Source organism: Brenneria roseae subsp. roseae (genome assembly GCF_003115845.1).
Classification (GTDB): domain Bacteria; phylum Pseudomonadota; class Gammaproteobacteria; order Enterobacterales; family Enterobacteriaceae; genus Brenneria; species Brenneria roseae.
The window spans coordinates 57672-115342 of record NZ_KZ819031.1; the positions used below are offsets into that span (position 1 = coordinate 57672).

Annotated in this window: 51 protein-coding genes (2 of these 51 cut by a window edge); 32 read left to right on the plus strand and 19 right to left on the minus strand. The window is 54.0% G+C overall.

Annotated elements, in window-relative coordinates; translation table 11 throughout:
* From DDT52_RS14125 to DDT52_RS14135, 3 genes are all read left to right on the plus strand, one after another.
* On the plus strand, positions 1 to 785 hold the 3' portion of the coding sequence (locus tag DDT52_RS14125; protein ID WP_136156920.1) for a carboxylesterase/lipase family protein. The gene continues 760 nt to the left of window position 1, outside the view; the window shows 785 of its 1545 coding nt (coding positions 761-1545); its start codon lies beyond the left edge, outside the window; its stop codon occupies positions 783 to 785.
* Between the two features lie 179 nt (positions 786 to 964).
* On the plus strand, positions 965 to 1198 hold the full coding sequence (locus DDT52_RS14130; protein ID WP_136156921.1) for a type II toxin-antitoxin system Phd/YefM family antitoxin: 234 nt from the start codon (positions 965 to 967) through the stop codon (positions 1196 to 1198).
* Between the two features lie 25 nt (positions 1199 to 1223).
* Positions 1224 to 1556, plus strand: coding sequence for a type II toxin-antitoxin system RelE/ParE family toxin (locus tag DDT52_RS14135; protein ID WP_136156922.1), 333 nt, complete (start codon positions 1224 to 1226; stop codon positions 1554 to 1556).
* A 170-nt stretch (positions 1557 to 1726) separates the two neighbouring features.
* Here DDT52_RS14135 and ygjG read toward each other — a convergent pair whose 3' ends face one another.
* The 3 genes from ygjG to DDT52_RS20960 form a co-directional block, all read right to left on the minus strand.
* The gene (gene ygjG, locus DDT52_RS14140) at positions 1727 to 3133 is read right to left on the minus strand and encodes a putrescine aminotransferase (protein ID WP_210732715.1); all 1407 of its coding nucleotides are present in this window, start codon (positions 3131 to 3133) and stop codon (positions 1727 to 1729) included.
* A 373-nt stretch (positions 3134 to 3506) separates the two neighbouring features.
* Positions 3507 to 4931, minus strand: a complete 1425-nt coding sequence (patD, locus tag DDT52_RS14145; protein ID WP_136156924.1) for an aminobutyraldehyde dehydrogenase — start codon at positions 4929 to 4931, stop codon at positions 3507 to 3509.
* A 117-nt stretch (positions 4932 to 5048) separates the two neighbouring features.
* Complete coding sequence (locus DDT52_RS20960) at positions 5049 to 5207, minus strand: hypothetical protein (protein ID WP_168709785.1); 159 nt, start codon at positions 5205 to 5207, stop codon at positions 5049 to 5051.
* Positions 5208 to 5494: 287 nt separating this feature from the next.
* Here DDT52_RS20960 and DDT52_RS14150 point away from each other — a divergent pair, with 287 nt between their 5' ends.
* The 8 genes from DDT52_RS14150 to DDT52_RS14185 all read left to right on the plus strand — a co-directional run bounded on the left by DDT52_RS14150 (position 5495) and on the right by DDT52_RS14185 (position 17658).
* Positions 5495 to 6004 carry an RNA polymerase sigma factor gene (locus DDT52_RS14150; protein WP_136156925.1) on the plus strand — a complete coding sequence of 170 codons (510 nt, stop codon included), beginning with the start codon at positions 5495 to 5497 and terminating at the stop codon, positions 6002 to 6004.
* An 81-nt stretch (positions 6005 to 6085) separates the two neighbouring features.
* A complete protein-coding gene (locus DDT52_RS14155) occupies positions 6086 to 7021 on the plus strand; it encodes a FecR family protein (RefSeq protein WP_136156926.1) in 936 nt (311 codons plus the stop codon).
* A 298-nt stretch (positions 7022 to 7319) separates the two neighbouring features.
* Positions 7320 to 10004, plus strand: coding sequence for a TonB-dependent receptor (locus DDT52_RS14160; protein ID WP_136156927.1), 2685 nt, complete (start codon positions 7320 to 7322; stop codon positions 10002 to 10004).
* Positions 10005 to 10122: 118 nt separating this feature from the next.
* On the plus strand, positions 10123 to 10743 hold the full coding sequence (locus tag DDT52_RS14165) for a heme acquisition protein HasA (protein WP_136156928.1): 621 nt from the start codon (positions 10123 to 10125) through the stop codon (positions 10741 to 10743).
* 167 nt (positions 10744 to 10910) lie between these two features.
* A complete protein-coding gene (locus tag DDT52_RS14170; protein ID WP_136156929.1) occupies positions 10911 to 12752 on the plus strand; it encodes a type I secretion system permease/ATPase in 1842 nt (613 codons plus the stop codon).
* Positions 12753 to 12859: 107 nt separating this feature from the next.
* Positions 12860 to 14218 carry an HlyD family type I secretion periplasmic adaptor subunit gene (locus DDT52_RS14175; protein ID WP_136156930.1) on the plus strand — a complete coding sequence of 453 codons (1359 nt, stop codon included), beginning with the start codon at positions 12860 to 12862 and terminating at the stop codon, positions 14216 to 14218.
* A 2-nt stretch (positions 14219 to 14220) separates the two neighbouring features.
* Positions 14221 to 15573, plus strand: a complete 1353-nt coding sequence (locus DDT52_RS14180; protein ID WP_136156931.1) for a TolC family outer membrane protein — start codon at positions 14221 to 14223, stop codon at positions 15571 to 15573.
* Positions 15574 to 16317: 744 nt separating this feature from the next.
* Positions 16318 to 17658 carry an anaerobic C4-dicarboxylate transporter gene (locus DDT52_RS14185; RefSeq protein WP_109053459.1) on the plus strand — a complete coding sequence of 447 codons (1341 nt, stop codon included), beginning with the start codon at positions 16318 to 16320 and terminating at the stop codon, positions 17656 to 17658.
* Between the two features lie 121 nt (positions 17659 to 17779).
* Here DDT52_RS14185 and cuyB read toward each other — a convergent pair whose 3' ends face one another.
* The 6 genes from cuyB to DDT52_RS14215 all read right to left on the minus strand — a co-directional run bounded on the left by cuyB (position 17780) and on the right by DDT52_RS14215 (position 23283).
* Positions 17780 to 18565, minus strand: coding sequence for a cysteate racemase (gene cuyB / locus DDT52_RS14190; RefSeq protein ID WP_136156932.1), 786 nt, complete (start codon positions 18563 to 18565; stop codon positions 17780 to 17782).
* On the minus strand, positions 18565 to 19575 hold the full coding sequence (cuyA, locus tag DDT52_RS14195; RefSeq protein ID WP_136156933.1) for a D-cysteate sulfo-lyase: 1011 nt from the start codon (positions 19573 to 19575) through the stop codon (positions 18565 to 18567). The genes cuyB and cuyA overlap by 1 nt, the downstream gene beginning before the upstream one ends.
* Before the next feature lie 22 nt (positions 19576 to 19597).
* Positions 19598 to 20416, minus strand: a complete 819-nt coding sequence (locus DDT52_RS14200; protein WP_136156934.1) for an ABC transporter ATP-binding protein — start codon at positions 20414 to 20416, stop codon at positions 19598 to 19600.
* Positions 20416 to 21186: an ABC transporter permease gene (locus DDT52_RS14205; RefSeq protein ID WP_136156935.1), complete on the minus strand. Its 771-nt coding sequence runs from the start codon at positions 21184 to 21186 to the stop codon at positions 20416 to 20418. The genes DDT52_RS14200 and DDT52_RS14205 overlap by 1 nt, the downstream gene beginning before the upstream one ends.
* A gap of 6 nt (positions 21187 to 21192) precedes the next feature.
* Positions 21193 to 22161, minus strand: a complete 969-nt coding sequence (locus DDT52_RS14210; RefSeq protein ID WP_425591557.1) for a taurine ABC transporter substrate-binding protein — start codon at positions 22159 to 22161, stop codon at positions 21193 to 21195.
* Between the two features lie 99 nt (positions 22162 to 22260).
* Positions 22261 to 23283, minus strand: coding sequence for a malate/lactate/ureidoglycolate dehydrogenase (locus tag DDT52_RS14215; RefSeq protein ID WP_136156937.1), 1023 nt, complete (start codon positions 23281 to 23283; stop codon positions 22261 to 22263).
* A gap of 301 nt (positions 23284 to 23584) precedes the next feature.
* Between DDT52_RS14215 and DDT52_RS14220 the strand changes: the two genes are divergently transcribed.
* The 8 genes from DDT52_RS14220 (at position 23585) to DDT52_RS14255 (ending at position 31946) form a co-directional block, all read left to right on the plus strand.
* A complete protein-coding gene (locus DDT52_RS14220) occupies positions 23585 to 24607 on the plus strand; it encodes an ABC transporter substrate-binding protein (protein WP_136156938.1) in 1023 nt (340 codons plus the stop codon).
* 59 nt (positions 24608 to 24666) lie between these two features.
* Positions 24667 to 25533, plus strand: coding sequence for an ABC transporter ATP-binding protein (locus DDT52_RS14225; RefSeq protein WP_136156939.1), 867 nt, complete (start codon positions 24667 to 24669; stop codon positions 25531 to 25533).
* The gene (locus DDT52_RS14230; protein ID WP_136156940.1) at positions 25493 to 26359 is read left to right on the plus strand and encodes an ABC transporter permease; all 867 of its coding nucleotides are present in this window, start codon (positions 25493 to 25495) and stop codon (positions 26357 to 26359) included. Before DDT52_RS14225 ends, DDT52_RS14230 begins: the two co-directional genes overlap by 41 nt.
* A 286-nt stretch (positions 26360 to 26645) precedes the next feature.
* Positions 26646 to 27473, plus strand: coding sequence for an ABC transporter substrate-binding protein (locus tag DDT52_RS14235; protein ID WP_136156941.1), 828 nt, complete (start codon positions 26646 to 26648; stop codon positions 27471 to 27473).
* Positions 27474 to 27533: 60 nt separating this feature from the next.
* A complete protein-coding gene (locus DDT52_RS14240; RefSeq protein ID WP_136156942.1) occupies positions 27534 to 29096 on the plus strand; it encodes an amino acid ABC transporter permease/ATP-binding protein in 1563 nt (520 codons plus the stop codon).
* Positions 29080 to 29757 (plus strand): GntR family transcriptional regulator, encoded by a 678-nt coding sequence (locus DDT52_RS14245; protein ID WP_136156943.1) that lies wholly within the window; start codon positions 29080 to 29082, stop codon positions 29755 to 29757. The genes DDT52_RS14240 and DDT52_RS14245 overlap by 17 nt, the downstream gene beginning before the upstream one ends.
* A complete protein-coding gene (locus DDT52_RS14250; protein WP_136156944.1) occupies positions 29754 to 30629 on the plus strand; it encodes an urea carboxylase-associated family protein in 876 nt (291 codons plus the stop codon). Before DDT52_RS14245 ends, DDT52_RS14250 begins: the two co-directional genes overlap by 4 nt.
* A 207-nt stretch (positions 30630 to 30836) precedes the next feature.
* On the plus strand, positions 30837 to 31946 hold the full coding sequence (locus DDT52_RS14255) for an iron-containing alcohol dehydrogenase family protein (RefSeq protein WP_136156945.1): 1110 nt from the start codon (positions 30837 to 30839) through the stop codon (positions 31944 to 31946).
* Between the two features lie 86 nt (positions 31947 to 32032).
* Here the strand turns inward: DDT52_RS14255 and gltP are convergent, their stop codons facing one another.
* Together gltP and cbl are read right to left on the minus strand one after the other, a co-directional pair.
* On the minus strand, positions 32033 to 33349 hold the full coding sequence (gene gltP, locus DDT52_RS14260) for a glutamate/aspartate:proton symporter GltP (protein ID WP_136156946.1): 1317 nt from the start codon (positions 33347 to 33349) through the stop codon (positions 32033 to 32035).
* A gap of 409 nt (positions 33350 to 33758) precedes the next feature.
* Complete coding sequence (cbl, locus tag DDT52_RS14265; RefSeq protein ID WP_136156947.1) at positions 33759 to 34712, minus strand: HTH-type transcriptional regulator Cbl; 954 nt, start codon at positions 34710 to 34712, stop codon at positions 33759 to 33761.
* Positions 34713 to 35109: 397 nt separating this feature from the next.
* On the opposite strand from cbl, the gene DDT52_RS14275 reads away from it, so the two are divergent.
* From DDT52_RS14275 to DDT52_RS14285, 3 genes are all read left to right on the plus strand, one after another.
* Positions 35110 to 36090: a GlxA family transcriptional regulator gene (locus tag DDT52_RS14275; protein ID WP_136156949.1), complete on the plus strand. Its 981-nt coding sequence runs from the start codon at positions 35110 to 35112 to the stop codon at positions 36088 to 36090.
* 78 nt (positions 36091 to 36168) lie between these two features.
* Entirely contained in the window at positions 36169 to 37179 is a 1011-nt protein-coding gene (gene gap / locus DDT52_RS14280; RefSeq protein ID WP_136156950.1) for a type I glyceraldehyde-3-phosphate dehydrogenase, read from the plus strand.
* A gap of 173 nt (positions 37180 to 37352) precedes the next feature.
* On the plus strand, positions 37353 to 38312 hold the full coding sequence (locus DDT52_RS14285; protein WP_136156951.1) for a DMT family transporter: 960 nt from the start codon (positions 37353 to 37355) through the stop codon (positions 38310 to 38312).
* Positions 38313 to 38336: 24 nt separating this feature from the next.
* Here DDT52_RS14285 and DDT52_RS14290 read toward each other — a convergent pair whose 3' ends face one another.
* From DDT52_RS14290 to hybG, 8 genes are all read right to left on the minus strand, one after another.
* Positions 38337 to 38837, minus strand: a complete 501-nt coding sequence (locus tag DDT52_RS14290) for a TlpA family protein disulfide reductase (RefSeq protein ID WP_136156952.1) — start codon at positions 38835 to 38837, stop codon at positions 38337 to 38339.
* Positions 38824 to 39543: an ABC transporter ATP-binding protein gene (locus DDT52_RS14295; protein ID WP_136156953.1), complete on the minus strand. Its 720-nt coding sequence runs from the start codon at positions 39541 to 39543 to the stop codon at positions 38824 to 38826. The genes DDT52_RS14290 and DDT52_RS14295 overlap by 14 nt, the downstream gene beginning before the upstream one ends.
* 4 nt (positions 39544 to 39547) lie before the next feature.
* The gene (locus DDT52_RS14300) at positions 39548 to 40660 is read right to left on the minus strand and encodes an ABC transporter permease (protein WP_210732716.1); all 1113 of its coding nucleotides are present in this window, start codon (positions 40658 to 40660) and stop codon (positions 39548 to 39550) included.
* 16 nt (positions 40661 to 40676) lie between these two features.
* A complete protein-coding gene (locus DDT52_RS14305) occupies positions 40677 to 41966 on the minus strand; it encodes an ABC transporter permease (RefSeq protein WP_136156954.1) in 1290 nt (429 codons plus the stop codon).
* Between the two features lie 2 nt (positions 41967 to 41968).
* Positions 41969 to 43366, minus strand: a complete 1398-nt coding sequence (locus tag DDT52_RS14310; RefSeq protein WP_136156955.1) for a Fe-S-containing protein — start codon at positions 43364 to 43366, stop codon at positions 41969 to 41971.
* A gap of 177 nt (positions 43367 to 43543) precedes the next feature.
* Entirely contained in the window at positions 43544 to 44071 is a 528-nt protein-coding gene (locus DDT52_RS14315; RefSeq protein ID WP_136156956.1) for an iron transporter, read from the minus strand.
* A 63-nt stretch (positions 44072 to 44134) separates the two neighbouring features.
* A complete protein-coding gene (locus DDT52_RS14320; protein ID WP_136157006.1) occupies positions 44135 to 46045 on the minus strand; it encodes an FTR1 family iron permease in 1911 nt (636 codons plus the stop codon).
* 86 nt (positions 46046 to 46131) lie between these two features.
* Complete coding sequence (gene hybG / locus DDT52_RS14325; RefSeq protein WP_136156957.1) at positions 46132 to 46401, minus strand: hydrogenase maturation factor HybG; 270 nt, start codon at positions 46399 to 46401, stop codon at positions 46132 to 46134.
* Between the two features lie 464 nt (positions 46402 to 46865).
* Between hybG and DDT52_RS14330 the strand changes: the two genes are divergently transcribed.
* The 10 genes from DDT52_RS14330 to DDT52_RS14375 all read left to right on the plus strand — a co-directional run.
* Positions 46866 to 47492 (plus strand): 4Fe-4S dicluster domain-containing protein, encoded by a 627-nt coding sequence (locus DDT52_RS14330; RefSeq protein ID WP_109053486.1) that lies wholly within the window; start codon positions 46866 to 46868, stop codon positions 47490 to 47492.
* Positions 47489 to 49507 carry a hydrogenase 4 subunit B gene (gene hyfB, locus DDT52_RS14335; RefSeq protein ID WP_136156958.1) on the plus strand — a complete coding sequence of 673 codons (2019 nt, stop codon included), beginning with the start codon at positions 47489 to 47491 and terminating at the stop codon, positions 49505 to 49507. Before DDT52_RS14330 ends, hyfB begins: the two co-directional genes overlap by 4 nt.
* A 67-nt stretch (positions 49508 to 49574) precedes the next feature.
* A complete protein-coding gene (locus DDT52_RS14340) occupies positions 49575 to 50516 on the plus strand; it encodes a respiratory chain complex I subunit 1 family protein (protein WP_136157007.1) in 942 nt (313 codons plus the stop codon).
* Positions 50517 to 50532: 16 nt separating this feature from the next.
* The gene (locus DDT52_RS14345) at positions 50533 to 51987 is read left to right on the plus strand and encodes a hydrogenase 4 subunit D (RefSeq protein ID WP_136156959.1); all 1455 of its coding nucleotides are present in this window, start codon (positions 50533 to 50535) and stop codon (positions 51985 to 51987) included.
* Positions 51988 to 51996: 9 nt separating this feature from the next.
* Positions 51997 to 52647: a hydrogenase 4 membrane subunit gene (hyfE, locus tag DDT52_RS14350; protein WP_136157008.1), complete on the plus strand. Its 651-nt coding sequence runs from the start codon at positions 51997 to 51999 to the stop codon at positions 52645 to 52647.
* Between the two features lie 5 nt (positions 52648 to 52652).
* Positions 52653 to 54221 carry a hydrogenase 4 subunit F gene (locus tag DDT52_RS14355; protein WP_136156960.1) on the plus strand — a complete coding sequence of 523 codons (1569 nt, stop codon included), beginning with the start codon at positions 52653 to 52655 and terminating at the stop codon, positions 54219 to 54221.
* Positions 54214 to 55953, plus strand: a complete 1740-nt coding sequence (locus tag DDT52_RS14360; RefSeq protein WP_281728910.1) for a hydrogenase large subunit — start codon at positions 54214 to 54216, stop codon at positions 55951 to 55953. Before DDT52_RS14355 ends, DDT52_RS14360 begins: the two co-directional genes overlap by 8 nt.
* Before the next feature lie 11 nt (positions 55954 to 55964).
* Positions 55965 to 56549: a hydrogenase 4 subunit H gene (hyfH, locus tag DDT52_RS14365; protein WP_136156961.1), complete on the plus strand. Its 585-nt coding sequence runs from the start codon at positions 55965 to 55967 to the stop codon at positions 56547 to 56549.
* Positions 56546 to 57337, plus strand: coding sequence for an NADH-quinone oxidoreductase subunit B family protein (locus DDT52_RS14370; protein WP_136156962.1), 792 nt, complete (start codon positions 56546 to 56548; stop codon positions 57335 to 57337). The genes hyfH and DDT52_RS14370 overlap by 4 nt, the downstream gene beginning before the upstream one ends.
* On the plus strand, positions 57334 to 57671 hold the 5' portion of the coding sequence (locus tag DDT52_RS14375) for a formate hydrogenlyase maturation HycH family protein (RefSeq protein ID WP_136156963.1). Its footprint extends 85 nt past the window's final position; only the first 338 of its 423 coding nucleotides appear in the window; it begins with the start codon at positions 57334 to 57336; its stop codon lies beyond the right edge, outside the window. The genes DDT52_RS14370 and DDT52_RS14375 overlap by 4 nt, the downstream gene beginning before the upstream one ends.

The following is a 57671-nucleotide window of genomic DNA, read 5'->3' on the forward strand; positions in this document are numbered from 1 at the left end:
CCGGTATTGCCTTTGCTAAAGCAAATGGCATCAGCGGTAACGATGAAAAAGCATTGGCAGCACTGCGCCGGATCCCGGCCGAGCGCGTGGTCAACGGCCTGAATATGGCGACAATGATGTCTGCGGATTACTCCGGTCCGATGATAGACGGCAAACTGATTACCGGAGAACCACAGGACCTTTATCGTCAGCGAGCCTTCCAGCACGTGCCGCTGATGATTGGCGCCACTGATGCCGATATCGGTTTTCCCCCGGAAGTCGCCACGTTGGATGAGGCCGTCGCCGTCTTTGCCGATAACGATCGCCAAAAAGCCATTCAGGCTTATCACGGCATGTCGCCTCAGGCGGTAGCCACCGCGATTTCAAGCGATAGCTTTATGGTGGAACCTGCCCGGTTCGTCGCCCGCATCTGGGAAAAAGCATCGCTACCCGTCTGGCAATTCCGTTTTGGTTATGTTGCCGAAAGTATGCGCACGCAATGGCCTGCCGCCGTGCATGCCAGCGAAATTCCCTATGTGTTTAATACGCTTGCGGCGCGCTATGGCGAAAACATCACGCCACAGGATCAGGCTGTCGCGCAGCAAACACATCAGTATTGGGTGAACTTTGCCCGTACCGGCAATCCCAATGCCGTAGGACTACCCGCCTGGAATGCGTATAACAGCCAGCAAGACAACATTCTGATGATTCCAGCGACGGGCGCAGAACACACCAAAGAGCTCGCCGATCCATGGAAGGCGCGTCTTGATCTGATCGAGACATTGGCGGAAGGCAGCGCACATTAGCGCTATCAAGTCAGCGTTGTTTCCGCAATCGCCCGCCGTAAAAAAAGCCAATCAGTTTTATCTGACTGGCTTTCGCTATTACCAGCAGATAGCATATTGAAAACAGATTAAATAGAGACTAAATTCAGACCATATAATCTCTATTTCGAACCAAATGCACTAATACGGGGATAGCAAGCATGAAGGTAGAAACCATTAGTTTTGTCAAAAAACATGCCGCTGCACTTGATCTGTCTGAACCGATCATGGTTACGCAGAATGGTGTTCCTGCTTATGTGATTGAATCATACGAAGCGCGGAAACAGCGGGATGATGCCATTGCGTTACTCAAACTTCTCACCCTTTCCGAAAAGGATAAAAAACAGGGGAAGGTTTACTCGCGTGACCAATTACTCGCAGATATAGATAAATAACACGACGGAAATTGGAGAGATTCAAATGGCCAGGGACGTTAACATTGAGTACACGGAAACAGCGAAAAGTACCCTGAGCGACATCGCTTATTACCTTCAGAAAGTCGATGTCAAACCACTACCTGTCATTGAAAAAATTATCAACGAATTCGAAGCAAAGGTGTCCACTTTCCCGAACGGGTGTCAGATTGTTCCTGAGCTCTTGAAAATTGGCTGCGATAAATACCGTGAATGCAATACCAGCAACGGCTATCGCGTCATTTATTCAACCGAACAATCCTTGATAACCACTCATGTGATTCTGTCTCAAAAACAGGATATCCAGCAGACCCTGTTTAAGCGTCTGATCGAAATCTAGCGGTTGAACGCCGAAACTCTCGCACCGCAATCGCCGGGAGCGATTTTCAACGTCGCCTGCGACGGCCCGAAGAATGGCGGGTAGGGACGTCATAAAAAAAGCCAATCAGTTTTATCTGACTGGCTTTCGGTGTGACAGCAATTTTATGCTGCATGTCTGTCGCGTGCTTTTCACTCTACCGCATATTCCTTCATTTTATTTTCGTCAGGCATCATGCCTCTGAGCTTTTTTAGTACCTCACCGGCTTCCTTCAGCACGCGGGCGCACTGAGCCCGGGTGATGGTTAGCGGTGGCTCAATCCTGACTGATTTCGCATTATTCAGCGTTCCCGCGACCAGTACGTTACGTTGGAAAAGTTCTTTCGCAAACGCATAACCGATCTCGTTTTTACTGAACTCGACGGCCTGCAATAAGCCCATGCCGCGAGTCTCGACAATCAACTCGGGATAGTCAGCCGCAAGTTGCCTTAACCCTTTTAATAAAAACGCGCCCTGTGCCGCCGCCTGATCCGGCAGTTTTTCGCTCAGCAAAACGTTGATAGTCGCCAGTCCAGCGGCACAAGCCAACGGGTTGCCACCAAACGTCGTGGTGTGCAGGAACGGGTTTTCAAACAGCACGGAAAAGACCTCTTCCGTTGCCACCGTGGCGCCAATCGGCATCACGCCGCCACCCAATGCCTTGGCCAGACACAGGATATCAGGCTGAACCCCGTAGTGTTCACAGGCAAACATTTTACCCGTGCGCCCCATTCCGGTTTGTACTTCATCCAGAATCAGCAATGCCCCAACCTCATCGCATAACGCTCTGACCGCAGGCAAGTAATTATCCGGTGGCACTATCACACCGCCTTCCCCCTGAATAGGTTCAAGGATAATGGCGGCCACATCGTCTCCGGTCTTCTGGCATTGATGAACCTGCTTCCGCATGGCGCTGATATCGCCAAAGGGAACATGGTGAAAACCAGGCAGTAACGGCATGAAAGGACGACGAAACGCGGACTTGGCCGTGGCAGATAACGCCCCTAATGACTTACCGTGAAATGCGCCCGTTGCGGCAATAAAAGTGTATTTACCATGCGGGGACTGATAAGCCTTGGCCAGCTTCAGCGCCGCCTCAACCGATTCCGTTCCGCTATTGCTAAAGAAGCTGTATTTCAGATTACCCGGCGTTAACGCCGCCAGCGTTTTTGCCAGCAGGGCGCGTAACGGGTCAAGCAATTCCTGACTGTGCAGGGGCTGCTTGGCGAGTTGCTGTTCCACTGCCGCAATAACTTTGGGGTTGCGATGCCCAACGTTGAAAATACCGTAACCGCCGAGGCAGTCGAGATATTCATTTCCCTGGGTATCAACTAATGTATTCGGGCCACTTGCGCGCCATTCGACCGCGCCGTAATCGCCTCCTGTGGTGACAGATTTTCTGTACTCCAGAAAACCCGGATTGACGTATTCACGAAAACAACTCAAAACTTCCCGGTTCAATGAGGCCATCTCATCGTGGGTTAATGTGTCACTGTTAATCCAATCTAGCGCCTGCTGAGTACACTCTAGCGGGTTGAGGTGTGCGTGTAATCTGGACAAAATAGACTCCTTGCTAACGGATATCACGCGATATCAACTTAATTAATGCACATAACACGCCAGCCGCCTGCTAAAAAAGCGAATTAAATATTAAAATCTGACATAACCAATAAAACTGAAATAAAAATTAAAATACATCTTTACATTTGGAATTAAAATCCAATGATTCCGGTTAAATCGGGGTGAAAAGAGAGGCATAAGGAAAAGACGCACCTTAATTGCGCGCGTTGCATTATTTTGGTGCAAATCAACTATTGGGAATAAATACAACGCGATAACGTCACAACAGACGCGGTATTGGCTTCTTTCGGCGTAAGAAATGGTCCAGCGGTGAAGTATGACCGGCATGAAATGCCGGTCAAGCCAGGTGGGGTTAATGCTTAATCATGATATGCCGCACGACGGTGTAGTCCTCCAGTCCATACATCGACATATCTTTCCCATAGCCGGACAGTTTCTGTCCGCCATGCGGCATTTCGCTGACCAGCATAAAGTGCGTGTTAACCCAGGTGCAGCCGTATTGCAGACACGCCGCAAGACGATGAGCCCGGCCGATATCCCGCGTCCAGACGGATGACGCTAATCCGTAATTCGAGGCATTGGCCCAGCCCACCACCTGCGCTTCATCATCAAATGACGTAATGGAAATCACCGGTCCGAACACTTCTTTCTGCACGATCTCATCTTCCTGCCGCGCGCCAGCCAGAACCGTCGGCTGGAAGTAATACCCCGCCCCTTTTACACGCTCTCCGCCGGTGACTACCGTAATATGAGGCAATGCCTTGGCTCGTTCGACAAATCCCGCCACCCTTTCCAACTGTTGTGCGGTAATCAACGGGCCAAGCTCGGTTGCTTCATCCTGCGGATCGCCCATATTCAACGTGGCAATCGCTTTACCCAGAGCATCGACCACATCGTCATAAATGGCGCGATGTACATACAAACGACAGGCCGCGGTACAGTCCTGTCCGGCATTGTAGAAACCAAAACTCCGGATACCCTCGACCACCTGATCGATATCCGCATCATCAAATACAATCACCGGGGCTTTGCCCCCTAACTCCATATGCGTACGTTTTACACTGGCGGCCGTATGGGAAAGAATGTGTGCCCCCGTTGCAATCGAACCGGTCAGCGATACCATGCGCACCCGCTCATGACCGGTCAGCGCATCACCGATATCCGCGCCGCGTCCGAACAGAATATTGACCACTCCGGCAGGCAGAATATCCGCCAGCAGGTGTGCTAAATGAAAAGTAGTCAGCGGGGTTTGTTCCGCTGGTTTCAGCACCACGCAGTTCCCCGCCGCCAATGCCGGAGCCAGTTTCCATGACGCCATCATCAGCGGGTAGTTCCACGGTGCGATAGAGGCCACCACGCCAACCGGATCGCGCCGAATCATTGACGTATGTCCTTCCAGATATTCTCCTGCCGCCGATCCCGTCAGACAGCGCGCCGCACCGGCAAAAAAGCGAAACACATCCGCCACCGCCGGGATCTCATCATTCAGCACCGCATGATAAGGCTTACCGCAGTTGAGCGATTCAAGACGGGCAAATTCCTCGGCATGAGCTTCGATGGCATCGGCAATTTGCAGCAACAAGATAGCGCGCGTTTTAGGCGTGGTCTGTCCCCACTGAACAAACGCCGTATCCGCCGCGTTTACCGCTGCATCAACCTGGTGCAGATCGGCCTGGGCAATCGAGGCAATTTCCTCGCCATTGGCCGGATTAAAAATCGCCAGCGCGTCACCCTGACCCGCAACCAGCTTCCCCTCTATAAGCAATTTGTCATGCATAACGCTTTCCTTATGAACAGAAAATCACTGGATTTCTCACGTATACCACGCTCTCCACACGCTCTCTGCCTGCAAGATATCTGCCACTTTGCAGAATTGACCGGCGCCTCTCTCGTCCTATGGCGTCTTTTCTGGCTTATTTTGCGTTTGTGTCGCGGCTTCCCGCGCTTCTTCCGCCAGGGTCTCAATCTCCTCGTCGGTCAGTTGTTCGGACGCTTCATGCACTTTGGCAAGTCCTTCGCTGACGGTCACGTCTTTCGGATCCTGTGTGGTCATTACCTTTCCTCAGCAGCAAAATAGTAAACATGCAAAGATAAGTGTAGTCGAAGGGGAAATTCCGCCAATCTGAAGAAGATTTAACTCTTCTTTCTGCTGGTTCATATGTGATAATAATTATCAATTACATCATATTTTTATTACTCAGGGCCTTATCCGGTCGATTTCAACGTGCAGCACTGCGGCAAGCGAACCGATCCCATACGTTCAGATAACGCCGTGATGATGGAGAAAGGAGAGCCGTTGCACCTGAGAGGATGGGATAAGTCACCTGACGGGACGTTGGGATGTCAGAGTCTGAACTCAGAATACTTTTCAACCATTATGCTCAACGGTTAGAACGGTATCTTAATCATAAACTGCGCGACCCCCAGACTGCGGCGGATTTGGTGCAGGAGAGTTTTCTGCGTCTGGCACAACGGCTGGAGCAGCATAATGATGTGGAGGATAAGAAAGCCTACCTCTATAAAACGGCCAATAACCTATTGCTCGACCACATTCGCCATCAGCAACGCTGGCAAATGGCGTCATCCGCTGAAGATGCCGATGCGCCGCTGGACGATCTGCCGGACATCACGCCGCATCTCGATCAGGCGGTAATCTCTCAGCAGGAACTGGAACGGCTGGCTGTCGTTTTATCTACGTTGCCTGAACGTTCCCAGCAGATATTCCGTCTACATCGGCTGGAACAGATGACGCAGGTGCAGATTGCCCGACAGTTGGACATTTCGCTCAGCACTGTCGAAAAACATCTAGCCAACGCCTTGAATGCCATGATAAATATCCGTTTAACCTGAAAATAATCACAAATTATTTACGGGTTTATGACTACCAGACGTCTACATACTTAGAGACCATATTAAAATCAGGCCTACCAGATGAAAGATTATCCCCCTGAAATTAGGCAACAGGCAGCATTATGGGCCATACGTCTGGCAGAAGCCCCACTGGAAGACGAGCAGGAACAGGCATTTCAGCACTGGCTACAGCAGGATCCCCGCCATACGTTGGCCCTGCAACAAGCCGGGACGCTTTGGCAAGAATTGGGTTCGCTCAGTACAGAGCAAAAACAGGCGCTTCAGCCGCGGGTGACGCCGATAAAACGCTTCGCCCACTGGCGGATCGCGGCGCTATTGCTGTTGGGATTGAGCGTCGGTACGGCATGGTTTTCCGATGGATTTTTAATGCTGCGGGCAGATTATCGCGCTGAAAATCAGGTTCGCAGCGTCACGCTGCCTGATGGCAGCCAGGTCGAGATGGATGCGGGCAGCGCTATTGCCATCGCCTACAACCAGCACGAACGGCGGATAAAGCTGCTGCAAGGCAATGCTTGGTTCACGGCGGCGCCGGTTAATACATTGGAGCCGCGTCCCTTTCTGGTTGATGCGGCGTCAGGCACCACGCAGGCACTCGGCACCCAGTTCATTATTCAGAACACCCCGCAGGTGACCACCGTTGGCGTGATTGAACACAGCGTTCAGGTGACGGCGAACGGACAAACGTTGCGCCTTGATGAACAGCAGGCGGCGCGCTACACCCCACACGGCGTAACGCGTGACCCCGACTGGAATAGCCGCGACAGCAGCGACTGGAAGCGCGGCCAGCTGGTATTCAATCAGCAGCCGCTGTCCGATGTGGTCGATCGCATCAATCGCTATCATACCGGAACGGTGATCGTTTCCGGCACGGCGTTGCGCCAAAGCCAGGTCAGCGGCATCTTTTCGCTGAACGAATTGGATAGCGCGCTAAAAACCATTACCGCCGAACTGGGCGCTAAAACCGTCACGCTTCCCGGCGTTACCATCTTGTACTAACCCTTCCCACACCTCTCCGCCACTCCTGTGGTTTTTGTCAGGCGTGGTCAGCTCTGAAAAATAGCCAGAAGATACGGGAAACCTGCCATAAAAGTCGCTGGAAAATTTTCACTGCTGTCACGCGACACCCCGCCGTGGCAAAAAAAATTTAAAGATTTTTTTACGGGTTCTGCAATCTCAGCCGTCTTCATATTTAGGTAATGATTTTTATTATCATTTTCATTAAGAAACAAAGGGACATATATCCATCTGTTTCTTAACGCTTATCGATAATCTCATTGACGGCAGAACAGGCAAAATGGACAAAATATTACAATACCAACCCATCCGTTTATTCCCGGCTAGTAAACTTTCCCTTGCCATTGGCATCGCGCTTTCGTTGCTCAGCCCACAGCTAAAAGCACAGGCCGAACCCCCTATCGCACCGGAGCATCAGGCACCATCCGGCCGGACCGCGGCGTTTTCCATCAGCGCACAGCCACTGCACACGGCCTTACTGCGTTTTGCTGAACAGGCTGGCCTGCAAGTGTTTTTTGCCGATGTAAAGCTGGAGAACATGCAGGGCAACCCGCTCCAGGGACGTTTTACGCCAGAACAAGGACTACGCCAGTTAATTGGCAACAATCCCGTTGATTTCCAGATCAGCGCAGTCGGCGTCATTACGTTACATCCCCGCGCGACCCATGTAGACCGTGTCAAAGTCGATGACACGATGGTGGTGCGGGCGCTGAGCGTCGCCAACCCCGGAGACTGGATCTACGAACAACCCCGGGCCATCAGCGTGATTTCACGCGAACAGATGGATAACCGCCCGGCCCGCCACGCCGCCGATATGCTGGAACAGTCCGCCGGGGTCTACTCCAGCGTCAGCCAGCAGGACCCCGCATTATCGGTGAATATTCGCGGTATTCAGGACTTCGGCCGCGTGAATATGAATATCGACGGGATGCGGCAGAACTTCCAGAAAACGGGTTATGGCCAGCGTAACGGACAAATGTATATCGATTCCGAACTACTCTCCGGCGTCACGGTTGAAAAAGGCGCAACGAACAGCATGGGGAGCGCCGGGACGCTGGGGGGTGTGGCAACATTTAATACCGCTAACGCCAGCGATTTTCTGGCGCCGGGTAAAGAGTTAGGCGGCAAACTGCACGCCAGTACCGGCGATAACGGCACTCACTTTATTGGCAGCGGTATTCTCGCGCTGGGCAATGAATCGGGGGATATTCTGGTCGGGGCCAGCGAACGCCATCTGGGTGATTACTGGCCGGGTAACGATGGCAACCTCGGAAATATTCGGATCCCCGGCAGTTCAAACAATTACGACACATGGTCAGAGAATCTGAAACACCAGAAAGTCACCAACGCGGCATATACCATGCGATCGCGACTGGCCAAAATTGGTTGGAATTTGCCGGCAAACCAGAGGATCCAGTTCAGTTATATGCAAACGCAGACCTCGACCGAAAACACCGGTACGTTGTCCGATCTCTCTGACTCTGAGCTGGGATGGAAAGCCAGCGGTCAGAGCGAAATCATGGCTCGTAATGCGGCGCTGGACTATAGCCTGAATCCAGACAACCAAAACTGGCTGGATTTTAAAACCAAGATCTATTACGCCGATACCGACAACGATACCTATAACTACGCGACGTCTGCCAATAGTGCTTATAGCGAACGCACCCGGCTACGAACCTACGGCTTACAGGCACAAAACACATCAAAGCTCTGGTTTAGTGGCGCACATGACCTGAGCGCCGATTACGGGCTGGAACTCTATTACGACAAAATAACAACAGACAGTAATAGCAGTAGCGCAAGCAGCGCCACTCCCGCAGGTAATCGCACCATGGCAAGCCTGTTTGCTAATCTGAATTATGCTTATGACGACTGGCTTACCCTGCATGGCGGGATGCGCTACGATCGTTATCGGCTACGCGGCACTGCCAGTCTCAGTTATCGAGAGATTGCCTATACCGTCGATGCCCCCTGCACCGAACGGTCAATTGCGCTTTGCTCGCCGCTAACTAACGAGGTTACGCAGAACTGGGACGTCGATGACGAACACGGCAAGATATCGCCCACGCTGTTTGCCGGGGTAAAACCAGGCGTTGACTGGCTGCAACTGTACACCAGCTACGGACTGTCATGGCGTCCGCCTTCAGTCAGTGAAACCTTTGCTAACGGCACCTACAGCGCGGGTAATTATTATCTTTATCCAAACCCCAACTTAAAGCCAGAGCGTTCCCGCGCGTGGGAAATCGGTTTCAATATCCAACATCCGGATCTGTTGCTTGAGGGCGACCGGATCGTCGCCAAGATGTCCTATTTCGATACCAAGATCAGCAACTACATCAGTCTGAATGGGGCCAGAAATAAACCGGGTTATAACGGCTATTCCCTCAGCAACGCCGTGTTCCAGAACAATCTGGCCAAAAGCCGCTTCCGCGGTCTGGAATATCAGCTGAATTACGATGCCGGCTTCCTCTATGTTGATGCCACCTACACGCACATGATCGGTAACAATGATTTCTGCGCGCCCGTCGCCTGGTTAGGCGGCGTGACCACAGTCGGCGGCTCCAGAGGTAATTATTACTCAACGCCCGTGGATACCTCCGCCAGCGATTTCTACTGTCAGAAAACGCTCTTGTTCAGCAACGCGGCTTACCTGCCGGGGGATCGCGGTTCAGTGACGCTGGGCGCCCGCGCTTTCGATCGCAAACTGGATATGGGGATCACCATGCGTTTCGCTCCCGGCTATCAGGATGCGACAGCGCCCAGCAACTCGGCCTATTTAGCTGACTGGCCTAAATATCGGGTATATGACCTGTATGCCAGCTACCAACTGACTGACAGTCTGACCTTACGAGGTTCAGTAGAGAATATTGCCAATCGCGCCTATATCGTGAGCTACGGTGAATCGCTGGGATATACCCCAAGCAGGGGAAGAACCGTGCAGGCAGGGGTGGAATACCGATTCTGATTTCACTGTCATCTTTCTCAGATGACAGGAAAGCAAGGGCGGTGGTTATCAACCGACGCCCTTCGCGGCATACACGGATTGCCGTGTATATCAATCGTTAGTTAATGAGGAGTCTGTTATGAGTTTTGCAATTACCTACGATAGCTACTATGCCGATTACAGCATTACCGATTACCTGACTGAATGGTCAGCTGCATTTGGCGATGTTAATCATACGGCAGGCAATACCGAGGTCGGAGGAAACAATACCGGCGGCTTCTACGGTGGCGACACATTTATAGACGGAACTCAATATGGTATTACGAGTACGCAAAATGAGTTTTCTGCGCTCATTGCTGAAGGCGATCTGACCTATACCCTCTTCTCCGCCCCCGCCCATACTTTGTATGGCGATCTTGACAGCCTGACATTCGGTAATGTCCTGCAAGGTGGTACCACGGCTGGAACCGCCTATTATCTTGCTGAACCGGAAGTCACCTTTAGTGGACTGGATCTCTCAACTGACGTTGCCAATTTGACTGTTGATAACCGCGGCGTCGTACATGACGTGGTCTACGGTCTGATGAGCGGCAATGTTCAGCCGCTGCTGGACGTGCTGAGCAACGCCGGTATCGATATTAACGCCAGCCTGGATAGCCTGAGCTTCGCGACGGCAACATCTGATTCGGTGATTACCACGGATGCAACCGTCGACGTTGTCGGCGTAGCCGATACCGCCGACATCCTGTTGGCCGCATAAAAAAACGGCTAAGAGTCTCACCTTTTAGCCGTTTGAGAGAATACCGCTGCGGTACAGAGAGAACGAATGCCGCAGCGGTTATCCGAGTGTAATGACTACCGGGAAGCCTCGTCAATAGCGGTACGGCTAACGGCAAGGCTTCCATTATATTGAGGAAGGACTATCCCATGCCCGTATCCCGTTCGGCCTCATCAGGCAGGGAAATTATCGACGCGCTGGCAACGTACCGTCAGGGATTCTGGGGGATTGGTCTGTTCAGCGCCGTCATTAATCTGCTGATGCTGGTTCCCGCCATTTATATGTTGCAGGTTTACGATCGCGTTCTGCCTTCCGGCAATACGATGACATTGGCAATGCTCACGGTCATTACGCTGGGACTGTTCTTATTGATGGGATTACTGGAATGGATACGCAGCGCCGTCGTGATCAGCCTCGGTACGCAAATGGACATGCAGCTCAATCAGCGTATCTACAATGCCGCGTTTGAAAACAACCTGAAAAGTGGTTCGGCCCGAGCCGGACAGGCATTGAACGATCTCACCACATTACGCCAATTCGCCACCGGCAATGCCCTGTTCGCCTTTTTTGATGCGCCGTGGTTCCCGATTTATCTGCTGGTGATTTTCCTGTTGCATCCGTGGCTGGGGATAATGGCGCTCAGCGGCGCCATCATACTGATTCTACTGGCGTGGCTGAACCAGCGGTTGACGCGCGAACCCCTGGCGCAGGCGGCAAAAATTACCGTTCAGGCCACGCAGCAGGCCAATGCGAATCTGCGCAATGCCGACGCTATCGAAGCCATGGGGATGCTGGGCACCATGCGTCAACGCTGGCTGACGCAGCATCGCCAGTTTCTGCATTACCAAAATGTGGCCAGCGAAAAAAGCGCCAATATCACCTCACTGGCCAAAAGCACCCGTCTGGCGCTTCAATCGCTGATGCTGGGACTGGGCGCACTGCTGGCCGTTAACGGCGAGATCACCCCCGGCATGATGATCGCGGGTTCAATTTTGGTCGGTCGGGTACTGAACCCCATCGATCAGATCATTGCCGTCTGGAAACAGTGGATGCAGGCGCGGCTTGCCTGGCAGCGTCTGAATGAACTGTTGGATCAAAACCCGGTGCGGGTCGCCGGTATGGCTTTACCGGCGCCCCAGGGGAAGTTACAGGTGGAGCAACTGAGCGCCGGCCTGCCGCATTCCCGTACGCCGATACTGGCTAACCTGACGTTTGAGCTCTCTCCGGGCGATGTACTGGGGATTCTGGGTCATTCCGGATCGGGAAAATCCACCCTGGCCCGGCTATTAGTCGCCGCGCTCCCGCCGCTGAGCGGCAAAGTCCGGCTGGATGGCGCAGATATTCATCAGTGGGATAAAGAACATCTGGGTCGTTTCGTCGGCTATCTGCCACAGGATGTCCAGTTGTTCAGCGGCACCATCGCCGAGAATATTGCCCGCTTCAATCAACCCGACGCTGAAAAAATCGTGGCGGCCGCCATGACCGCAGGCGTACACGAGATGATTTTGCGTTTACCGCAAGGCTACGATACGCAACTGGGTGAAGGCGGCGCCGGCCTTTCCGGTGGACAAAAACAGCGCGTCGCGCTGGCGCGGGCCATTTACGATCGCCCCAGGCTGATCGTGCTGGATGAACCCAACGCCAGCCTGGATGAAGACGGAGAAAAGGCGCTATTGGCCTCTATCGCGGCGCAACAGCAAGCGCTGAGTACACAGATCCTGATCACCCATAAACCCAGTTTGCTCTCCTGCGCCAACAAACTGTTAGTGCTGCGGGCGGGCCAAATCCAGTATTTCGGCGAGACGCATCAGGTATTGAAAGAACTACAGCGCGCCCAGACAACCAAACCGTCAGCCGCCGCGGCCCGGCCGGCGTCCCCGGTTAAAACCGCCGCAGCGGCTAACGCATTCAGCCCATCCCTACCCGGTTCATCCGGGTTAAGTATGGTTTACAACGCGTCAGGCCCGCGTAAAGCCGTGCCGGATAAATAACGAGAATTGCCTCATCCAATGCAGAAAAGATTACTCAGGAATTTGTACGCCAGGGATTGGCTTATTATCCGGTGGTCCAACGACCTTGCTTGTCAACGAGGATGGATATGTCTGCCTTACCCGAACTGAAACGTCAGCCGAATACGTCATTCACCGAGGCCACGGAAAGCACGACCGTCATGCCCCTGCATACCGATGCCGGACGCTATTTAAAACGCGGAATACTGCTGGTTCTGCTCGGATTTTGCGGCATGTTGCTTTGGGCCGGGTTGGCTCCGCTGGATAAAGGCGTGGCCGTATCAGGACGCGTTATCGTTGCCGATAACCGGAAAAGCGTACAGCCCGTCAGCGGGGGACGCATCGCGACTCTCGCGGTGCGTGACGGCGAACGGGTGCAGGCCGGCCAGCCGCTCGCGATGCTGGACCAAACCCCGGCACAGGCCCAGCGCGATAACCTGTCGACCCAGCTTCTGGAAGCGCAGGCGAGCGAAGCCCGTTTAAAAGCAGAACGCGATAATCAGGAAACCATCATTTTTCCTGACACACCCGCGCCATACGCGCACATTTCGCAGCAAATTCGGGCATCGCAGCAGCAACTGTTTATTAGTCGCCGGGCCGCGCTGCAACAGGAGCTTGCGGCGATGCAAGCGGCGATGATGGGCGCAAAAGCACAGTCCACCGGCGCACAGGCGTTGCTCAACAGCAACCAAACGCAATATCACATCATCAACGAACAGCTACAGGGATTGCGGCCGCTGGCGCAGGAAGGCTATATCGCCCGTAATCGCCTGCTTGACGTAGAGCGTCAGGCGGCACAGTTGGCGGGCGCCATTGCGCAGGAGCGTAATAACATCGTGCAAATTCAGCAGCAGATCATCGAACTGGAGCAAAAAATACGCCAGCGGCAGAACGAGTATCAAAAGGAAGTCCGTACCCAGCTTGCTGATATCCAGCTTTCGATTCAGGACATCACACATCGGCTGAAATCCGCCGAATATGAATTGCAAAATACGCAAATCCGGGCTCCCGTCAGCGGCACCATTGTCGGGCTGGCGCTGCATACCGAAGGTGGCGTGGTCAGCGCCGGGCAAATGCTGATGGAGATCGTCCCTGACGGACAACCGCTGCTGATTGACGCTCAGTTGCCTATCGAATTGGTAGACAGGATCGCGGAGGGATTGCCGGTAGAATTGCTCTTTTCCGCGTTTAATCAGGCCACGACGCCGCGGATCTCGGGCGTGGTGACGCTAATTGGCGCCGATCAACTGATCGATCAACAAACCGGCATCCCCTATTACGCCCTGCGTATCCGCGTTGATGAACAAGGGAAACAGCAGTTGGCGGGTCTGGATGTTCGTCCCGGCATGCCGGTTGAGGCATTTGTGAAAACGGGGGAACGCTCAATGCTCAACTACCTGTTCAAACCGTTATTCGATCGTCTGCATATCGCCCTGAGCGAGGAATAATCATGCTTTGCTTTTCACGCATCGGTGTGATCCGCCGTTATCGTCTGCTGTTGTGCTTTTTCACACTAAGCTACAGCGCGCCGGGTCAGGCGCTGGGATTAATGGAAGCCTGGCAGCGCGCCTTAACTCACGATCCCGCTTTTCAGGCCGCCATTCATGCGCGCAACGCCGGCATAGAAGAAAAGAATATCGGACGAGCCGGACTGTTGCCTAAAGTCAATTACGACTACAGTCAGTCACGCAATGACTCCACTGTCACCAGCAATAACCTAAAGTCCGAGCGTGACTATAATAGCCATGCTTCCAGCTTTTCCTTGCAGCAACCCCTGCTGGATTACGAGGCCTGGTCACGTTATCAACAGGGAGAAGCCAGCGCCGTACTGGCTGATGAACAACTGCGGGATCAGAGCCAGCAGCTGCTGGTCCGTTTATTTCAGGCCTATAGCAATGTGTTGTTCAGCCGGGAACAGATTACTCTGGTGCAGGCGCAGCAGCGCGCTTACCGGGAACAATATCAGCTTAATCAGCGTTTATATCAGCAAGGCGAAGGCACCCGGACCGACATTCTGGAAACCGAGGCCAGACTGAACCTGACCGATGCCCAACTGATAGAGGCGCAGGATAATCTTGATATCAGCCTGCGCGAACTGGAAACCTTACTGGGCATGCCGATCGCCGCAGAGCAACTCGCTACGCTCACCCCGCGTTTCACGCCACGCCAGCTCCAGCCGGCCAATTATCAACACTGGCAAACACTGGCTCTGCGTCATAATGCGCAATTGCTGGCGCTCACTCAGTCGCTGGCCGTGGCTAAATATGGCATCGAACGCAACCGGGCGGGTCATCTGCCACAGATCACGTTAGTCGCCAGTACACGCAATACCCAATCCGATACGGAAAGCAGCTATAACCAGAAATATGATACGCGCTCGATCGGCATCCGGGTGAGCGTGCCGATTTTCGCCGGAGGGGGCGTTTCCGCCGCCACCCGTCAGGCTCAGGAACGCTATCAGCAGACAGCAAGGGAAAAAGACGAGCAGACCGCCGCCGTTCAGCTCGAACTGCGCCGCCAATTTAATCTGGTGACCAGCAGTCAGGCGAAAATGCGGGCTTATGAATTAGCCGAGCAATCAGCGCTGGCGCTGGTGAATGCCACCCGAAAAAGCGTTCAGGGCGGAGAACGGGTCAACCTTGATGTTCTCAACGCCGAGCAACAGCTTTATGGCGCACGGCGTGACCTCACCGAAGCGCGCTATACCTGGTTAACCGCATGGCTACAGCTCCGCTATTATGCCGGCACGCTGGATGAGCAAACGCTGCATCAGCTCTCCGCCTATTTCACGCATGCCTCTTAGTCGCCTTATCTCATGAGTCACCGGCAAACCCGCGTCTGTACTTGCCTCTGTGGTCGGGAGGGATATCGTTTTTTTGTATTTTCAAATGGAGATGCGATAAAATATATTCTAAAAAATTTTATACAAATATTATTTTAATAACTTTAAACGCTATAAGCCGTCCTAAATAAAACGGTATGCTAAAAATAAAAAACAGCGGGAAATGGCAATTTATGATAAGAAAACGCAGTAAAGATCAATCATTATCCTTACGTTTGGTCAGTATGAGCTCACAATTATTGACATTCATAGCCAAAAGGGATTTAGATTTATCTTATTTTCTAAAAAATCATTAATATCAACAAGATAAAATTAAAATACATCTTATTGAGTAATAAATTCGTGCATAAAATTGAGTTAACGCACTCATAAAGCAACCTAATAGACCAAAACGGAGAACCAACTTACAACAAAAATAGAACAACAATTCAATGAATGAATAATCTATGACACATCCGTTAACCTGACTATTACCGCCTCAAACTCAATTCATATTAAAAAACTAATTTTACAGTTAAAAAACTAAATAAAGCAAATAAATAATAATTATTGAGAGCTATGTCCTTTATTTAAAATAAAAGAGAGAAACATAAAAATTAATAGATTTAGATCAAGAAAATTAATAACAAATAATCCATATAGTACCCGCGACGAAGGTAAGCCAACTTAATTAATTAACTCGTCATTCTGAGCAATGGGGTATCTATGGATTTTATCATTCAATTAGTCATCGTCCTTATTTGCCTTTTCTACGGTGCTAGAAAAGGCGGGATCGCACTGGGGTTACTAGGCGGTATAGGGCTGGTCATTCTGGTGTTTGTCTTTAAACTTCAACCCGGTAAACCACCGGTTGACGTCATGCTGGTTATCATCGCGGTGGTAGCCGCGTCGGCAACGCTTCAGGCCTCAGGGGGTCTGGATGTCATGTTGCAGATCGCAGAACGACTGTTGCGCCGCAATCCGAAGTATGTATCAATCATCGCGCCGTTTGTCACCTGTACGCTGACCATCCTGTGCGGTACCGGCCATGTGGTTTATACCATCCTGCCGATTATTTATGATGTCGCCATCAAAAATAATATCCGTCCGGAAAGACCCATGGCGGCCAGTTCCATCGGTGCGCAAATGGGGATCATCGCCAGCCCGGTATCGGTAGCCGTTGTCTCACTGGTCGCCATGCTGGGTAATTTCACTTTCCAGGGGAAACACTTAGGATTCCTTGACTTACTGTCGATCACCATTCCATCTACCCTGCTGGGGATTCTGGCAATCGGTATTTTCAGCTGGTTCCGTGGCAAGGATTTGGATAAAGATGAGGACTTCCAGAAGTTCATTTCCGATCCAGAAAACAAACAGTATGTTTATGGTGACACCGCCACACTGCTGGACAAAAAGCTGCCTCGCAGCAACTGGGTGGCAATGTGGATCTTCCTGGCAACCATCGCCGCGGTAGCCATTCTGGGGGCAGATGCAGATTTACGGCCGCATTTTGACGGTAAACCGCTCTCTATGGTGCTGGTCATCCAGATGTTCATGCTGCTCGCTGGTGCCATCATCATCATTGCAACCAAAACCAATCCAGCGTCTATCTCCAAGAATGAAGTATTCCGGTCAGGTATGATCGCCATCGTGGCCGTGTATGGTATTGCCTGGATGGCAGAGACCATGTTCGGTGCGCATCTGGAAGAGATCAAGGCAACGCTGGGAACCCTGGTTAAACAGTACCCATGGGCCTACGCGATTGTTCTGCTGTTGGTGTCCAAGTTCGTTAACTCGCAGGCAGCGGCACTGGCGGCAATTGTCCCGGTTGCACTGGCTATCGGTGTCGATCCGGCATATATCGTAGCGTCTGCGCCAGCCTGTTATGGTTATTACATTCTGCCAACCTACCCAAGCGATCTGGCTGCCATCCAGTTTGACCGTTCAGGCACCACCAAGATTGGCCGTTTTGTTATCAACCACAGCTTTATTCTGCCGGGTTTAATCGGGGTGTTCACATCCTGTGTCTTTGGCTGGGTATTTGCTGCTATGTACGGCTTTATCTAAGCAATTCGTCCTGTATGAAAAAACCGTTCGGTTTCCCGAACGGTTTTTTTTATTGTGGGCTATCCCTGCCCGCCCATGAACCCCGGGCCTTTCGCGGGAATATGGCGCTATCAAAAAATATTTAATGCTTTTCTGGGGATTCGTCAGCGCTACGTGACGTTGAAAAACTCACTTCACGGTGTGAAAGCCATACGTTGACACAGGCTTGCGCCAATGCCCGCGTCGGATCAATGCCGATGTCCAGCCAGCGCGACTTCACGGCAGCCAATGCCGGAGGTACCTCGGTACACGCCAATACCAGCCATTCAGCGCCACGATCGACAAGTCGCCCGGCCAGTTGCTCAAGCAACGCCCCGCCTTCCTGTAACGCGCCGCGTTTTACCGCATAGCACCCCGGTACGAAAAGCGCCGTCATTTCCTGTTCAGTCGGCTCCAGCGTAATAATCCCTTTTGCAGCAAACCGCTGCTGATACCATCCCGCCCTGAGGGTGCCATGCGTCGCAATCAGCCCGATTTTCTGTGGCGCCTGAACCTGATCTGTTGCCAGATACGCAACCAATTCCAGCGTGGCATCGGCGATATGAAGCAATGGAGCATGGCTTTCCGCCGCCAGCGCATCAAACCAGTGGTGGGCCGTGTTGCAGGGGATCGCAATATGACTGACAGATAACCGGTTAAGCTGGCGAATCGCCGTCAACAAGGCAGGCAATGGCGACTCCCCCATCCCTGCCAGCGCCTGCTGGCGATCCGGGATTTGCGGCACATTCCAGGCCACCACCGGGACATGATCCTGATCGCGACCGGCGGGCGTTTCCGCAATAATCTTCTGCAACAAATCGACCGTCGCCAGCGGCCCCATGCCCCCCAGGACGCCAATCAGCGGCGCGCGATCTGGCTGAATAGTCATCAGGATGGCGTCTGTTCAAAAAGCTGGCGATAGCCAAATAGCCCGGCAGAACCACCGGTATGAATAAAGACAATATTCTCATCAGAACGAAAATGCCCCTGACGGATCAAATCGATCAGTCCTGCCATACCTTTGCCGGAATAGACCGGATCGAGCAGAATACCTTCCAACTGCGCCAGCAGCCTCAACGCCTCCAGTGTACCTTCTGTCGGAATCCCATATCCTTTACCTACATAGTCACTATTGACGTTTACCGCATCGCGCGGGATTTCGCCCGGTATCCCCAGTAGTTGCCAGGTTCGTTGCGCCAGCGCATACACATTCTCCTCCTGCTTCTCTTTCGGCGCCCTGACGCTAATCCCCAACAAAGGGATCTGACTATGGGTCGCGGTCAACCCGGCGACTAATCCAGCCTGCGTACCGGTGCTGCCCGTAGCATGCACGATGTGATCGATCCGCAAACGCTGCTGGCTGGATTGAAACAGCAATTCTTCCGCACAGGCTACATAGCCCAGAGCGCCAACGGGACTGGAGCCTCCGCCTGGGATCACATAGGGTTTAAACCCCTCTTTACGCAGAGTGTCGGCCAGTTCTTCCATTGCCTGCTGCATATCGGTGCCGGCCGGCAGGTGGTCAACAATCTCGCCGCCCAACAGATTATCCAACAAGATATTGCCGGAGCGCTGGTAGTCATCACCATAATCGGTAACGCGCTTTTCCAGTAACACCTTGGTTTTAAGACCCAGCTTTGCCGCCGCGGCAATCGTTTGCCGCACATGGTTAGACTGCGTCGCGCCTTGAGTGATGATGATATCGGCGCCCTGCCGTTGAGCGTCAGCCAACAGAAATTCCAGCTTACGCGTTTTGTTACCACCGGTTGCCAGTCCGGTGGCATCATCACGTTTGATATACAGCGTCGGTCCGCCTAAATAGGCAGAGAGATTCGGCAATGCCTCCAGCGGCGTAGGGAAATGTCCCAGAGACAAACGGGGGAAACGGGCAAGATGCATAGCTTTCTCCTTGAATTCTGATTTATAAATTGAGATGACGACGCGCTTCCTCACGTACGCGATGAAGAATACGTTTCTTCAACACGGCGTAGTCAGGGTGCTGTGCCAAGGTTTCAATATTTCTTTCGCGGCCAAACGGCAGTTCGATAGCGTCCGCGATACGACCGGGACGAGCCGACATCACCAAAACCCGATCGGCCAGGAACAGGGCTTCGTCAACATCATGCGTGACAAACAGCAGCGTTGTTCCGGTTTTCTGCCATGCTGCGAGCAACAGTTCCTGCATCATCAAACGCGTCTGCGCATCCAGCGCGCCGAAGGGTTCATCCATCAACAGCACGTTCGGGTTAGGCAGCCAGGCGCGCGCTAACGCGACACGCTGTTTCATGCCGCCGGAAAGTTGCCATGGATAATGCTGCCGGAATCCTTCCAGCCCCACCAGAGCGAGGTAGTTTGCCGCTTCATGCTGGATCCGGGCTTTATCGGCGCCTTGCATCCGGGGACCAAACGTCACATTTTCCATCACGGTCAACCAGGGAAACAGATTGGCCTGCTGAAACACCATCCCGCGCGCCGGTCCCGGCCCGCGGACAGGAACGCCGTCACAGAGCACGCGTCCGTGGCTGGGTTGTTCAAAACCGGCAATCAAATTTAAAATGGTCGATTTGCCGCAGCCGGAGGGGCCAAGCAACACCACAAATTCGCCCTTGCTAATCCGCAGTGACACATCATCCAGCACGGTTAACGTTTCGTTCGGCGACGAACGGCCTTGTGAAGGGAAAGAGAGACTCACATGTTCGACAACAATATGCGCCGCGTCTGGCTGATGAATATCCGCCATTATTCTTTCCCTGCCCACGGCACCAGTACATACTGCGCGCCGACCAATAACAGATCGAGCGCATAACCGATACCGCCCAGCAATAAAATGCCCAGCATGACAATGTCAGTGCGCAGATAGGAACTGGCGTTCATTACCATCCAGCCGATGCCCGAGGTGGCGGCCACCATTTCCGCGGCAATCAGAGACGTCCAGCCAATGCCGATAGCCAGCCTCACCGTGGTAAACAACTCGGGCAGCGTATCGGGCAGCACCACATGGAAAAAAATCTGCCTGCGGCTGGCGCCCAGCGTTTGCGCGACCCGTATCCGGGAGCGGCCAACGCGCTCGACGGCAGCACAGGCGCCGACCACCACGCTGAGAAACGTGGCGATAAAGATAAGAAAGAACTTGGATGCTTCACCAATCCCCAGCCATACCACCGCCAGCGGGATTAGCGCGATTTTCGGCAGCGGACGCAAAAACTGGACGAAAGGATTGAAAATAGCGGCAACGGGGGTGGATAACCCCATCAGCAACCCCAGCGGTACGCCGAGAACGATCGCCACGCTGAACGCACCCAGCGCGCGTGCAACACTGACCGCAATATGCTGCCACAACGGCACCTGCCGGTAACCGTCCTGTAGCAGTTCACCAGCGGTTAACCCAATGTCTGACAGCGGCGGCAGAAGCAGCGGGTCAACCCACTGCTTCACCCCGGCTAATTGCCACAGACCAAGTACCAATGCTACGGACGTGATGCTCAATAACACGTAAGACGTTCTTTTCACGGCCCGTTAATTCCCTTTTGCCGCTTGCTTCAAATAGGATGAATTAATGGAATCGGCAAATGAGGAGGGAATGTCGCGCTGACGAACCTCACCGATGCTTTCCAGGAAATGCGCCGTTTTGGCGACCGCCTGCCCGATGCCGCTCTGATCCGTGTGGCTGCCATCACCCAGCCACTCCGCGGTAGCCTGCTGTTCCAGCGTCGGATACTCCAGACCCGACAGCGTATTGGTTGCCGTGGTGACCGGGGCGCCCACTTCTTTTGCTACTGTGGCCGCCGCTTTTTCCGGATCCTGACGGAATTCGTCCACCTTCTGTTGATGGACGCGAAGGAAACGCGCCACCGTTTCCGGATATTGCTGGGCAAATGCTTTTCTGACCACATAGTTGTTGTAAATCAGATAGCCGTCTTTTTGCAGATCCTTGGTCGCGAAGATTGCATGACCGTCAGAGGCTTCCAGCTCCTGAGCAAACGGCGCCCACACATAGCCGGCGTCAATATCGCCGCGTTTCCACGCCGCCACCATTTCCGCAGGACGCAGGGGGATCAGGTTTATTTTGCTGCGATCGAGCTTGTTGACCGTTATCGCGGCTTCAAGCGCATACTGTGCCGTTGAATTAGGCGGATAAGCCACCCGTTTGCCTTCAATATCCTTAAGCGCGACGATCCCCGGTTTGGCAATCAGGCGTTCATAGGTCGCAATCACACCCGATACGCCGACAATCTCCACCGGTAGTTTCCGTACGATGCCGGCCGCTGCCGGGCTGGATCCAAAATTAGCGATATCTATCGCATTACTGGCAAAATAATTCAGCGCATCGGCGCCAGAAGCGAATTGCACCCATTTCACCGGTGCGCCCAGCGCTTTTTGCAATGAGCCGTCAGCTTTGGACAATACCAATACCTGCGAGCCGCCGCTGTAGGCCACCCGTACCTCATCAGGTATTTTTTCCGCCGCCGATACAGTAAACGTCATTAAAAACAGGCTGCCAAGACCTAACGCGCCGAATAATTTTCTCATTATGTTTCCCTATGGAATGAAATAACTGACAAATTCAATAAATTAAAAGAAGAATCAAGCGACCTGCTTATTTAATTCAAAAAGCTGTTTCCAACTGGTGTCATCAACATAAATTCCATTTTCACTACGCTGGCGATAATGGTTCTTTTCAGCATCGCCCGGCAGTAATAATTCTCCATCATCCCGGGATTGACGAACCCACGCTAATAAAGCCGGAATTTCCTGTTGATAGGTTTCCGCGCCCCCTAACCGTTGTGGATCAATTAAAATGGATAGCATGCTGTTAATAATCTGTTTACCTTCGCCTTTTGCCGTACGTTCCGTTTTTCCGCCGGTTAATGCGGCGCCCAGCAAAGAACAAATCAGTGATAAACCTGACCCTTTATGTTGTCCGAAAGACAGCAACGCCCCCAAAGGTTCTTCCATCAACCAGCGTGGATCAATCGCGGGTTTCCCTTCATTATCGACAATACAACCCGGCGCCAGTTGTTTCCCCTCATTCCAGGCAATGCGCGCTTTATTACCGGCAATCACGCTGGTCGCAAAATCCAGAATGACGGGATCGTCACCTTCAACAGGAATACCCGCGCAGAAAGGATTCGTGCCGAAACGCGGGTGCTGTCCCTGCCATGGCAATACAACAGGCTTGGTATAGACGTTGGCAAAATGCAGTGAAACCAGCCCGGCTTCGGCAGCCTGTTCCGCCCAGGCGCCAATACGCCCCAGATGATGGGCATTCGCCAGACTAATGACCGCCACCCCCTGTGACTGCGCACGTTCTATCCCTTGTGTCAGCGCCTGTTTTGCCACCACCTGCCCAAACCCCTGATGGCCGTCAAAGGAAATCAGAGGGCCAAAATCCAGCGTCTGTTCAGCATTGGCATAAGGCGATAATCCTCCCTCCTGAATTGCCGCAATATAGCGCGGCAGCATGCTGACGCCATGTGAATCATGGCCTTTAAGACTCGACTCCACCAGATTATCCGCCACGATACCCGCCACAACGGTATCAACATCAATATCAGCCAATCTGGCGCGTAAATAATCGCGCAAATAATGATGACTAAATACGGGCATAATTGCCTCTTAACACAGACCAAACAAGATAGGCATCACTATAACGCCAGGCGTTTTATACATAACTGAGAAATAAAACTATCGATAGCAAATAATCTTCTAAGGCAAAGATATCCGGGGGTTAAGGCGAACTTCACTAATAAAAGGAGCAATTCTTCTAAGTTATTCCAAAAAAAACTTTATTAATGCCAATCATAAAAAATAGGATTCACCTGGATTCTCCATTTAAAAAGTCCGTCAGGATCGGAAGTATATTCGTATAAAATTTTCTTATGCTTTAATAATTAATTAGAGAGAAAAAATGAATAGCACAGTTAAAAATAAAAAACTCAGTCAGTTAGCGCGAGCGGCGGCATTAATTGGATTAACACTCACGTCTTTTGCCTCTAATGCGGAAGGGAATATCAGTATTGCGCAACAATTCGGTATTGGTTATCTGATATTGGATGTCGTGCGCGATCAAAACCTGATCGAAAAACACGGCAAACAGCAGGGACTCGATATCAAGGTAGACTGGCGCACACTCTCCGGCGCAACCGCCATTAATGAAGCACTGCTGTCAGGCGCGCTGGATGTCGCCTCTGCTGGCGTACCGCCGATGCTAACCGTATGGGACCGCACCCGCGGTAAGCAGAACGTCAAAGCCATTGCTTCTCTGGGATCAATGCCGAACTACCTGCTCAGTAATAATCCTGCGGTCAAAACCATTGGGGATTTGAGCGACAAAGACCGCATTGCCGTTCCCGCCGCCGGCGTAGGCTTCCAGTCTCGCACGCTGCAAATCGAAACCGCTAAACAATATGGCGTTGACGACTTCAAGCGCTTTGACAAAATCACGGTCAGCCTGCCTCATCCCGATGCCAGCGCGGCATTGATCGCCGGTGGTTCAGAAATCAACACCCATTTTTCCAGCCCGCCATTCCAGTATCAGGCGCTGGAACATGCCAACGTCCACAAGATCCTCAGCTCTTATGATGTGCTGGGCGGTCAGGCCACATTCAATGTGCTTTACACCACGCAAAAATTCCATGATGAGAATCCGAAAACCTATCGCGCATTCTACGATGCGCTCGCCGAAGCCGCCCAGATTATCAAGGCTGATAAACCTGCCGCCGCCGAAACATATATCCGGGTGGAAAAATCACGGCTCGACCCGGCGCTGGTGAAAAAAATCGTTGAAGACCCGGAAATCGATTTCACCATTACGCCACAGCGTACCTATGTCTATGCCGAGAAATTACACCAGCTTGGCGTGTTGAAAAATAAAGCTGACTCCTGGAAAGACTACTTCTTTAGCGAGATCCACGAACAGCCAGGTAGCTAGTCACGACGACCGGATAAATTTCGAGAGGCCGGCACCGTCAATCACGCATTGGAGGATTTATGAGCCACGACCACAACGATGAGCTACAGAAGCCCCTGTTACAAATCGACGGCGTCGGTCTGGAATACCGAACTCGCCGCAGTCAGGTTCGCGCCACGCACGATGTCAGTTTTGACGTATTTCCCGCTGACCGCTTTGTGCTGCTCGGGCCGTCAGGGTGCGGCAAATCCAGCCTGCTAAAATCCATCGGAGGATTTTTACCTGCGGTGGAAGGTGAGATCCGACTTGACGGCGAACGCGTCACACAACCGGGGCCGGACCGAATTATGGTTTTTCAGGAGTTTGACCAGCTTCCGCCGTGGAAAACCGTGCTGGAAAACACGCTGTTTCCGCTGGTCGCCAGCCGGAAGGCGAACCGGGCCGAAGCCCGTGAAAGAGCACTGTATTTTCTGGATAAAGTCGGATTAACCAAATTTGCCGATGCCTATCCTCATACGCTATCCGGCGGAATGAAGCAACGTGTCGCCATCGCCAGAGCGCTGGCGATGCAGCCAAAAGTGTTATTAATGGATGAACCGTTCGCCGCGCTGGATGCGCTGACTCGCCGTAAAATGCAGGAAGAATTACTCGCCTTATGGGAAGAGGTGCGCTTCACCCTGCTATTTGTGACGCACTCCATCGAAGAGGCCTTGATTGTCGGTAGCCGCGTGCTGCTGCTTTCCCCTCATCCGGGGCGGGTACGGGCAGAAATCAACTGTCATCAGTTTGCGATGGACGATCAGGGCGGCGAAGCCTTTCAAGCGGCGGCCCAGCATATTCACCATCTTCTGTTTCCCACTGAAGGCACGACGCCTTCTCCTGCCATATCGCATCCAGGTAAACATTATGAGCATCCAGCCCCCCGTCCGACCCGAGTATCAGCGTGAACTTACTCCGCTCAAAGATTTTGCGCTGGCTTTGCCTCTACCGCTTACCACGCGGTTATGGAATCAGGCATGGCTGCGTAAGATTGTCATTCTGTTCGGGTTAATCATCTTGTGGGAATTAGGCGCCCGCTGGCAAAACAACGAATTGATGTTCCCCGGTTTTCTGCAAACCTTTGCTGCTTTCCGGGAGGATCTGGCCAATGGTGAATTACCGAATAAAGTTATGGTTTCACTCAGCACGTTGCTGAAAGGCTATGTGGTGGGTAGCCTGCTGGCGTTGGGATTAAGCGCGCTGGCCGTATCAACCCGCATTGGACGTGATTTGCTGGCGACGCTAACGTCCATGTTTAATCCCCTGCCCGCCATTGCGTTGCTGCCGCTGGCGCTGTTGTGGTTCGGTCTGGGAGAGAAGAGTCTGGTTTTTGTACTCGTTCATTCCGTAATGTGGCCGATGGCGCTCAACACCTATTCAGGTTTCCTCAGCGTTTCTGAAACGCTGCGTATGACCGGACGAAATTATGGTTTGAAAGGTCGGCGCTATGTTGCCTACATCCTGGTGCCCGCCGCATTACCTTCCATTTTGTCCGGCCTGAAAATCGGCTGGGCATTCGCGTGGCGTACATTAATTGCCGCCGAACTGGTTTTCGGCGCCTCCAGCGGCAACGGAGGGCTGGGTTGGTACATCTTCCAGAACCGTAATGAGCTGTATACCGACCGTGTTTTCGCCGGTCTGGCTTCCGTCATCATTATTGGCTTGCTGGTAGAGGGGCTGATCTTTGCCAGCATAGAAAAACTCACGGTAAAACGTTGGGGAATGCAACGCTAAATACCTCACTCAAGGTGTAACGCACCATTTTGCTGCGCGATAATGGTGCTGTTGCACCTTTACTATGCTTTTTTCGTTTTATCCTGACTGAAATTCCCTGCCCACCGGCATCGCACGCCCAGGTATCCATCGTCCCCTTTTCCGCTATGAATTTACACGCCTTATTGACCGCCTCCAGGCATTGGCGGGTCTTTTTTTTAAAAAATAATTATTGGCATACTTATTGATATCATATTGTTCAACAATGTGAATTATTCCTGACGCCAACACCAGAGAGAGAAAAACCATGAAAAACACAACACACAATAAAAAACGTTCGCTCCACCGTACCGCACTGGCTTTGTGTAGCTGTCTGCTTGGTATCACATCTGTTCAGGCGGACGCCGCATTGAAAATAGGTACCGACCTTACCTATCCGCCTTATAACTATATGAATAATGGGAAACCGGCAGGATTTGATACCGAGTTCATGGCGCTGGTAGCCAAAACGCTCAACACCACGCCGCAATTTATGGACACGCGTTTTGCCAATCTGATCATGGGAGTCAACACCAGCAAATTCGATGTCATTGCGTCAACCCTCTATGTCACGCCAGAACGTGCCAAACAGATCGACTATATCCCTTATATGAAAACCGGCGGCGTGCTGCTAACGCTGAAAGCGGGCGACTTCACCCCCACCCAACCAGAGATGCTGTGCGGCAAAAAAGTCAGCTCCATTCAGGGCGCCGCCTGGATCGGAAAACTGGCCGAGGTGTCGAAAACCGTCTGTGCAAAACAGGGGATTGGGCCCATTGATGTACGCGAGTTCCCGACATCGCCAGAAGCCAGTCAGGCGGTATTGTCTCATGCCGTGGACGCGCAATTTGAAGATGCCGCCGTCGCCCGCACTGCCGCTGACAAATCGGGCAAGTTAGCGGTCACCAGCGAGATTCTTTATCCCGTTGTCGTCGGACTGGGCGTTAAAAAAGGTAATGCAGAACAGTTACAGCAACTTAATGACGCGGTCGCGAAAGTGCTGACGTCGCCTGACTACCAGTCGCTGCTGAAGCAATACAACCTGACCGCGCCGACGGCAGAGGATATTACGTCTGCACTGGCTGGTACGCTGTAATGTAATTGCTGACTTGCCATCTCCCTTCATCATTACGGGGAGACACAAGGATACCGCTTTATGAATATTGATTGGCACTATCTCCTCAGCCTGTTTAGCTACCAGGAGTTTTGGGGCGCCACCCTGCTGGTCGTTGAACTCAGTATCGCCACCTGGCTGGGCGGTATTCTGTTCGGATTAGTCCTGGCGTTGGCGAAACAGTCGCACATCTTGCCGCTGCGCTGGCTCGCCGGAACCTATATCTGGCTATTTCGCAGTCTGCCGTTACTGGTTCTCATCATTTTTATTTACAACCTGCCGCAGTTTTTCCCTGCCAGTGCCACGCTACTCTCTTCCCCGTTCCTTGCCGGGCTTATCGCGATGATCCTTAGCGAGTCGGCCTACATTGCCGAAATTCATCGCGGTGGGCTGATGTCGGTTCACAAGGGGCAAGTCGAGGCAGGACGCGCGCTGGGCATGAGATATTTAGGTATCCAGCGTCTGATCGTCATTCCGCAGGCGCTACGTATCGCCCTGCCTACGTTGGCTAACGAGTTCGTCACCATTGTAAAGCTGACGTCGCTGGTTTCAGTGATTTCACTGGCTGAGATCCTGATGGTCGGGCAACGGCTCTATACCCAGAATTTCAAGGTGATGGAGACCTTGCTGGCGGTCGCCTGCTATTACGTTTTTATTGTTACGGTATTCGACCGATTAATTACCTGGCTGGAACGTCAGCTTGACGTTAATCACCGGTTGGCGCAGCCCACCAGCAATCAGGAACAACAGCTGGCGCGGCAAACTTCGCTGACCCCGCCTTCGCCGCCGGGGCACGCCCGTTTTTCCAGACTTCATCCACCGATCATGACGTTGACTGATGTCAGCAAACGCTATGGCGACAAAGTGGTGCTGCAAGGCATTACCCTTCAGTTGGGAAAAGGCGAAGTCGTCTCCATCATTGGGCCGTCTGGCTCGGGAAAAACCACGCTAATCCGCACCATGAATGGCCTGGAATCACTGAGCAGCGGTGAAATCACGCTTAATGGCAAACGTTTTTTGCACGTAACGCCTCACGGCCGCCCCGATACATTTTACTACGATCAGGCTGATCGTATCGGCATGGTATTTCAGGGGTTTAATTTGTTCCCGCACAAAACTGCTTTGGAAAACATTATGTTAGCACCTCACTACCACCGTCAGGGCGCCCGGGATGATATTCGCCAGCTCAGCCTGGCCTTACTGGATAAAGTGGGGTTGCTGGCACAGGCGCATCAATACCCACATCAACTATCCGGTGGGCAACAACAGCGGGTGGCGATAGCGCGTGCGCTGGCGATGAAACCGTCAATTATGCTATTTGATGAACCGACCTCCGCACTCGATCCGGAACTGGTCGGCGAAGTGCTGAAGGTGATCGAAGATCTGGCCAATGAAGGCATGACCATGGCCATCGTCACCCACGAAATGTCATTCGCCTTTAAAATTTCCGATCGCATTATTTTTATGGAACAGGGTGAAATGGTTGCGCAGGGCACCCCCGGCGAGCTAAGCGTGTCAGAAAATCCCCGGCTATCGCGCTTTCTGACAAGCCAACGACATGTATTGAATCAACTGGAGTTCTCATCGCATGCGACCACAGACTGAAGAGACAACGTATCAGGAGCTGCCGGCCTTTGAACGCGTGGCAAATCTGCTGCGCGATGAAATGATCGCCGGAAAACTGTTGGGTGGACAAACCCTGATCGAAAGTGAACTGGCTGAACGCCATCAAATTTCCCGAAATACCGTACGCGAAGCGCTGCGCCAGTTGCTGTGTGAAGGGTTGGTCGTTTACCAACGTAATAAAGGCGTTACGGTACGCACGATGACACGTACGGATATCAAGGATATTTATATTATCCGCCGCACGCTCGAGCTACAGGCGGTCGGCGGCGACAGATATATCAAACAGGAAACCCTGAAGCGGCTATTGGATACCATTGAAATCGTGAAAAGCGCCGCCCGCGACGACGACTGGCCTACCGTGGCAACTTACAGCCTGCGTTTTCACCAGGTCATTGTCAGCATTCTGGGGAGTGCGCGCTTCAATAGTTTTTTTGCCAGCATCGTCGCCCAGCTACGCTTGCTGTTTGCCTCGGCCCCCGACGAAAAATTCTTCCAATATCCCTGGGTTGAGCGTGACCTTCAGATCTATCAACTGTTGCGGTCCGGCGATCGCCAGGCTGCCTGCCAACTTCTGACTCAGTATTTACAGGATTCAGAACAATCATTACTCACATTATTTGTGACCAAGGAATCACTATGACCACATTTTATCCTGCGGCTTATCAGGTATCCAAAGGATCGGCGCTGGACGTCGATCGCGATTTCTATCAGCACATTGCCACCGCACAACACAAACGGACGCTGATTGAACAGATCCATGTTCCTATTCGAACCGGTCAGGCCTGGACAGTGCCTGCCGGTCACGTCTTTCGCATTGTTGCCGCCGAGGGCGCCCAGGTTGGCGACCTGAATATATGGAATCAGCATAATCCGCGGGAGCGGATGTGGGCGGCGCGTACCCGGCAATTACAGGGCGCGCATGTCTCAACCTTCGACCGTCTGTGGTCTAACCTGCCATTTCTGCGTCCCATGGTGACCATTACCGCCGACAGTCTGGCCGATTACGGCATCGACGAGCATGGCGGCCGCGTACACGATCTGCTGGGAACGCGTTGCGATCCTTACGTCAACCACCTGCTGACCGGTGAAGACTTCGATTTTCACTGCCATTCCAATCTCACCCGCGCCGTGATGCCCTATGGTTTGACCGAGTTTGACGTGCACGATGTCCTCAACGTTTTCCAGTGTACCGGGCTAAACGCGGACGATATGTATTTCATGAAAGCCTGTCCGGCGAAAAAAGGAGATTATCTGGAGTTCTTTGCCGAAATTGATGTGCTGTGCGCGATTTCAACCTGCCCGGGAGGCGATCTCTCGTTGCCGATGTGGGGACCGGATGCTGAAGATCCACTGTCAGTCTGTCGTCCGCTGGGAATTGAAATCTACCAGTTGGATGACTCACTGCTGCAAGGTTGGTCACAGCCGGTGTCACCCGCCTATAAAGGCAACCACGGTATGCCCTTGCCTAAATGGGAGGATCAGCCCGGCGCGAAAAACAAAAAATGTTGCTGAGCGCCATCGGACAGGCGCACTACCTCCCTACCTCGCCTCATAGTTAACCGGATCGCCTGCTGGCGCCCCAGACAATGACGGCCCCCTCACCACCGACTGGTTATGCAAAATGCGCGTATGCATAACCAGAATTGTTCTTTTGCCGTTTTCTGCATCGCTGCTACAACTGGATATCAGCTATCCTCCGACATAGAAGAGATCGCATCCATGATTGCAATACAAGCACCCGAAACCTATCTGAATCGTGATGGCGTCATCCGTTCTGTTGGCGAATTCATTACGCCTTTGGCCAAAACGGTTCTGATCGTTACCAGCCCGCAGGCCTGGCAGGCAACGGCAGAACACGTTGAGCGCAGTCTGAATCAACACGGCCTGTTTTATCAGGTTGAATTTCTGCCGGGCGATTGCACCAAGCTTGCAATCGAAGCACTGACCGCTCAGGCACGCAAATTCAAGGCCGAATTGATTCTGGGCATTGGCGGGGGACGCGTTCTGGATTCGGCGAAAGCCGTCGGCGAAGTATTGGGACAGATTCCGGTGATTACCGTTCCCACGATCGCCGCGACCTGCGCGGCCTGGTCCCCCATCAGCGTAATTTACAGCGAAACCGGCGCGCACAACGGCCCAATCGCACTGAAGCGACTGCCGGTATGGGTTCTGGTTGACAGTGAAGTGATTGCGCAAAGCTCGTCGCGCTACCTCAAAGCCGGCATCGTGGATGCGTTGGCGAAATGGTATGAGTTCCAGCCTTATTTGCGCAATGGCGATGATGGACTGGCTCTGGCATTGAAAGCGCAGGCGGCAAGACTGGCCGTGGATACCTTCAATACTTACGGTGAACAGGCCATTAATGACAATGAGCAGCGGCAGGTGACGCCGGCATTACGCAAAGTGATTGATGCCGTTATCGCCCTGGCCGGCGTGGCGAACAGCATGAAAGACAATGTTCCGCGGATTGGCGTCGCCCATGCCATTCATAACAGCATGACGCGTTTGCCGGCGCTTCATCATTGGCTGCACGGCGAGAAAGTAGGATTTGGCTTGGCGGCACAGGCATTTCTTGAACATGAACATGCCAGCGACAGAGCAGAGCTATTGTCGCAGCTTCATCGCTATGGCAGCCCACTGACGCTCACATTACTCGGTCTGGGCGATCGCCCGCAGCTGGTTGAGGAAATTGCGCGGGAGGTGAAAATCTCCGCCAAAATAGCGGCGCGGCTGCCCTTCTCCGTCGCGCCGGAAAACATCAAAAATGCGCTATGGAGTACCCAACAGTTGGTCCAATCCCCCCAGCGTGAAGACAGCCGGGCCGCCTGAATGACAACGCCCCGGAAAGGTATCCGGGGTCGTCATTGATGCCCGTTCAGCGCTAACGCCCCGGCCCGATGAAAGCCGCTATCCGCTCACCCTTGCGGAGCCGTTTCTATGTCAATACCTTTCAGTTCGCGTTCATAAGCCTGCGTTTTTTTCTCATCGAACTGATGTTCCCATTTGGCGACGACCAGCACCGCCAGCGCGTTGCCGACAACATTCAGCGCCGTACGCGCCATATCCAAAATACGATCGACCCCGGCAATAAACGCCAGACCTTCCAGAGGAATGCCCACACTGCCGAGCGTCGCCAGCAGAACAACAAAAGAAACGCCCGGCACGCCGGCAATCCCTTTTGACGTCAGCATCAAGGTCAATACCAGCACAATTTCCTGCCCAATTGACAGTTCAATGCCATACAACTGCGCAATAAAGATGGCGGCAATACTTTGGTACAGCGTAGAACCATCAAGGTTAAAGGAATAACCGGTTGGCACGACAAAACTGGTAATCGATTTCGGCGCGCCATACGCTTCCATTTTTTCAATAATACGCGGCAATACCGTCTCAGAACTGGCCGTAGAGTAAGAGAGAATCAATTCATCTTTCAGGATTCGAATCAGCGTGGTGATGCGCAATTTACATAAACGGGCCACGCTGCCCAGAACCACCAGGGCGAAAAACAGAATCGAGGCATAAACCAGAATCACCAGTTTCGCTAACGGCCACAGTGAGGCAAAACCAAAGTTGGCCACCGTCACCGAAATCAGGGCAAATACCCCTACCGGCGCATAGCGCATGATCATATGCGTCACTTTAAACATGGTTTCGGATACGCCGCGGAACACGTTCAGCAACGGATCGCGCTGCTCTCTGGGTAAAGAAGACAAGCCCAGCCCGAACAGTACCGAAAAGAAAATAATCGGCAGCATATCCCCTCTGGCGAGGGCCGCAAAGATATTGGGCGGAATCAACGACAGGATGGTAGCGACCAGACTATGTGAGCCGCTTTGAACCTGCTCGGTGGTTTTTTCATATTGCGAGATATCGACAGAAGTCAGCATCGACATATCGATGCCCTGTCCCGGCTGGAACACGTTCGCCAGCGTGATGCCCAGAACGATGGCTATCGTGGTGATGACCTCAAAATAAATGATGGTCTTCAGACCAATCCGCCCCAGCTTTTTCGCATCCCCAACGCCGGCAATACCGACAATCAGCGTAGCGATAACAATGGGCACGACAATCATTTTAATCAGGCGGATAAAGATATCGCCCGCAGGACTGAGAATATTACTGATGAGCCATTGGCGACTCTCGGCCTGTTCATGCAACACCGCGCCGAGTGCGATACCAAGAACCAATGCAATGAGGATTTGCCAGGCAAGGCTGATTTTCTGCGTTTTCATGTGATTTTCCGTTTTAAAACTCCTCGCCATGAACGCATGGCGATATCGCAAATTTCGGCTCAAGGTAAGCCGTAAAATAAGCGTGGAGACAGCATATTTGATGAACCGCTATCGATGTTTTCCCATACCCGCGTGAAAAGTGAATCACATAGTTATTCAATAAAAACGCACAAGTATTTGTATCTAAAAACAAAACATCTAGCATAAGTTATTGTTATGGCGTGGAATGCTACTATCCCCCCACGGTGAGATCAAGTGGATTATGGGAGCAACAAATCATAATTATGCTTAATCAATGACAGCGAGACGGGCCGAATCACAGCAGCGTTACGGCAATTATTGCGGGGAATGACGCCCGCCAGCGACAAGAAAATCGCTGGCTGGAAACAACGTCAGGCAAGCATCCTGCTTAGATCTGGTAATCGATAACCGTATCGTCATGATCGCTGAAAACCCGATCTTTAATTTCAGTCAAAGAGAGTTCCGTGTTACAAAGCTGAATGAACTTCCAGGCATAGTTACGCTGTAGTTGATGTTTTTTCAACCCCAGCCAAACCGTATTCGCTTCAAATAAATGTTCCGCATTCAGTTTGACTAATCCTTTATCCCGATCGGGATCGTAAGAATGGTCGGCGACGATCCCGACGCCAAGCCCCAACTCGACATAGGTTTTAATCACATCCGAGTCCTGTGCGCTCAGGGTAATATCCGGGGACATTCCGGCGGCCTGAAATGCCCGATCCAAACGGGAACGTCCGGTAATCCCCTGCCGATAGGTAATCAGCGGCACGGTATTGAGTTTCTCCAGCGTTAATACCGGTTCCCTCGCCAACGGATGGTTTTCCGGCACAATGACCGAATGATGCCAACGGTAATAGGGAAAAGCCGCCAGCGCCGTTTCATTAATCAGTTGCTCGCTGGCAATGCCGATATCGGCGTCTCCCGTATGCAGCATCGCCACAATTTCATCCGGCGTTCCCTGATTTAACACCAGACGCACCTGCGGATACAGCGCCCGAAACTCTTTGATCACCTGTGGCAGGCTATAGCGGGCCTGTGTGTGCGTGGTCGCGATCACCAGTTGCCCCGTGTCGTTATTGGTAAAGACGTTGGCCAGACGACGGATATTGCTGGCGTCGTTCAGAATCCTTTCTGCGACAATCAACAGCTCTTTGCCTGGTTCAGTCATTCCCAGCAACCGTTTCCCGCGACGGATAAATATTTCAATCCCCAACTCCTCTTCCAGCTCACGAATATGCCGGCTTACACCAGATTGAGAGGTAAACAGCGTATTCGCCACCTCGGTCAGGTTGTAATTGCAGCGCGCAGATTCACGAATAATTTTCAGTTGCTGAAAGTTCACTTTTCACCCCGTCGTTAGTATTACGTTCCAGCCTTATACCCTGAATAATTCGGGTTGCATGAAGGCGGTCAGCGATTCGGGAGACAAATCCGCCGGGGCGAGGCCCATGAAGGGGCCGGGTAACGAGCGCGGCCAACGCACATGCAACTTGAAGTATGACGGGTATATCCAATGGCTATTGCAGACAATAGGTATATTGATACGAAGGAATGGGGCTCAGGACAAATACGGAAATGGTTTTTATTATGCTCTTTTGTACTATAGAAAATAACATACTGATATTAATGATATTAAAATTGAGCAATCTGTATCCCCTGCTGAAGAATCATCTGAATCCGTTTTTTGGGGAATTCAGGTTGCGCTTGACTTATTTTGCCTCATTTGTATTTTTAAGGACATGCACACATTCCTGATTATTGTCCCCGAAGGGGGAATGCTATTCGAAGCGGCGGGGATTGCCGACATCCTGACGCAGGCTAATCGCCTGAGGCCGGAGGATTCGCCTAATCCGCGCTACCAGGTGACAATCGCCACCACCCAGCCTCATCACGTTGTTCATGGGCAGTCAGGGCTGAATCTTCTGGCGGATCACCGTCTCTCGGATCTCGATCCCGCGCTGGAACGCGATACCATCATGATCACGGGAAGAGGATTAACCGAGGAAGAAGGCGCCGTCGTCGCGGATTGGGTTCGCCGCGCCGCCCCCAAAGCGCGGCGCGTCGTTTCTGTCTGTGGGGGCGCATTGATCCTCGCCCAGACCGGCCTGCTTGATGGGCGCCGGGCCACTACGCACTGGCGATTGCTGGATACGCTGCAATCCCGTTTTCCCAAAGTGAAAGTCGAAAGAGGGCCTATCTATATTCAGGACGGCGCAATATGGACTTCGGCCGGCGTCAGTTCGGGGTTCGATCTCACGCTGGCGCTCGTCGAAGACGATCACGGCTTCACTCTGGCTCGCGATGTCGCACAAGACCTCGTCATGTTCCTGCGCAGACCTGGCGGCCAATCGCAATTCAGCCGCTATATCCTGAACCAGGCCAAAAAACCCGGCCCGATTCGCGATCTCCAGTCCTGGATCCTTGAGAACCTCGCCCACGACCTGTCAGTCGAAAAGCTGGCGGACCGCGTCGCCATGAGCCCGCGTAACTTCACGCGCGTGTTTACCCGTGAGACCGGGACGACGCCGGCCAAATATGTAGAAGAAGTGCGCCTGGATGCAGCCAGACAACGTCTGGAACAGGGCGCGGAAAAACTTGAACAGGTCGCGGAAGCGACCGGATTCGGCAATAGTCTCAATCTGCGCCGTGTTTTTGAAAGAAACCTGCAACTCACGCCGACGGAATACCGCGAACGCTTTTGCTCCCGCATGTTGGCGTAAATTGATCTATAAACGTCATTTACGCCATTCTTCTTCCTCTCTAGAGTGGAAGAAGGACAATTAACAAAGGTATTCATCATGGTCAACGTTGGTATCAATGGGTTCGGAAGAATCGGTCGTAATGTCTTACGCGCGGCATTGGGTCGCAGCGATTTCCAGGTTGTGGCGATCAACGACCTGACGGACAGCAAGACTCTGGCCCATCTCCTGAAATACGATTCACTCTCTGGCACCTTGCCGGTCAGCGTCGAAGCGGTTGATGACCGGTTGGTGCTTGATGGCAGGCCCATCCGTGTTTTCTCAGAAAGAGATCCCGGTTCGATCCCTTGGGGGAGCGTTGGCGTCGACATCGTGATCGAAGCCACCGGGTTTTTCACCGAAAAATCCAGAGCCGAGGTGCATATTACGAAAGGGGGCGCCAAGCGAGTCATCATCTCCGCGCCCGGGAAAGGTGACGACATCACGGTGGTGATGGGCGTCAATCATGAACAGTACGATCCAGCCCGCCATCAGGTTGTCAGCAACGGAAGTTGTACCACCAACGGCCTTGCCCCCGCGGTTCAGGTGCTCCATCAAACCTTCGGCATTGAGTATGGCCTGATGAACACCACTCATGCCTATACCAACAGTCAGGCGCTGCACGACCAACCGGAAAAGGATTTGCGCGGCGCCCGGGCCGCGGCCCTCTCGATCGTGCCTTACTCCAGCGGGGCCGCCAAAGCGATCGGCAAAGTTATTCCGGAATTGGATGGCCGTCTGACCGGCTACTCCCTGCGGGTTCCGGTTCCGGTGGTTTCTATCGTCGACCTGTCGGTTACCCTGAAACGCGACGTCACGGTAGACGAAATCAATAGCGCTTTTCGCAAGGCCGCGGAGTCCGGTCCTCTCCAGGGCATTCTCGGTTACAGCGACGAACCGCTGGTATCAAGCGATTATCAGGGAGACCCGCGGTCATCCATTATTGATGGGCTTTCAACGCTGGTCATCGGCGGCAGGCTGGTCAAGATCCTGGCATGGTACGACAACGAATGGGGCTTTTCTAATCGCCTCATTGATTTGGCATTGCTGATGGAAAAACGGGGATTGTGACAGTCCATCGCCCCTCGGCCTTTGGTCGAGGGGCGACACGGACGATCAATCTCCACGCTTCCCGGTATTGAACGTTATCATGCGCGGTTTCTCGTTATTCCTTTGAACCCCACCGTCTCAGCCTCTAGACTAGGCGTCCTCTATCCATCATTTTAATGAATAACGGGTTTACGATGCTCACTGGCGTTTTTTTCGCCCTCTCGGCAGGGTTAATGTGGGGATTGATTTTCGTTGGTCCAGTCATTGTGCCGGAATACCCGGCAGCCTTACAGTCAACCGGACGTTACCTCGCTTTCGGGCTGATCGCCATCCCTCTGGCCTGGCTGGATCGTCATAGACTGCGTCAATTAAGCCGCCAGGACTGGTTTGAAGCGCTGAAACTCACCGCGATCGGCAATCTGCTGTATTACTTCTGCCTGGCCAGCGCAATCCAGCGTACCGGCGCGCCCGTTTCAACCATGATTATTGGTACGTTGCCGGTGGTTATTTCGGTCACCGCCAATCTGCTGTACAGCAAACGCGATGGCCGAATCGCCTGGCGACGGCTTGCGCCGGGGTTGATACTGATTGTCGCCGGGCTGATTTGCGTCAATATTGCGGAATTGAAAGGATCGGAAGCGCCATTGGATCTTTGGCGTTATTTAAGTGGCATCGTGCTGGCCTTCATTTCCGTCGCCTGCTGGACCTGGTATCCGCTGCGTAACGCCCGCTGGTTGCGTGAGCATGTGGACAAAACGCCTACCACCTGGGCCACGGCACAGGGTCTGGTTACGCTGCCTCTGGCGATGCTGGGCTATCTGCTGGTCTGTACCCACCTTGCCCTGACCCGTGAAGGGTTCGCATTACCCTTCGGCCCGCGTCCGGCCGTATTTATCCCGCTGATGATCGCCATTGGGCTATTTTGCTCGTGGCTGGGAACGCTCTGCTGGAACGAAGCCAGCCAGCGGTTGCCGACGGTACTGGTTGGTCCGTTGATTGTCTTCGAGACGCTGGCCGGTCTGACGTATTCGTTTATGATTCGCCAGTCCTGGCCTCCGCTGCTCACGCTGTGCGGCGTGGGCTGTCTGGTGGCCGGCGTGATTTATGCCATGCGGGTTAAGCCACGGCCGATGGTTGTGCCAGTGCCGGTATAGGCGGCGTTTTCAGGGTAAACCCGATCACGCGCCACTCGCTAATTGCCGGAACAGCGCAACCAGCTGTTCCTCATTTCTTGCGCCCTGATGCAGCTCCAGCACCTTGCCATTACGGTCAATGGCGAACGAGGTCGGCGTACCTATGACCTGATAACGCTCCCTGGTGATACCCAGTTGATCGCGGACAACCGGATAGGTGATCTTGTGATGTGCCAGCAAAGAGGAAATATCCACAGCATCAGGATCGGTATTCACTGCCACCACCACCACTTTATCGCCATAGTCTTTGCTGAGTTTTTCCAGCGTACTCATCTCAGCCAGACACCCACCACAGCCCGAAGACCAGAAATTCAGATACACGCTTTTCCCCTGCCAGCGGGATAAATCCACCTGCTGTCCGGCCAAATCGTAAGCCGCAAGCGCCGGCGCTTTAGCGCCGATGCTCACCTGATCTTCTTTACAACCGCCAAGCAACGCCAGCATTCCCAACAGGAAAACGGCGTTGAGAGTATTACGCCATAGCATGATGGTTAATCTCCTCGCTTAGATACTTACCGTGTTGTAAACGGATAATGCGGTCGGCAAACTTACCGAGTTCAGGGTTATGCGTCACCATCACGATAGTACGCCCCTGACGGTGCAAATCCTTCAACAGATCCAATACTCGCTGTTCGTTCTCTTCGTCCAGATTCCCTGTCGGTTCATCGGCGAAAATGACTGGCGGTTCATTCACCAGCGCACGGGCAATACACACCCGCTGCTGCTCGCCGCCGGACAGCTGGCTGGGCAGATGGTCCACCCGGTGCGCCAGTCCGACCTGCTCCAGCACCCGCCGCGCCGCGGCTTCATCTACGACGCTGTGGTAATGCTGGGCCAGCATGATATTTTCCAGCGCGGTCAAAAAAGGAATCAAATGGAACTGCTGAAAGACCAGACCAATTTTATCCGCCCTGAATTTGCGCCGCCCTTCTTCATCCAGCGCCGCGGCGTCAATGCCGTCCAACAGCACCTGCCCGTCACTCACCGTATCCAGACAGGTAAGAATGTTCATCAGCGTCGTCTTGCCCGAGCCGGACGCGCCCATAATGGCCACGAACTCGCCGCGGGCGATGCGAATATTGATATTCTCCAGCGCGGTAACCTGACCAAAGCGTTTATAAAGCTGGCGAGTTTCAATCACCGCCTCTTCCGGGGCCGGCTCCGCCGCCTGAACCTGTATTGCTAAGGACATCGCACTACTCTCCTTTTAAAACTTTGGCTGGTTCGATATAAATCGCCCGTCGGGTAGGAACAATGGCCGCAACCGCCGCGACCAGCAGAGAGAGCACCAGCGTTAACGGAAATACCGGCGCCCGCAACGAGATTGAGGCGTTGAATACCGCCATGCCTAACACCTGCGCCAACAGATACCCGATCAATGAACCGCAAATCACCGCGGCCAGCGCAATAATGCCGGTTTCCGCCAGCATCTGACGGATGATATCCCGCCCGCTGGCGCCCAGCGCCTTCTGTAAGGCGAACTCGCGCGCGCGTTCGCCCACAATCGCCATCAGCGTCGTGTTCACGCACAGGGACGACAACACCAGAATGACCACGGAAACCAGCCCCATCAGCCCTTTGATCTTGGTCAGCACCTGACCTTCCGAGGCCGAGACTTTGAGAATGGGGCGAATTTCCAACTGCGGGTATTGTTGCTGCAAGCTGGCTGCGAATTGATCCACCTGCCCCAGATCGTTGCTGACGCTGAGCAACGCGTTACTGATCGTCCCCTCTCTATCCAGCCACTTCTGCGCCAACGCCAGATTGACGATCAGCATATTGTCGGTGGCATCGCCGGATTCCACGATCCCTTTAATCTGCAATCGCTGCCTGCCGCCGTCGCCCACCAGCGTGATACTGTCGCCCACTTTTACGTTCAGCCGTTCCGCCAGCTTGACCCCAATCATCGCGTTGCGATCGTCAAAACTGACGCCAATCCAGTTGCCGGTGACCTGCCAGTAAGGAACCAGCGGTCGTAGCGACTCAAACCACACCCCCATCAGGACGACTTTCTCCAGTTCCGTGCGTGCCATCCCGTACAGATAAGGGCTGGCGGCATTGATCAATCCGGCCGGCGCGTTTTCCACAATCGGCTGAAAGGTACTTTGCGGCAACGAATTCCCCCGTGCGGGGCCGATATAGAAGTTGGCGCCGAAGGTGCGCAATTCCTGACTCATTTTGGCATTGATATCGAAATAGACGGCAGACATGGCGGTCACGATTGCCGCACCGACAGTGAGGGCGGCAAACACCACGCTAACCCGCTGCATACGCAGTCTCAGCGCGCGCAGCACCAGCCGCCAGAACATCCCGTTCATCCAGACATTAGCGGCCATACAGCACCTCCACCGGATAAAGTTTGGCGATACGGCGCGCCGGGAACCAGGTGCCGATCACCGCAATCAACATGGAAATCACCAGCACGCAAGGAATAACGATCCAGGCAAAGCTGAGCGGCACGCCGAACAGCATCAGGCCAATGGCTTTCGCCAATCCCCACCCGGCTACGCAGCCCGCCATTCCGCCAATCAGGCCGCTTAACGCCGCCTCCAGATAGAACAGCAGCATAATCTGCCATTGCCGCGCGCCTAATGCCTTCATCAGGCCAATTTCTCTGGCCCGTTCCATAATGGTACTGGTCATCAACGAGGCGATTCCCATTGCCGCGGCGACCAGCGCAGCGAAGGTCACGACCGCCAGCAACAGTTGGATTTTGTCGATCACCACGCCTTCCGACGCCGCCACCTGCCAGATAGGCCGCACCACCGAACCGGAAATCGCTTCTTCCAGTTGATGAGCGATTGAGGACACGTAGGCGGTGCAATACCAGAGGTCATACTCTTCGGCGTTCAGCGCCTCCAGATTTTCACGCGCCCGGCGGGAAAGCTCATTCTCCGGGACGGTTAGCGCCGAAACGCGGATCGCCTGCACCTTTCCTTCCAGCCCCAATAAGGATTGAACCGCCGCCAGCGGCATCACCAGACGGCTTTCTTCGTCGCCGCCGCTGCTGAGAATACCGCTGATATGCACCGTCATTTCGCCCTTCGGTCCGCGTAACCGCAGCGTATCGCCGGTCTGCCAGCCATTTTGCTGCGCCAGCTGCTTACCGGCCAGCGCATCCACCGGCTTGCCTTCCGCAATGGGCTCCTGCGGCCAAACGCCGGCGACCTGCCAGTAAGGGCTGACCGCTATTTGTCCGGTGCGGTAGTCTTCCTCATCCGGCACCGCCACGGGCTGAGAGAAAAAGGTGCCCAAAACCGCGATCGGCTGACCGTTAATCTCCACGTCGCCGCTCAGCAGAGGCGCAAACCCGACAATATTGTTACGCCAGAAAATATCCTTGATGTTGGGCAGTTCTGATTCATCCAGAAAATCCTGACCGTCCAGCGGATTGCTGCGCTCGCCAAACAGTGCGGGCAACGCCGCCTGTCCTGCCGGTTCGATCAGGATATTGGCGCCGTACGACTTTAACTCACGCGCCATTTTGTCGCCGATATCGATCGATACCGCCAGCAGAGCTGAAATCAACCCGGCAGCCAGAAAGACCGTCAGCACCGCCAGCGATTTACGCCGAACGTTTCTGCGCCAGGATTGACGTAACATGCGCCATAACATCGTTATTCCCCTTCCTCGTGATCGTCAGCCGCCGCGTTTGAGGTAACAAATTTTCCGGGGCTTTCACGGAAACGGTTATAGTTCGCTTCCGTCGAGAAGAAATAGGTTTTACCACCGTAGCGATACTTATGTTCCGCTTTCACGTTGGTGAGTTTTGATCCATCCACCGGATCAACAACATCCAGAGAAACTATCGTGCTGAAATAGTTGGTTCCCGCCGCCAGCGACGCCTGACCGATCACCAGTTCTTTTTCGTCATTGCTCCAGCCTTCGATCGGTACCGGGTTGCATCCCCCGGCTTTACCAATGGAAGGAATGAAAATGCGCACGTCACAGGCCACGCAAATAACCTGATTCCCTTCCATCACGTAGCCCTGATCGCCACACAACAGGCAGGCATCGAAAACCACGCCCAGCCGCAGACGATCCGGATAGCGATTGATGACAAAAAAACGCACCGCCTTGCCGTCGTCCGCAATCCAGACAAACCGATGCAGTTTGCCGTCACGGATCTGTTCAATCGGAATGTGTACCTGGCCATCTGCCGCCAGCGTCACCGGCAGCGCTTCAGATAACCGGGGGGGCTGTGACGCTATCTTGTCCCAGTAAAGCTGACTCAGCAGTACCACCAACAGTGCGACCAGCGTTGCCAGCACGGTACGCAGCGCATTACGGTAATCTGCCGTTGCCTTACGCTTTTCAATGGGATCGCGTCGTTCATCCATCCGGCGATCGGCTTCCCGTAAAGGTATCAGATACGCGCCAGCCAGCGCCGACATCAGCAGCGCGCTGAGATAATTCAACAAGGGGGCGTTATTGGTGACATGCGCCACGTAGCTCAGGCGCGGTTTGGTCAACCCCAGCACCTGCAATTTCATCAACAGCAGTAACAATGTGCCGCTGGTCGGCAACATCAGCAGAACAAGTAATAGAATCAGCAGCGGCCAGCGCAATAGTTTAACCCGCCGCACAATCAGGCCGCAGAGGGCCGCACTGAAAACCAGCCACGCCAGCGCCACAATGATCGCGCTGAAATTCAGTAGCAAATCGGTGTTAACAACGTGCGTGGTGGTCAATGCGCTCAGGTTGGGATCGCTGCCCCAGTGAACCGCCGCACCGGCGACCAGAATGGCCTGCCACAGGTAACCGATCCGAGGGTGGGAAAAGAACTGACTGACGAGAAACAGTATCAGGCCAATAGCCTGGACCACCGTTATCCACAGTTGAATCTGCGGCCCATTGGGTAATCTCGCCCCCACCATCAATCCGGCAATCAATGCCAGTAACGTTATCCAGCCTAACGGTCTGATTTCAGGCGTGACGCGATGGCTCCAGTTCAACCCTAACAGCAATGCTATCGGCAAAAAGGCCTGTAGTGTGGTAACAAAGAAATAACTCATATTCCCTTCATCTTTCAAGTTGCTGGCGTGTTGGCTTCCTTCCCCTTGAAATCTATTAGGTATAACGACGCACATTCAAGCGGAAAAGCGCACGCCCCTGATGGAGATACTGACAACATTGCCAACAGAGGCGTGAACATTACCGCGATTACGCAGTGGGCATAGAGGACAAGGTAATCACTTGATGCCGACGTATTTGAAATCAAAACTGACATCAAACGGTTTCCACCAGCGGCCAACACCGGTTTCACTGTCAGTATGGCGATGCATCCCGGCTTTGGAAGGCGGATCAATGTGGTAAACCACTTTGTAGTTGCCCACGCCCATCATTTTGATATTCGCGCCGTAGTGCGGACCATCGCTGGCGACCATCGGCATGAAGTTCCCTTCCTGCTTGGCGCCGGTGTCGATATTGGTCAGGGTATAAGCGATGGTCAGGAAGGGCATCCATTCACCCGCGCCGAACCCATTCTTGTTGCCTTCCACCGCATGGATATCCGCTTCCAGATGGATATCCGATTTTGCTGCTGGCAGGCCCATACCGCGAGGCTCCATGTCGATCGGCTGCAAATAAACCGCCGCGATCTCCATTTCATTGATGGTGACAGCCTCTCCAGCCGGATATTCTTCAAACGCCAACGCTGCTGGTGCGGTGAAAAGACCGGCGATTATCGCGCCAGCAATCAGACTTTTTCGCATGTTCATTAACCTCATCCTCGTAAATGTAGAGATCATCTCTCGTTTTAGTGCTTTTCATCACTTCCAGAATCAAATCGCCGAGACTCGCCGCCGCATAACCCAAAGCGCGACTAACGCGGCAACCAATAACAACCCTTGCGGTATCAGCGTTTCTACATAGGGATAAATACCCAGCCAGCTGATTTCCGGAACGCCAATCAGCAGCGTCGGTTCAAACAGTTTCCCTTCAATCAACTCCAACACGCCTTTACCTGCGAAGACAAATGCCATCAGGTACATGAAACAGCCGGTGAACATAAAGAAGGGTTTCAGTGGCAGTTTGACCACGGTAAAACGCATGATCAGATAAGCGATGACCAGAATCACACACCCGATGACAAACCCGGCCAGAATGGAAAGGTGCCCCGCCATGTTGCTGGCATCGCCTACCAGCGCATAGTAGAACAGTACGGTTTCCGCACCTTCACGATAGACCGCCAGGAAGCTGGTCAGCCACAGTCCCACCATCGAACCGCTGCTCAGCGAATGCGACAGTTTGCCTTCCAGATAGGCTTTCCAGTGCCGGGCTTCCACTTTTGAAAGCAGCCAGTAGCTCATGAAGAACAGCATCACGACGGCGATCAGCATGGTGATGCCTTCCAGCAGTTCACGGCTGGCGCCTGAATTAGTAAACAGCAGTTGGAAAATGACGGCCGTGATAACGCTGCACAGCAGCGCAACATAGACGGACTGACGAATCAGCGGCAGCTTGTCGTGGTGGTTGTTTTTCACCAGATAAGCAACGATGGCCGCCACGATCAACAGCGCTTCCATCCCTTCACGCACAATGATCAGCAGGCTGTATATCAACAGGCTCCAGTGCGTCTCGTCGCCGTCGCCCAGCATGGTGACCGCATTCACCAGGTCCTGCCGCAACGCATCCGCCTGCGCCTGGAGTTGCTCAATCGGCTGCCCGGCGCTCATCAGGCTGACCAGACGGGTAAAATATCCTTCCAAGGTGGATTTGAATGCCGCGTCGCGGGAACCAATTTTGTTCTCCATGCCGGTGGCTTCAAACAGGTCGAAATACGTATCCTGCACGGCCATGATGGCCGGTTTAACCTGACCCTGACGGTATTTTTCCAGTGCGGCGGCAATGGCCTGATTGATATCGTTTGTGACTTTCGCCCAGTTCGCGTCAGGGATCCCATCATCGCCCGATACGCTATCGCCCGCGGGCGCCGCGGTGACAGGCTGGGAATCGCGGGTGGTCGGCAACCCCGGCAGCACATCTTCGATATCCTGTATTAACGTCGTGACGCGATAAGCCACATCGGTCAGTTGATCAGGCTGGCTTGTCAGCGCGATCAGTGCCGTAAATTGCTGATTGATGGCCGCGGCCTGCTGAGCAGAGCGATTCTGCCGTACCGACATTTCCATCTCAGAATTTTTAAATCCGTCATAGTGCGCTTGCTGCACGCTCTGACTGGCCTTTTTGTAATCTCCGGCCTGATATTCACTGACCGCCTGGGCCAGTTGGTCGTCGATAATCTTGAAGCTTTGCTGCCAGTACAGCGCAATATCGGCGTTGTCATAGGCGCCGTGCTGCTCCTGCGCCACCAGCCGGTGCCCGTCCGACAGAACGGGAAGCACGGCGGTCAGTTCGTCTTTCAGCCAGGTAATCTTTGCCTGAACCTCGTCCTGCGGCTTGTCCTCGCCAATCATGCGGCGAATTTCACCGAAGGTTGATTCCATCTGATAGCTTTTTTGCGCGGAGATATTGATGCGGATTGGCCCTTCAAGGTTTTCAAACACCTCGAAATAGGCCATCTGCACTTCGACACGGGCTTCGTCCGGCTTTTGCTGCTCGTACAATTGCGCCGTTTTATCCAGTCTGGACTGGATATCCTGAATAAAGGTGGCGTAATCCGCCGCAGCGACAGCCATGGAACTGGTAAACAGCCAGCACAACAGGAGAAAAATCTTTTGCCAGTTGGACATATGCATTGGATGGAGCGTTAATGATAGTTATTCTTATTATCACTTTGCTAATCGAAGAAGTCTTGATTTACATCACTAACGGCATATTATTGACGCAAAAAAATTGTAACATCTTGTTCCATCTCCTCCATTTGCCGTAAAGCGTCCAATGTCGCATGCGCTTCTTTCTCATCCAGACGACTCATGGCAAACCCGACGTGAACCAGAACCCATTGCCCAATCAGTGGTTCACTGCCGATGCCATCCGCCACCAAAGCAATGTTCACCTCACGCCGGACGCCGCATACATCAACCCACGCCGACTGTTGTTCCGCGTTGGCTATCGCTACCACTTTTCCGGGAATGCCTAAGCACATGATGATTTTCCAGTCGCAAGAAAGTAAATCACCCCTTGCAATATTTATGCCACTAATGAATCGCATCGTGATAAAACCAGCGCTAACGCCGCATGCCTTATGACTTTCTTTACATTCGACCTGAGTTAATTTACACAAAAATCCAGTTTTTATTTTGCTACTGATCCAACGATTTATGCGGGTTCAACGCGTATTTCGTGCGCGGGAAGCAAGGGATTTTCATGCCACGCCCCGCACGCGCCCTGTCACCGCCGCTTTGGCTTTTGGCGGAACGAGGCCGCTCCGCGCTGCCCTCGTCAAAAGTGTCGACACGACTGTCGAATTGCTCAGCATCCTCCCGTTTTTAATAACGCCTTCTCACTCAATCCCTTATGTCATGCGGCCTGCCGCACGGCCTCCGTGACGTGGCACAGAATATGCTTTGACGCAGCTAACCTTAATCGATTCCCCCGGAGAATAGGGCTATGAACCGCTTCGTCATTGCGGATCCTAAACGCTGTATCGGATGCAATACCTGCATGGCCGCCTGCACTCAGGTACATCGCCGCCAGGGATTACAAACGCATCCACGCCTGACGGTAGAACGCGACCTTGCCGGCACCACTCCGGTATTATGCCGACATTGCGAAGAGGCGCCTTGTGCCAAGGTATGCCCGGTTAACGCCATTACGCATCAGGATCAGGCGGTGGTGTTGGACGAAAATACCTGTATCGGTTGCAAACTTTGCGCCATTGCCTGCCCCTTTGGGGCGATCACCCCATCAGGCAGTAAGCCGTTGGCCATCCCGGAAACCTTCCGCCAGCACATCCCGCGCGCCGAGCTCTCCGATGTTCCGGTCAGCGTCGCCTCCATCAATCCCCTTCTGGCCTGGAACGCGGGCGTACGCAGCGTCGCGGTGAAATGCGACTTATGTGCTTTTCAGGCCCAGGGGCCGGAATGTGTTCGCGTTTGTCCCACCAACGCGCTGTTCATCATCGACGATCAACAAATTGAACAGTCTATCGCGGCGAAACGTCGGCAAGCCATGGAATGGCCAGCCGGCAACGTACCTTTCCCACCGGCCGAACCTTTGCGGGGGAACAAATTATGATGACTTCTCTGGAATGGTTGGCCCTATCACTGGTGCTGTATTGCGCTGGCGCGGTAGCGTCGCTTTGTCTGTCCCGCCATGAATCACTGGCAATTCTGCTCAGCGGCGTCAGTGCCGCGCTCGGCGGACTGTGCGGTCTTGCCGCCGTGCTGCCTGTACTGCTTGATGGGCAAGTGTTGACCGCCACCTTCGCCGGACCGTTTGCCGACATTGCGCATTTAACCCTGCGGCTGGACGCGCTGTCCGCGTTCATGGTGCTGGTGATTTCCCTGCTGGTGATCGTCACCTCACTCTACTCGCTGGCCTATTTGCAGGAGTATCGCGGACGAGCATGGGCGATGGGCTTCTTCATGAACCTGTTTATTGCCTCGATGGTGGCGTTGGTGGTTACCGACAATGCCTTCTACTTCATTATCCTGTTTGAAGTGATGTCGCTCAGCTCTTACTTTCTGGTGATTTCCGATCAGGATGACGAAGCCATTAATGCCGGACTACTGTACTTTCTGATTGCCCATGCCGGTTCCGTATTGATCATGATCGCCTTCTTCCTGCTCTACCGGCACAGCAACAGCCTTGATTTCGCCGACTTCCGGCAGGCATCGCTCTCCGCCCCTCAGGCTTCCATCGTCTTCCTGCTGGCCTTTTTTGGTTTCGGGGCCAAAGCCGGGATGCTGCCGTTACACGGCTGGCTGCCGCGCGCGCACCCGGCGGCACCGTCTCATGCGTCGGCGTTAATGTCGGGGGTGATGGTGAAAATCGGCATTTTCGGCATCATCAAAGTGGGCATCGACCTGCTGGGGGCGACGGAAATCTGGTGGGGCGTCGTGGTACTGGCGTTTGGCGCCGTCTCCTCCGTTCTGGGGGTGCTGTACGCGCTGGCTGAACATGACATCAAACGTTTACTGGCCTATCACACCGTTGAAAATATTGGCATCATTCTGATGGGGGTCGGCGTTGGCATGATCGGCATCGCGACCCACCATCCTCTGCTCGCCGTTCTTGGCCTGCTCGGCGGGCTGTACCACCTGCTCAACCATGCCGTCTTTAAAGGATTACTGTTTCTCGGCGCCGGCGCCGTCATTTACCGGCTGCACACCAAAGATATGGAGAAAATGGGCGGGCTGGCGCGTTTGATGCCTTATACCGCGATGGCTTTCCTCGTCGGCTGTATGGCCATTTCGGCATTGCCCCCACTGAACGGATTTGTCAGTGAATGGTTTACCTATCAGTCCTTGTTTACCCTCAGCCACGAAGGCAGCTTCGCTTTGCGCCTTGTCGCACCGATCGCCATCGTCATGCTGGCGATTACCGGCGCGCTGGCCGCCATGTGTTTTGTCAAAGTGTACGGCATCAGTTTTTCTGGCGCCCCCCGCAGTGAGAAAGCGGCGCAGGCCAAAGAAGTGCCCTGGCCGATGACTGCCGCCATGCTGCTGCTGGCGCTGTTGTGCATATTACTCGGCGTCGGCGCCAGCGAAATTGCGCCAGCGATCGCGCAGGTTGCCGCCAGCCTGACAAAAAGCGCCGCGCCCGCGGTCGCTCAAGGTTCACTGGTCTTCCCCGGCAATCCCGGTCAGACCTCGCTATCGACACCGCTTATTTTCATTCTGCTGCTGGCTTTACCGCTGCTGCCGTTGCTGCTGTATGTCGGCTGCAAAGGCACGCGGCTGAATTTCCGTCAGCGTGGAACCCCCTGGGCCTGTGGCTATGCTTATGAACCCGCCATGGCCGCCTCGGCCGCCAGCTTTACCCAGCCGCTGCGCGTGATGTTCGCTCCGCTCTACCGGATGCGGAAAACGCTGGACCCCGCGCCGATGATGCAAAACGCGCTGGAGCAAACCACGCTGGCCGCCGAACGGACGGAACCGTTATGGGATACCCGACTCGTGCTGCCGCTGGCAAATGGGGTGCAGAAAGCCAGCCGGGCAATTCAATGGATTCAGCATGGCGATTTCCGGCTCTACTGCCTGTATGTCGTCGCCGCACTGGTGATCTTGCTGTTGGTGACAATGGCCTAAGGAGAACATGATGATCGCTGAAAGCTCAATCACCGGAACGCTCGCCGCCGAAGGCGCTCCCGTGCTGATGGCGCCGCTCTCCACCCTGATACTCTGCGCCGCTATTCAGGCGTTATGCCTGTTGGCTATCGCGCCGCTGATGTCCGGTATGGCAAGGGTTATCCGCGCCAAAATGCACTCACGCCAGGGTCCGGGCGTGTTGCAGGATTACCGCGACATTTTCAAATTACTGAAGCGGCAGAATGTGTCCCCTCAGCATGCGGGCGGCGTATTTCGGCTGATGCCCTACATCCTGATCGGCACGATGCTGTTGGTCGCCATGACGTTACCCATCGTGACGTGGATCTCCCCGTTTGGTGCAGGGGGCGATGTCATTACCCTGCTTTATCTGTTCGCGCTGTTCCGCTTCTTCTTCGCCCTGGCCGGACTGGACTCCGGCAGTTCCTTTGCCGGTATCGGCGCCAGCCGCGAACTGACGCTCGGTATTCTGGTTGAACCCATCCTGATTCTGGCGCTGCTGGTTGTGGCGCTGATCGCGGGCTCCACCAACATCGGCAACATCAGCAGCATGCTGGCAAGCCGCCCCTGGCTATCCCCTACCGCCACACTGATGGCTTTACTGGCCTGCGCGTTCGCCACCTTTATCGAAATGGGAAAAATTCCGTTCGATGTGGCGGAGGCCGAACAGGAGTTGCAGGAAGGTCCGTTAACGGAATATTCCGGGGCCGGGCTGGCGCTGGTGAAATGGGGCATCAGCCTGAAACAGGTCGTGGTGGCGGCGTTGTTTCTGTCGATCTTCATTCCCTTCGGCAAGGCAGAAACCTTTACGCTGGCCGCACTGATCGTTGGAACGATCGCGTTCGTCATCAAATTGACCGTCGTGTTTTTCGTCGCGGCCTTAATCGAGAACAGTCTGGCGCGCGGGCGTTTCCTGCTGACCGGGCATGTGACATGGCTGGGCTTTGGCGTGGCGGCGCTGGCGTTCGTTTTTTATCTCACCGGTCTATAAGGAGTAAGCATTCATCATGGAGACGTTTATCATAAAGAATGTTGCCCTTGCGACCATCCTGCTGCCATTCATTGGCGCATTGCTGATCGCCGCCCTGCCGCAACGGCAGGCCAAGTGGTTGTGCTGCCTGTTTTCCCTGCTGGCGACGCTTGGCATGGGGTGGCTGGCCGGTGATTACTTCGCCGGCGGCAAAATCGATGTGGTCTACACCTTGTACCGCTATGGTCAGGCCGATCTGTTCGGGTTTCAGTTCGACAGACTCAGCCTGCTGATTGGCTTTGCCGTTGTCTTTCTCGGTTTGTTGGTCAGCATTTATTCAACCGGCTATCTGACGTTGGGTAACCGTGAACATCCGCATGAAGGCACTAACCGTTATTACGCGTTTCTGCTGGTGTTTATCGGCGCGATGGCCGGGTTAACGCTGTCATCCACCCTACTCGGACAACTGCTGTTCTTCGAAATTACCGGCGGCTGTTCCTGGGCGTTAATCGGCTATTATCAGACACCGAAATCCCTGCGCTCGGCGCTGAAAGCCTTACTGATCACCCACATTGCCTCCATTGGGCTGTATCTGGCGGCAGCCTGGCTGTTTGTGAATACCGGCACTTTCGCGCTGAGCGCCCTGTCGCAGCTGGATACCGATGGCAAGATCGTCGTATTCGGCGGCATCCTGTTCGCCGCATGGGGAAAATCCGCCCAGCTTCCACTACACATGTGGTTGCCGGATGCGATGGAAGCGCCAACCCCCGTCAGTGCCTATCTGCACGCGGCGTCGATGGTGAAGGTCGGGGTCTATATTTTTGCCCGCGCGATTTTATCGGCAGAACAGGTGCCGCACGTCATTGGTTTTGTCGGCATCGTGATGGCGACCATCACGCTGATTTATGGCTTTATCATGTATCTGCCGCAGAAAGACATGAAGCGGTTGCTGGCCTACTCCACCATTACCCAACTTTCCTACATTTTCTTTGCCCTGTCGCTGGCGATATTCGGCTCGCGTATGGCATTTGATGCCGGCGTGGCTTACATCTTCAACCATGCTTTCGCCAAGAGCCTGTTTTTCCTGGTGGCGGGCGCACTCAGCTACAGTTGCGGAACCCGTATGCTGCCGAAGCTGAAAGGCATGATACGGAAACTACCGCTGCTGGGTGTCGGCTTTTGCGTCGCCGCCCTGGCGATTACCGGCGTACCGCCATTTAACGGTTTCTTCAGCAAGTTCCCTCTGTTCGCCGCCGGTTTCTCGCTGTCACGGGAATACGTCTGGCTGTTGCCCCTGCTCATTATCACGCTGATTGAATCGGTCGCCAGTTTTGCCTGGTTCCTCTACTGGTTCGGTCGCACCGTACCGGGAGAGCCGTCCGAAGAAGTCGCCGCCGCCACGCCCGTGCCCTGGGCTATGCAGAGTGTACTCATCGTGCTGATTGTCATGTCAGTCTGTTCAAGCGTTATTGCCGCCGTCTGGCTGAGCTAAGGATGAATGATGACTGGATCTTTGGTAGTTAATAATCTGGCCGGGCTGCTGATCATTACCTCTCTGTTGGTGATCGCCGCCCGCCGCCCCACGCTCTCCGCCTGGCTATACGCCGTACAGTCGCTGGTGCTGGTGCTGATTTTCGTCTCGCTGGCCGATCTGTTACAAGCACATGAGCTGTATCTGTGGTCGGTGAGTGCGTTCATCACCAAAGTGGTGCTGGTCCCGGTCATTATGTACCGGGCATTCCGCAAACTGGATGACCCGCTGGCAGATGGCGGCGTGGTCAGCCCGGTGGTCATCCTACTACTGGCGACGCTGATTGTGGTGCTGTGCTACTTCGTGGTTGAACCGGTGACCCTGCCGATGGTCAGCACGCTGAAACCCGCGCTGGCCGTATCGCTCGGTCACTTCATGATCGGCCTGCTGTGCATCGTGACGCAACGCAATATCCTCAAACAGGTTTTCGGCTATTGCCTGATGGAAAACGGCGCGCACCTGACGCTGGCCCTGCTGGCGAACCGCGCGCCGGAACTGGTGGAAATCGGCATTGCGACCGATGCGATTTTCGCGGTGATCGTGATGGCGCTGATGGCCCGTAAAATCTACCGGACGCTCCACACGCTGGATGTACGGCAACTGACGGCGCTGAAAGGGTGAATGACATGACCAATACCGATTTGTTTCTCATCCTGCTTGCAACGCCGTTCCTTACCTCGCTGCTGGCCTTTCTCTGCCGGTTGGCGGGCGACCGCGCCTACACACTGGTAAGCGCGATCCACCTGCTCGGCATTACCGCCCTGCTGGTCGTGTCCCTGTCGCTGGTATGGCTGGTGTATCAGGATGGCGAAATCCTGGCGATGCACAACTGGCTGCATCTCGACAGCCTGAGCGCCCTGTTTCTGGCGATCCTTGGCGTGATTGGCTTCATCACCGGTATTTACTCAATCGGTTATATGCGCCACGAAGTGAACGGCGGTGAAATCACGCTCACGACGCTGTGTTATTACTACGGTTTTTTCCATCTCTTTCTCTTCACCATGCTGTTGGTGATTACCAGCAATAACCTGATTCTGATGTGGGCCGCTATCGAAGCCACCACGTTGAGTTCCGCTTTTCTGGTCGGGCTGTATGGACAGCGTTCTTCACTGGAAGCGGCCTGGAAATACATCATTATCTGTACCGTCGGCGTGGCCTTCGGGCTATACGGCACGGTGCTGGTGTACGCCAATGCGGCCAGCGTCATGGCGGAGCCGGGCAACGCTATTTTCTGGACGGAGGTGTTGAAACACGCGGGTGAGCTGGATGGCACCCTGATGCATCTGGCGTTTATCTTCATCCTGATCGGCTTTGGCACCAAAACCGGATTATTCCCGATGCACGCCTGGCTGCCGGATGCCCACAGCGAAGCCCCCAGCCCGACGAGCGCATTGCTCTCCGCCGTACTGCTCAACTGCGCGCTCTTGGTGATTGTGCGGTACTACATCATCGTCAGCGCCGCCATCGGCTCTGAATTTCCGCGCCATCTGCTGCTGGTATTCGGCATGTTGTCGGTCGCGGTCGCCGCGTTCCTGATTCTGGTACAGCGCGATATGAAACGCCTGCTGGCCTATTCAAGCGTGGAAAACATGGGCCTGATCGCCGTCGCGCTGGGGATCGGAGGACCACTGGGGATCCTCGCCGCTCTGCTGCATACCCTGAATCACAGTCTGGCAAAAACGCTGTTGTTTTGCGGCTCCGGCAACGTGCTGCTGAAATACGGTACGCGCGATATGGACGCAGTGAAGGGCATCATGCGCGTTACGCCGCTCACCGGCGCTCTGCTGGCCGGCGGCGCGTTGGCGCTTGGCGGGATGCCGCCTTTCAACATTTTCCTCAGCGAGTTTATGACGGTCAGCGCCGGCATTAGCGCCGGATACGTCTGGCTGGTCATCACACTGCTGATCCTGCTGACCATCGTGCTGGCCGGATTGGTGCGCATGGTTGCCGGTACGGTGCTGGGCACCAGCCCGGAAGCGGTCAGCAAGGGGGAGCTGGGCATACTGACCACCGCGCCGATGGTGGTGTTGTTAGCGCTCATGTTGGTGATGGGAACGCATATTCCGCAGCCGGTGATTCAACTGCTGGAAAACGCCACCACCGTGGTACAGAACGTCCCCCCGGATAACCACCTTACGCCATTGGCAGAGCATTTGTCGTTAACCCCTTCCCGTCAGGAGATGTACCGTGATTAATGAACCCGCTGTTTCCAGCCAGATTTCTCCTGCTGACAGACTTGGCGCAGGCTATGTCGCGCAGGTCAGGCAGAAATTTCCGGCGGCCATACTGGAAGAAGCATGGCAAACGCATAATCAGCTTACTCTGACGGTGAAACTGAATACGCTGCCGGAAGTCGTCGAATTCCTTTACTACCAGCAAGGCGGCTGGTTATCCGTCCTGTTTGGCAACGATGAACGCTCGCTGAACGGCTGTTTCGCCATCTATTACGTTCTGTCGATGGAGGCGGGAGAAAAGTGCTGGGTCATCGTCAAAGCGTTGGTTAATGCGGATAACCCGGAATTCCCGTCAGTGACGCCTCGCGTACCGGCCGCCGTTTGGGGAGAGCGCGAAGTCCGCGATATGTATGGTTTGATCCCGGTTGGCCTGCCCGACGAGCGTCGTCTGGTGCTGCCGGACGACTGGCCGGACGATCTCTATCCGCTGCGTAAAGACGCCATGGACTACCGCCAGCGCCCCGCCCCCACCCGCGAAGAAGAGTCCTACTCGTTCATTAACGAAGGCAGCGGTGAAGCCCGCGTGGTGCCAATCGGCCCTTTGCATATTACGTCTGACGAACCCGGCCATTTTCGTCTGTTTGTCGATGGAGAACAGATTATCGATGCGGACTATCGGCTGTTCTACGTCCATCGCGGTATGGAAAAGCTGGCGGAAACGCGCATGGGCTACAACGAAGTCACGTTCCTGTCAGACCGGGTGTGCGGCATCTGCGGTTTTACCCACAGCGTGGCTTACACCTCTTCGATTGAAAATGCGCTGGGGATTGTGGTGCCTGCGCGGGCGCACAGTATCCGCAGCGTGTTGCTGGAAGTGGAACGCCTGCACAGCCATCTGCTGAATATCGGGCTCTCCAGCCACTTTGTGGGTTTCGATACCGGCTTCATGCAATTCTTCCGCATTCGCGAGAAATCGATGACCATCGCCGAGATGCTGACCGGCGCGCGTAAAACCTACGGACTCAACCTGATTGGCGGCATCCGTCGCGATATCCTGAAAGACGATCGGTTGAAAACCATCAAGCTGATTAAGGAGATGCGCGCCGACATCACCCAGCTTTCCGACATGCTGCTCAGCACCCCGAATATGCTGCAACGCACGCAGGGCATCGGCATTCTTGATAAGAAAGTCGCCCGCGATTACAGCCCGGTCGGCCCGATGATCCGCGCCAGCGGCTTCAAACGGGATATGCGCATCGATCATCCGTATGCCGGTTATCTGGACCTGCCGATGGAACTGCATCATCTGGATGCGGGCGACGTGTACTCGCGGGTGCTGGTGCGGGTACGGGAAGTATTCACCTCACTGGCGATGATTGAATACGGTCTGGACAACCTGCCGGAAGGGCCGCTGCTTAACGAACATTTCACCTATCAGCCACACAAGTTCGCGCTGGGCTTTTGCGAAGCGCCGCGTGGGGAAGACGTACACTGGAGCATGACCGGCGATAACCAAAAACTGTTCCGCTGGCGCTGTCGTGCCGCTACCTACGCCAACTGGCCGGTGCTGCGCTATATGCTGCGCGGTAACACCGTTTCCGACGCGCCGCTGATCATCGGCAGTCTTGACCCCTGTTACTCCTGCACCGATCGGGTCACGCTGATCGACGTACGCAAACAGAAAGTCACCACGGTGCCCTATAAAGAAATGGAACGTTACGGTCTGGAACGTACCCACTCGCCGCTCAAGTAGAGGGATGAATCATGCTGAAACTGTTTAAAACCATCCTCCAGGCGGGCAACAGTACGGTGAAATACCCGTTCAAACCGCTGGAAGTCTCAGCGGGGTTTCGCGGCAAGCCACAGTACGACGCCAAACAGTGTATCGCGTGCGCCGCCTGCACCATGGCCTGCCCGGCCAATGCGTTGACCATGGAAACCGACATCGTCAGCGGCACCCGAACCTGGCAGCTGTTTCTGGGGCGCTGCATTTTCTGCGGACGCTGCGAGGAAGTCTGCCCGACGCGTGCCATCGTACTGTCGCCGGAGTTCGAGATGGCCGTCAGCAGCAAGGCCGATCTCTACCAGCGAGCCACCTTTACCCTGCTGGACTGCCACGTCTGCCACCGACCTTTCGCGCCGAAAAAAGAGGTGGAATACGCCATGGCGCTGCTGGTGCAGTCGGGTCTGTCCGCAGAGGAGATGGAATCACAACGTTCCCACTTTGAAACCTGCCCGGAATGCAAACGTAAACAGAATATGAACCACAGGGGCAATGTCATGCTGAGCCAGCATCTTTCTTCGGCGGCCAGCCGATCCCCCACCTCATTGAAAGGGAGCAAATCATGAGCACCCTGCCTACCGGCGTCGATCACTACCGCACCACCCCTATTGCGCTGGATGAACAGACGCAAAAACTCAAGAAAACGCTGCTGAAGGACATTCAGCGTTCCGCTTACGTTTACCGCGTCGACTGCGGTGGTTGTAACGGGTGCGAAATCGAAATCTTCGCCGCCATTACGCCGCTGTTTGATGCAGAACGTTTTGGCATCAAAGTCGTCGCATCGCCACGTCACGCCGATATTCTGCTGTTTACCGGCGCCGTCACCCGCGCGATGCGTACGCCCGCGCTGCGAGCCTACGAATCAGCACCCGATCCGAAAATTTGTATCTCCTACGGCGCCTGTGGCTGCGGCGGCGGGATCTTTCACGACCTGTATTGCGTCTGGGGCGGCAGCGATACCATCGTGCCGATTGATGTCTACATTCCCGGCTGCCCGCCGACGCCAGGCGCCACCATTTACGGTTTTGCCGTCGCACTCGGGTTGCTGGAACAGAAACTGCACGGCAGCGACCATCAGCAGACCGAGAACGAACAAGCCGCTTTAATTCATCCTGACGTACCGTTGGATCTGCGTATCCTGCTGGAGCGGGAGGCCCGGCGCATGGCGGGATATCGTCAGGGGCGGGAAATCAGCGATGCGTTTCTGGCCCGGTTGGAAAATCAGCCGCTGGACGGGTTGGATCGGCGCATCGCCAGTTGGCTGCAAGCGCATAACGATCCACGTCTGAACGAGATTGTCGGGCAGTTACAGCAAATCTATCTATCGTTAGTGCGGGGAGAACGGTATCGATGAGCGCGCAGGTTATTTTTTATGCTCTGAGCCAGAAGTTTCTCGACACCAAAGATACGCCTGGCGCCAAAGATAGTATGCCGGAGCAGGCTCAGCAGGTGATGTATTACTCACTGGCCATCGGCCATCACGTTGGCGTTATCGATTGTCTGAAGAAGATACTCATTTGTCCGCAGGCCGACTATCAGCGCTGGATAGCGCAGCTTCCTGAAGGAGAGGCGCAGCGAAAAATGGCGGGCCTGATGAAATTCGGTGAAATCACCATCGATAACAGCCATACCAAACTGCTGGGCCACGCGTTCGGCGCCCTCTCCGTTGAACAGGATCGCTATGCGGC

What these genes read in the sequence shown, in the direction of transcription:
- DDT52_RS14345 (WP_136156959.1), top strand. Translation starts at nt 50,533, where the DNA reads ATGGAGACGTTTATCATAAAGAATGTTGCCCTTGCGACCATCCTGCTG.
- DDT52_RS14250 (WP_136156944.1), top strand. Translation starts at nt 29,754, where the DNA reads ATGACCACATTTTATCCTGCGGCTTATCAGGTATCCAAAGGATCGGCG.
- DDT52_RS14340 (WP_136157007.1), top strand. Translation starts at nt 49,575, where the DNA reads ATGGCGCCGCTCTCCACCCTGATACTCTGCGCCGCTATTCAGGCGTTA.
- DDT52_RS14320 (WP_136157006.1), bottom strand. Translation starts at nt 46,045, where the DNA reads ATGTCCAACTGGCAAAAGATTTTTCTCCTGTTGTGCTGGCTGTTTACC.
- DDT52_RS14170 (WP_136156929.1), top strand. Translation starts at nt 10,911, where the DNA reads ATGCCCGTATCCCGTTCGGCCTCATCAGGCAGGGAAATTATCGACGCG.
- DDT52_RS14165 (WP_136156928.1), top strand. Translation starts at nt 10,123, where the DNA reads ATGAGTTTTGCAATTACCTACGATAGCTACTATGCCGATTACAGCATT.
- DDT52_RS14240 (WP_136156942.1), top strand. Translation starts at nt 27,534, where the DNA reads ATGAATATTGATTGGCACTATCTCCTCAGCCTGTTTAGCTACCAGGAG.
- DDT52_RS14290 (WP_136156952.1), bottom strand. Translation starts at nt 38,837, where the DNA reads ATGCTATGGCGTAATACTCTCAACGCCGTTTTCCTGTTGGGAATGCTG.
- DDT52_RS14255 (WP_136156945.1), top strand. Translation starts at nt 30,837, where the DNA reads ATGATTGCAATACAAGCACCCGAAACCTATCTGAATCGTGATGGCGTC.
- DDT52_RS14285 (WP_136156951.1), top strand. Translation starts at nt 37,353, where the DNA reads ATGCTCACTGGCGTTTTTTTCGCCCTCTCGGCAGGGTTAATGTGGGGA.
- DDT52_RS14295 (WP_136156953.1), bottom strand. Translation starts at nt 39,543, where the DNA reads ATGTCCTTAGCAATACAGGTTCAGGCGGCGGAGCCGGCCCCGGAAGAG.
- DDT52_RS14235 (WP_136156941.1), top strand. Translation starts at nt 26,646, where the DNA reads ATGAAAAACACAACACACAATAAAAAACGTTCGCTCCACCGTACCGCA.
- hyfE (WP_136157008.1), top strand. Translation starts at nt 51,997, where the DNA reads ATGACTGGATCTTTGGTAGTTAATAATCTGGCCGGGCTGCTGATCATT.
- DDT52_RS14305 (WP_136156954.1), bottom strand. Translation starts at nt 41,966, where the DNA reads ATGTTATGGCGCATGTTACGTCAATCCTGGCGCAGAAACGTTCGGCGT.
- cuyA (WP_136156933.1), bottom strand. Translation starts at nt 19,575, where the DNA reads ATGCATCTTGCCCGTTTCCCCCGTTTGTCTCTGGGACATTTCCCTACG.
- DDT52_RS14230 (WP_136156940.1), top strand. Translation starts at nt 25,493, where the DNA reads ATGAGCATCCAGCCCCCCGTCCGACCCGAGTATCAGCGTGAACTTACT.
- cuyB (WP_136156932.1), bottom strand. Translation starts at nt 18,565, where the DNA reads ATGACTATTCAGCCAGATCGCGCGCCGCTGATTGGCGTCCTGGGGGGC.
- DDT52_RS14275 (WP_136156949.1), top strand. Translation starts at nt 35,110, where the DNA reads ATGCACACATTCCTGATTATTGTCCCCGAAGGGGGAATGCTATTCGAA.
- DDT52_RS14135 (WP_136156922.1), top strand. Translation starts at nt 1,224, where the DNA reads ATGGCCAGGGACGTTAACATTGAGTACACGGAAACAGCGAAAAGTACC.
- DDT52_RS14215 (WP_136156937.1), bottom strand. Translation starts at nt 23,283, where the DNA reads ATGCCCGTATTTAGTCATCATTATTTGCGCGATTATTTACGCGCCAGA.
- DDT52_RS14155 (WP_136156926.1), top strand. Translation starts at nt 6,086, where the DNA reads ATGAAAGATTATCCCCCTGAAATTAGGCAACAGGCAGCATTATGGGCC.
- DDT52_RS14330 (WP_109053486.1), top strand. Translation starts at nt 46,866, where the DNA reads ATGAACCGCTTCGTCATTGCGGATCCTAAACGCTGTATCGGATGCAAT.
- DDT52_RS14150 (WP_136156925.1), top strand. Translation starts at nt 5,495, where the DNA reads ATGTCAGAGTCTGAACTCAGAATACTTTTCAACCATTATGCTCAACGG.
- DDT52_RS14220 (WP_136156938.1), top strand. Translation starts at nt 23,585, where the DNA reads ATGAATAGCACAGTTAAAAATAAAAAACTCAGTCAGTTAGCGCGAGCG.
- hyfH (WP_136156961.1), top strand. Translation starts at nt 55,965, where the DNA reads ATGCTGAAACTGTTTAAAACCATCCTCCAGGCGGGCAACAGTACGGTG.
- DDT52_RS14175 (WP_136156930.1), top strand. Translation starts at nt 12,860, where the DNA reads ATGTCTGCCTTACCCGAACTGAAACGTCAGCCGAATACGTCATTCACC.
- DDT52_RS20960 (WP_168709785.1), bottom strand. Translation starts at nt 5,207, where the DNA reads ATGACCACACAGGATCCGAAAGACGTGACCGTCAGCGAAGGACTTGCC.
- gltP (WP_136156946.1), bottom strand. Translation starts at nt 33,349, where the DNA reads ATGAAAACGCAGAAAATCAGCCTTGCCTGGCAAATCCTCATTGCATTG.
- DDT52_RS14200 (WP_136156934.1), bottom strand. Translation starts at nt 20,416, where the DNA reads ATGGCGGATATTCATCAGCCAGACGCGGCGCATATTGTTGTCGAACAT.
- DDT52_RS14355 (WP_136156960.1), top strand. Translation starts at nt 52,653, where the DNA reads ATGACCAATACCGATTTGTTTCTCATCCTGCTTGCAACGCCGTTCCTT.
- DDT52_RS14310 (WP_136156955.1), bottom strand. Translation starts at nt 43,366, where the DNA reads ATGAGTTATTTCTTTGTTACCACACTACAGGCCTTTTTGCCGATAGCA.
- patD (WP_136156924.1), bottom strand. Translation starts at nt 4,931, where the DNA reads ATGCATGACAAATTGCTTATAGAGGGGAAGCTGGTTGCGGGTCAGGGT.
- DDT52_RS14225 (WP_136156939.1), top strand. Translation starts at nt 24,667, where the DNA reads ATGAGCCACGACCACAACGATGAGCTACAGAAGCCCCTGTTACAAATC.
- DDT52_RS14315 (WP_136156956.1), bottom strand. Translation starts at nt 44,071, where the DNA reads ATGAACATGCGAAAAAGTCTGATTGCTGGCGCGATAATCGCCGGTCTT.
- DDT52_RS14160 (WP_136156927.1), top strand. Translation starts at nt 7,320, where the DNA reads ATGGACAAAATATTACAATACCAACCCATCCGTTTATTCCCGGCTAGT.
- DDT52_RS14245 (WP_136156943.1), top strand. Translation starts at nt 29,080, where the DNA reads ATGCGACCACAGACTGAAGAGACAACGTATCAGGAGCTGCCGGCCTTT.
- DDT52_RS14210 (WP_425591557.1), bottom strand. Translation starts at nt 22,161, where the DNA reads ATGACGTTTACTGTATCGGCGGCGGAAAAAATACCTGATGAGGTACGG.
- DDT52_RS14370 (WP_136156962.1), top strand. Translation starts at nt 56,546, where the DNA reads ATGAGCACCCTGCCTACCGGCGTCGATCACTACCGCACCACCCCTATT.
- DDT52_RS14130 (WP_136156921.1), top strand. Translation starts at nt 965, where the DNA reads ATGAAGGTAGAAACCATTAGTTTTGTCAAAAAACATGCCGCTGCACTT.
- gap (WP_136156950.1), top strand. Translation starts at nt 36,169, where the DNA reads ATGGTCAACGTTGGTATCAATGGGTTCGGAAGAATCGGTCGTAATGTC.
- DDT52_RS14300 (WP_210732716.1), bottom strand. Translation starts at nt 40,660, where the DNA reads ATGTTCTGGCGGCTGGTGCTGCGCGCGCTGAGACTGCGTATGCAGCGG.
- DDT52_RS14185 (WP_109053459.1), top strand. Translation starts at nt 16,318, where the DNA reads ATGGATTTTATCATTCAATTAGTCATCGTCCTTATTTGCCTTTTCTAC.
- hybG (WP_136156957.1), bottom strand. Translation starts at nt 46,401, where the DNA reads ATGTGCTTAGGCATTCCCGGAAAAGTGGTAGCGATAGCCAACGCGGAA.
- hyfB (WP_136156958.1), top strand. Translation starts at nt 47,489, where the DNA reads ATGATGACTTCTCTGGAATGGTTGGCCCTATCACTGGTGCTGTATTGC.
- DDT52_RS14180 (WP_136156931.1), top strand. Translation starts at nt 14,221, where the DNA reads ATGCTTTGCTTTTCACGCATCGGTGTGATCCGCCGTTATCGTCTGCTG.